The organism is Agrobacterium sp. rho-8.1, from assembly GCF_033957725.1.
In the GTDB taxonomy this organism is placed as follows: domain Bacteria; phylum Pseudomonadota; class Alphaproteobacteria; order Rhizobiales; family Rhizobiaceae; genus Agrobacterium.
Window position 1 is genome coordinate 575,356 of sequence record NZ_CP192789.1, and the last position, 56,835, is coordinate 632,190.

The window sequence follows — 56,835 nt, forward strand, 5'->3', positions numbered from 1 at the left end:
CGGGAATAACGAACTGCGACATGGAATCGTAGATCGGCAAGATATAGTTGATCGACGGATCAGCCAGCAAAGCGGACTGGGTTCCTGATTGTATCTTCGTCGCCCATTCGGAGACGGGAACGTCGAGGTGTTTGACCTTGCAATCCGGGCAAAGGGCGGCCAGCTGATCCTTGATCGCCTGTACGAAAGGGATGGATGGCAGCACATCGGATGAGCCGATGACCAGCACATTCGGCTTGCCTTCCGTCTGCACATAGGCCCAGGCTGCCAGCAGTTTTCCGGCACCGGAGAAATCCACCTTGCCGGAATAATCGACGCTCGGAACGGCCTTTTGGGTAACGTCATAGAAATGTGTGGTGGAGATTTTCAAACCGGCAGCGCGCGCCTCTCCAAGTTGGGGTCCAAGCACTTCGGGATTGAGACCTCCGGCCAGATCAAGAGCATCGTATTTCTGGCTGATGGCCTGGGAAACACCTTGAACCCACTGGTCGATTTTCAGTTGGTTATCCCAGGTGGCGTAGGTGAAGCCGATCTCCTTTGCCGCCTCAGACATCGCTTTTTGTAGCTCGACATTGAACGGAATCGTCATGGAAATGGGAATGGAGAGAACCTTCTTGCCCGCCATGCAGGACTTGGCATCGAAGGCTTCGCCCGGAGGCGTGAAGACCGGCATGGCGCGGTGTTGCTCGATGATGGCTTTGGCATCCGCCATGGGGTCTGCAACGGCTGGGATCGACATGGCCGCAAGAGCGGAAACAGCCAACACTGAACTGACGGCAAGCATACGCATGAACAACATCCCCTCTGTTATCCCGGCATTTCCGGGCGTCCTAAGGCTGCCCTGACAAGCTGCCGTGAAGGTAATGTACGTACATATTCAAGGTATCGTCAATCGCCTTTTGCCTATTTTTTTGCACTGCACATTTAAGTGGCGTTTGCCAAAAAGCCTTCCAATGTAGCGCGCGAATTCTGATCATCTGGACGCTGATGTGCATGCGCGATAGGCGAAGAAAGGCGCCGGGGCCGGATCTTTCGGACCTCCTGTTAGCGTCGGGGACGGTCGATCAATCGCGGGACGCGTGAGCCCGCCATGCGACAATCATTCCGGCAAAGCCAAAGAGGGAGAAGATCAGAAAGCTCGTCCCGTAATGTCCGCTGAGTGCATAGACGCTTGCGAAAGAGGACGGGCCAACGATGACACCGATGAATGTATAGACCAGGACGCCGCCGGTAATGGCGCCAACCCTGCCCTCCGGGGCATTGTGCGCCACTTCGGCCAGAAGCACGCCATTCCAGCCGATCGTGACCGCACCCATCGCAACGAACAGAGCCACCTGCGCCACGACCGGCAGCTCCGGCAACCAGTACAGCAGCACATAACCGACGCCACCCAGCAAGCCGAGCAGGGAGAGCGTGATGTATCCACCGCCAATGCGGTCTGCGACGACACCCCAGAAAATACGTCCGAAGGCACCGGCAAACTGCATCGCAGCAGCGACAGAACCAGCCGCCAGAAGCGACCAACCCGCATCATGCACCAGCGTAACCACCGCGAAGGCGGACACGGAAAGCTGCATGGCCGAATAGGCAAAGCCGAGACAGCTCAGCGCGCGCAGGCGCGGATTCCGCCAGATCGTCGATTGCTCATCGATCAGCCCTCGCAATAAGGACGGCACTTTCTTTTGCGTTTTGGGTTGCGCCGCATGGGTCATCGCCAGCAAACCCATCGTAACAAGCGGAGCGGCTGCGCCGATCAGCAAAGCCACGTGCCAACCGACATAACGCGACAGAAACGGAAACGCGAAACTGGCAAGAATACCCCCGAGCGGCACGCCTGACTGCTTCAGGGAAAAAACGATGTTGCGCCTGTTTTGCGGCGTGACGCGGCTGAGCATTTCCGAAGATGCCGGGTTGTTCAGGCCATAGCCGATGCCGATCAGCAACGAGGCCAAAATGATTAGAGGTATGCTGGCCGTCGCTATACCCGCAAAGCCGACCACGAAACAGGTCAAAGCGATCTGCTCGATCCTGATAGGACCGAAGCGCTGCACAAGCGTTCCTGCAACAGCCGAAGAGAACATGCCAGAGGCGTAGATAAGGCTGATCTGATAACCGATCCAATAAGCGCCAATATTGAGGTCCGCCGCCACGGTTGGCGCAATCGCCGTCAAGGCGAGCACGCTGGCCGTCGCGACGATCTGGATGAGTGTGGCTGCAATCAATGTCTGTGCGAGCGAAGATGCAGGGTGCGTTGGCGGGACCTGTTCGGCGACTAAATCCGACATGCGTATCAATATCCTGGGAAATTTATGTCCGGTATATGTACGTACTAATTGATTTGGCGTCGCCTCGCAAGCGTCGCTCTGCGGGGCAGACCGCCAACCGAATTTTGTTTGCGTTTGGATGGTAAAGAGGATTGAACATTTTGCTACAAGAATGCGGCTATACGCCTTACATGGGATGAGACGGGCTTGGATCATAAAGGCACTGACTGGAAGCCGGAAATCGATACCGCGCCTCTCTACTTACAGGTCGCACACCATCTTGAAAGCCGCATCAATAAGGGCGACTACCCCGTCGGCTCCCTGCTTCCCACCGAAAACGAAATTGCGATCAGCCTGGGCGTGAGCCGCCAGACCGTCCGCCAAGCGATTGGCACATTGCGGACCAAAGGCCGTCTTTCGGCACGCAAAGGTGTTGGAACCCGTGTCGAAGCCGGGTTTGATCCCGAAAACAAACGTTTCATTGCCCATTCGCGCTCCGAGCTGTTCGAGATTGCCGCCGAGACGGAATTCGTGATCGACACGAAAGAAGAAATTTCCGCACAGGGCAAACTGGCCGTCGAGCTGGGGTGCCGTCCAGGCCGCAAATTCTACCATATGGCGGGTATCCGTTACTCGGGCGGCGGTAACAGAGCCTTTTCCTGGAACGAGGTCTATGTCGACGCCAAGCTGGCGGCCGCGGTCAAAGACATTACTGTCGCCCGCAGCGCCATCTTCCATTACATAGAACAGTTTACCGGTGAAAAAATCCAGGAAATCCAACAGGATATAAAGCCTCTCGCACTGGATGAGGTGACCGCAGGCAGGCTTGGCGTGAAGGCAGGAGACCTCGCACTCGTCGTAACACGACGCTACTACGGGTCTGGTCGGCGACTGTTGGAATATGCATTTCAGGTGTTGCCTGCCGAGCGCTTTACCTTCACCACGACGCTTCGCGCTGAAAGCTGAAATCCGCACGGGTGGTGCGTTACAAAGCACATATTTGCTGAATTGATTGGCGATCTGCACTCTTGCCTGCTGTTTGACGATTTCGGCAGCACAGCGCTGCTGCGCCCAAAAACACCAAATGAGTAATTAATAGGCAAGCCTAAACTTACGTCATTTTTGGCTTTACAGCCCCAAATATTTTTGCATTAGTTCGTACATACTGCTCCAAATGTCCACCAGATAAAAAGGGGAACCACATGGATATCGGTGTTTTCATTCCCATCGGAAACAATGGCTGGCTTATCTCCACGACGTCGCCGCAATACATGCCCAGCTTCGAGCTCAACAAGCAGATCGTTCAGAAAGCCGAAAAATATGGGCTGGAATTTGCCCTGTCGATGATCAAGCTGCGCGGCTTCGGTGGCAAGGCGGAGTTCTGGGACTACAATCTGGAAAGCTTCACCTTGATGGCCAGCCTGGCGGCGGTGACCGAGCGGATCAAGCTCTTCGCATCGACCGCGGTTCTCACATTGCCGCCTGCCATCGTTGCACGCATGGCCACCACCATCGACAGCGTCGCGCCCGGCCGCTTTGGCGTGAACATCGTCTCCGGCTGGCAGATGGCCGAATATGACCAGATGGGCATGTGGCCCGGCAACGACTATTTCGGTTACCGCTATGACTATTCGACCGAATACGTGCACATCATGAAAGAGCTCTGGGCCAACGGCGAATGCAGTTTCGAAGGCACGCACTTCACCATGAAGGACTGCATGATGAAGCCTAAGCCGCAAAACAAGATCGAGATCGTTGCCGCCGGGCAAAGCCCGCGTGGAATGGAATTTGCCGCGCAATATGCCGACTACAACTTCGTCATGGGGGCCGGCATAAACACGCCGACAGCCTACGCGCCCAACAACACCAAACTTCTCGAGGCCGCAGCAAAGACCGGTCGCGATGTGGGCGCTTACGTGCTGTTCATGCTGATTGCCGAAGAGACGGACGAACTCGCCAAGGCAAAGTGGGAAAGCTACCGCGAGGGGGCCGATGTCGACGCCTTGGCGTGGATGGCTGATCAAGGTGGAAAAGACGCGACCGCCGACACCAATTCGACAGCCAAGCACATCAACCTGCCGGAAGGTGCCGTCAATTTCAACATGGGGACATTGGTCGGTTCCTACGCCAATGTCGCGCGGATGCTGGACGAAGCGGGTACTGTTCCCGGCACAAAGGGCATCATGCTGACATTCGATGACTTTCTGGTCGGCCTCGATAAGTTTGGAGAGCGCATCCAGCCCCTGATGGCATCGAGAAATGCAACGCAGATCGCAGCGGAATAAAATGAACCGGACGCCTCCCGCAATGGTGGTCGCCGACCCCGCAATTGAGATCGGTCATGAGTTCGATCCTCTCGAACTCATCGACCCCGGCCTGGCAGATCGAACCTATGGTCGAGCGCCTGCGCCGGACAAGGTGCTGGCCGCCGCGCCAGTCCCGTCCCTATCTGCCGATCTGCCATGGCGCACAGCTGGCGTCGAAGAACTGCTTTCGGCTTTTGCGGAAAGGCGCATTTCACCCAACGGTGTTCTGGATGAACTGAACGATGCGATACGGTCCAGCACCGCTGGTGCCGAGGCCGTATTGCGTTTTGTGCCGGGCTTTGAGGCTGCCGCTCAAGACAGTGAAACACGCTGGCGCAACGGCACGGCGAGACCGCTGGAGGGCATACCCTTCGGCGTGAAGGACATTATCGACGTCGCCGGTGCAACCGTCACCTCCGGCTCACATTTTACAGGCAAGCGCGTTGCACCTGATGATGCCGCCGTCGTAGCGCGATTGCGCGCAGCCGGCGCCATACCCTTTGCGATGACGGCCACCACCGAATTTGCGACCGGTTCACCGCACAATCCGCGTTTTGGCACGGTGACAAACCCTGGGGATAAAACTCGCTGGACCGGTGGCTCGTCCACCGGGTCTGGTGCCGGACTCGCCGCCCGGCTCATGCCGTTGGCACTGGGGACAGATACCGGCGGCTCCATTCGTGTTCCCTCCTGCTGGTGCGGCACGACCGGGCTGAAACCCAGTCGGGAACGCGTCTCTCGCGCAGGCGTCGCCCCCCTATCGTGGACGCTCGATCATGTCGGACCAATGGCGCGTTCTGCCAGAGATATAGCCCGTGTCCTGCCTTTCATGACGGCGCAAGCCGAACCGGATCTCAATGCGGAATGTGGGGATGTTCTGGCCGATCATACGGTCAAGGGACTACGGATCGGCATGCCGACAAGCTGGTTTACAGAGCGGGTTGATGACGCGGTTCTGACCAATTGGGAACTGGCGCTGAAAACGCTGGAAACCTTGGGCTGCAGGCTCGTGCCTTTACGAAGGATCGATATTGCGTCCTGGCATGAAGCCGGTTGGATCATTCTTCAAAGTGAATTGGCCACTCTGCATTCGCAAAGGCTCGACCGCGCGGACCTCTTCGATCCCGGACTGTTGCATCGGCTGACGAACGGGCTTGCATTTTCTGCGGTTGACTATGCGCGGGCACTTCAGGTTCGGGCAGAGGCACAGATGACTTTCCTCAGCGCCATGGCCGATGTCGATCTCGTCATGACACCCGGTGTTGGCGGCGAAGCCGGTCGGCTCGATAGCCTGACCGTCGACGTCAACGGCGAGGCCCAATCCTTCCAATCGCTGATCTCCCGCAACACCATGATTTTTGACGTGACGGGGTTACCTGCCCTGATGCTGCCAGCGGGCCTTGGCCGCACCGGCTTGCCGACCGGTATCCAGATCGTCGGGCGACCGAATGCCGATGCGCTGTGCCTGCGTGCAGGTGCGGCTTTTCAAGCAAGCACCCCCCATCATCAGTTGATCCCGCCCGGCCTGGTTTCATGATCTGGGCAGAAGCACAAACATGAAACTGGGGGAATGACAGGCCGTGACAGATACCGAACTGATGGCGAACTACGCAAGCGCTTACAACAACCGCATCGGCTTCGGCAAAAAGCCTGCTTTGGTGCTGGTCGATTTTGTTCAGGCCTATTTCGAACCGGACAGTCCGCTGTTTGCTGGCGTTGACGCCGCGCTCGCAAGCGCGCTGAGGATACGTGCGCTCGCACGGGAAAAGAATATTCCCGTTATTTTAACCGGTGTGACACTCCATCCAAGCGGGCTCGACGGTGGCCGGTTTTTCCAAAAGGCCAAACCGCTGTCCTGCTTTACAGCAGGTAACCCACTGGCTGCCTGGCCCGAGGGTCTGGCTCCCTTTCCGAACGAATTTGTGGTGACCAAACAATATCCCAGCGCATTTTTTGGCACATCGCTTGCGTCTCTGTTGACCGCGATGGGTATCGACAACGTTATCCTCACCGGCCTGACGACCAGCGGTTGTGTCCGCGCATCCTGCGTTGATGCCATGTCGCACGGCTTCATCACCACCGTCGTGCGCGATGCCTGTGGTGACCGTCACCCTGCCCCGCACGAGGCCAACCTGTTCGACATGAATGCCAAATATGCAGACGTTGTTTCAGAGGCAGAGATTACGGCGTTTATTGGAGGGCTTTGACGCCGAACTGGTACTTAAGCCAAGGCAAGGTCGAACGGTGCATCCGTTTTAGAGCGTATCTCGTCTATAGACACGCCATCGGCCAACTCAATCAAACTCGCCTTGGGATTTCCTTGACGCGAAAGGGTAAAGACCCCGAGGTCGGTGATGAGAAGATCGGTGACACGCCTGCCCGTGAGGGGAAGGTTGCATTCCCTCAGGAATTTCGGCTCGCCCTTCGCCTCGTGTTCCATGACCACGACGACACGCTTGACGCCCGCCACGAGGTCCATTGCCCCGCCCATGCCCTTGACCATTTTGCCGGGGATCATCCAGTTGGCGAGATCACCGCTCTCGGAAACCTGCATGGCGCCAAGGATCGAAAGATCGATATGTCCGCCGCGGACCATCGCAAAACTGTCGGCCGATGAAAAGTAGCTGGTTTTGGCAAGCTCCGTGATCGTCTGCTTTCCGGCATTGATCAGGTCGGCGTCTTCCTCTCCCTCGAAGGGAAAAGGCCCCATGCCCAGCATTCCGTTTTCGCTTTGAAGCGTCACTTCTATTCCTTGCGGAATGTAATTCGCAACGAGGGTCGGGATGCCGATACCCAGATTGACATAGAAACCATCCTGCAATTCTTTCGCGGCGCGGGCCGCCATTTGGTCCCGGGTCCAGGCCATCTTAGACGTTCTCCTGCTGCGTCTTTTGAAGGGTCGTGCGCTGCTCGATCCGTTTCTCAGGGTTGGGAACATGGACCACGTGCTGAACGAAAATGCCCGGCGTATGGACATGGTCGGGATCGATGTCGCCGACGGTAACGAGATGCTCGACTTCGGCAACTGTCAGTTTCGCAGCCGTTGCCATGACCGGATTGAAATTGCGCGCGGTTTTTCGGTAGACGAGGTTGCCTTCAGTGTCGCCGATATGGGCATGGACAATCGCCAGATCCGCAACCAGTCCGGTTTCCATGACATAATCGCTGTCGCCAAACCGACGAACCTCTTTTCCCTCCGCAATGAGCGTACCGACGCCTGTCTTGGTGAAAAATGCGGGTATGCCTGCCCCACCCGCACGGATGCGCTCCGCCAAAGTCCCTTGCGGATTGAACTCAAGCTCCAGAGCGCCGGACAGAAACTGCTCGGCAAACAGCTTGTTTTCACCCACATAGGACGAAATCATCTTTCGGATCTGTTTTGTTTCCAGCAGGATGCCGAGGCCATACCCATCGACGCCAGCATTGTTGGAAATAATCGTCAGGTCTTTGACACCAGACAGGCGAATGGCCTCGATGAGGCTGTTTGGAATGCCGCAGAGCCCGAAGCCACCCGACATGATCGTCATACCGTCGTGCAATGCACCCGCAAGCGCTTCCACGGCCGTCGCTTTTACTTTCCGCATCTCTCCTCCTTTTCCACCGCAAAACCGCGCGGCAGAGACATCAAAGCTATGCTTGATTATCGGAGCAGGTTAGCCGTATTTATACGGCACGGAAGAGGGGCGAAGGTTGAAGGAAGATCAGGACGAAACGTGCGTTCTTTTGAGCGAGATACCGGTGCCGATGGTCTATGCCACGCATCGGATCATCCGGGATTGCAACGAGGAATTCGCCGGACTTTTCGGTTACGGGCGCGCAGAGTTGATCGATCAAAGCTTTGCCCGTCTTTACCCCAAACATGCCGACTTCGTGCAGACGGGACGTATGTGGAAAGCGCATCTGCCCGGTGGGAAGGTCTATTACGATGAGCGCATCATGACGGCGAGTGATGGCAGGCGGTTCTGGTGCCAGGTCCATGGCAGAACACGCCACGCGACGGACCCGTTTGCAAAAGCGCTGTATTGTTTCCAACCCATTACCCGCCCCGTTGTCCAGCAGCGCTTGGGCCTGACGGACCGGCAGCGACAGATCGTGACGCTGGTTTCGCAAGGCAAAACCAATGCGGCCATTGCCGCCGAACTTGGTCTGTCACCGCGAACCATCGAGTCCCATCGCGCGAGACTGATGAAGGCTGCCGGGCTAAAAAACACGGCAGCCCTCGTCGCGCATTTTACCAGCGACTATGACGACGCCTAGCGGAAGCGGGCCAGCGGGTTTTCCAGTTCGCCGATATACTGAAGGCTGTCCTCGGGATTCAGCAAATCCAGCATCTGCTGGTTGTTGTTGAGTTGCAGCCTGTTGAGGCAATTGCGCACAAAGCGCTCTGCGAAAAAGTCGTAGCGCTGGTATTTGTCCGCATGGTCAGGATGTTCGGCCTGATAGGTGCGGCAGCATTCCGCGACCAGACTCCAGAAGCGGTCCTCATGCAGGGTGTCCGTTTCATGCAGCGTTGCCGAGAGGTACCGGAAGAAGCAATCGAACACATCGGTAAAGATGCAGTTCGGCTTCATCTTCTCGTCCAGCGTATAGGAGATCCGGGATATTGCTTCTGGCACCTCGATCGAGCCGTTCAAGATGCCGATTTCCTCGCCGATATCCTTCATGATGGCGCGAACCGGGACATTGTCCTCAAGCACGAGAATGAGATTTTCGCCGTGGGGCATGAAAGCCAGATCATAGCGATAGAAGCAATGGATGAGCGGCGCCAGATAAGCTTTCAGGTAGGCCGCTATCCAGTCTTGTGCATCCAGGTTCGATGCGGCTATCAACTCCGCCACCAGCGATATGCCATCCTTATCCTTATGCAGCAGCGCTGCCATCGTCATGACCCGCTCGTTTGCGCGCAGGCGCGGCAGAGGGCTTTCGCGCCAGAGCGCCGAGAGCATTTTCTTATAGGGCGAATCGAGCTTCAGTCCCTGATCATAGTAGGGATAGCGATAGCCGATGGCGGCGACTTCGCGCAAAATGCTGAAGCCATTCTGGCGCAGATACTCGTCGGTCGATATGAGGTCATCCAGCCACTCGTTGATAGCTGGTGTCGCAAGCATATATTTGGGTGACAGGCCGCGCATGAAGCCCATATTCAAAACGGAAATCCCGGTTTTGACATAGTGCTTGCGATTGTCCGTCGCGTTGAAAAACGTTCTGATCGATTGCTGCGCCGTGTAGCTGTCGTTTCCATAGCCGAGGCACACGATGTAGCGGCGCGCCACGTCTGCGGCAAAGGTAATCGCCAGCTTGTTGAACCATTGCCAGGGATGTGCCGGCATCAACCAGTAATCATCGGGGTTCAGGCCAAGCCGTGTCAGTCGCGTCTCGAATCCATCCAGACTGGCTTCATCGAGTTCTTCCGCAATCAGGCTGTGATAGTCGAGTTCCGTGATCGAGGAGAAGGTCGCCCGCTCCTTGCTGACTGCCAGCCAGACAATCTGGACCGGGTGCGCGGCTTCAGGTGTGTAAAGGCGGTAGTCGATGGCGTCGAAACCGATACGCCCGTTGTTGGCAATAAAGGTCGGATGCCCCTCCGTCATGCCCGCCTCGATTGTTTGATAATCAGCAAGGGCGAGTTGTCTGGAGGAGATATGACGTTCCTCGCGCTTGTAGCATGCGCCATAAAGTGTCGTGGAGACTTCCTCCAGATAGGTCGGTAGCATGGCTTCCCTGATGCCCAATGTCTGCGCAAATTCCAGAATCAGCGAGAGTGCATCCAGCGGCGTTTCATCGCCCGCAACCGTCTTCTCGATTGTGTCAGGGTCTATCGACCAATGGTCCAGCGCCAGACGTCTTGCCTTAAAGCGATAGACGATCTCACCTTCCTGCTCGGGACGGACCTCGTAAAGCCCCCAGTCGCCTTCGCTCGATATGAGCTTAGGGGACAGAAGCAGTTCGTGAGAAAATTCTGCCAGCGCCTTATGCACGAGGTGTCGGTTGACATCCTCCCAAACCAGCGGGCCGAGATGTGCCGATGCTTTTTCAGGCGAAAAGGAGGGTATTGGGAACGCGGAGATATTCATTCGTTTATGTCCTGTTCAAGAGTTTTGTAAAACGCTTCGCGGGTGACGAAAGACAAAAGCGCTGTCTTTTCTTCCAGCTCTATGGTGTGGGCGCTGACGAAGCCGACTTTGCGGTTGAGTTCATGAACCTTTTCGTTTCGAACATCCGGCTCGACCACGAGACGTTTGACGAGCGGATTGTCGAAGTGGAAGCTCAAGACCGTGCGGATGATGGCCAGCGTAAAGCCGGGAATTGTCCGGCGCGGTGGGGCGACGAGAAAATGCATGCCCCAGTCGCCCTCCTCCAGATCATAATGCTTGCCGACCTGATCATGCCGGGGATCGTAGGATTCGACGATGAAGGCGGGATTGCCCTCGAAAAAGCCCAGGTAGCTTGCGGCATGACCACTGGCATTGAGCTTTGCATAGAAGGTTGCAATGTCGGTTTGCGAATAGTGTCCCATGTTCCAGAAACGGGCATAGTCTCGTGTGAACCAGTCATGCAGGTTCGCGCTGTCGCCTTGCGGTTCAAGCGGGCACAGAGACAGTTCGCCGACATTCGCATGATATTGCGCAAAGACAACCGGACGTTCTGTTGCGGTTGAGAGTTTGGTGTTGAGCATAATCATCCCCTTGTCAGGCAAGTTGTGGGCGGGTGCCGGCCGAACCGAGGTTCGGTCTCAGCGTCACGCGGTAGAGAAACAGCGTGGCAAGCACGACGATGGCTGCAACGGTAAACGAGAGCCCTTCTCCGAAACGCTGGGTCAGCAGGCCGCTCACCAAGGCAGCCAGCATCACGCCGCTGTTGCGGGCAATGTTGAGAAGGCTGAAGCCGGATGCATAGTGCGCCTTTTGGGCGCTCTCGAAAAACAGCGCATCGAGACCGATCGTGACTCGATAGAGCCCAATTCCGTAAATGATGCGGCCTATGATGATGCAGGCCTGATCGGGAACAGCCTGTATCGCCAGGCCTAAGCCCGTGAACACGAGGCCGATTTCGTTTCGACGCCAGACCTGGCTGCCACCACCGCGCCAAAACCCATGCGCCAATATGGCAATAGCTACGAAACCCGGTATGGCATAGACGATGCCGGCCAAATCCGGTGAGGTACCGCCAGCAACCGACTGCCACCACACGGTCATGAACGGCATCGACATGTAAAAACCAAAGTAGAAGAAGAACATCACGATCAGGAGGGACGCAAAACTCTTCTTGTCCTCTCGCGTCACGGCAACAATGCTTTTGGTGTCCTCGGCGCTGGATTGCCGGGCTCGTGCCACGGAAGCTGTTTTAAGCAGGACGGCACAAATGCCGGCCTGTATGATATCGCCCAGACCCATGACGACATAGGGCAGCGCATAGCCCCAGGAACCAACGACATGACCACCGGATACTGCGCCGACAATGCCGCCGAAATGGACGATAACGGCCAGCGCACCGATTGTCGCTGCATGCTTGTCCACCGGCTGCATGGCAATGACGTAAGGGTACATCAGCAGATAGCTCGCCTTGAAGCACACCATCACGATGGATGAGACCCAGAAGCTGGCAATATCTGTTGCCATGTAGCATGCGACGCTGAACCCGGCAGCAGCCAGTTGCGTCCAGATCAGCACCGCAATCGTGTCATGTCGCCTGGCAATGGCAACCCATGCCGGAAACGCCAGCATGACCGCGAGCGATATCGACGCCAGATATGCGCCGACGGTGACCGGTGATGAAATGCCGAACCGCACAACAAACAGTTGCGGATAGTAAGGCAGAAGCATCGTGTCACTGACAACGGCGATGGTGGTCATCGCCAGCAGAGCTATTCTCAGCATCATGCCACCACGCGGGCTGACGTGACTTCGCTCAAGCCCCGTACATCGAATGTCTGGAACGCGGTTTCCTGTTCGATTGCATAGACTTCGTATCCTGCAATTTCACGTAAAATCGTGGCGTTTCGCAAGCATGCCATGCCGAGGTCGGGCGCGACAAAGCCGTGTGTGTGGATATCGAGGTTTTGAACGAAGACTTCATGCCCGGCATGGTCCACCGCATAATTGGCGCCGACATCCAGCCTGCCTTTGTCGTCACGCCTCAAGCGCTCGGCGATACCACCCAGAAACTCCGGCTCCTTGTAGTCGTAGCCAGTGGCCAGAATGACGGCATCTGCCTGGCGCGTGAATGTGATGTCCTGTTCGCGCTGCCGAAACTCCAGCGAAAACTCCTGCCGTCCGGGCGAGTGGCGAACATCCATAAGCTCACTGTTTGGAATGAGATGGGTCTCGACAGATCCTTTCAGACTTTTGCGGTAAAGAAGGTCGTAAATGTCCTTCAGCAGGCTGGCATTGATGCCCTTGAAGAGAGCTGACTGCTCCTGCAAAACCCGGTCCCGAGTGTCGTCAGGCAGGTTATGGAAATAATGGGCGTAATCAGGCGACGTCATTTCCAGATTGAGCTTCGTCAAGTCCAGAGGAAAGAACCGTGGCGACCGCGTGACCCAGTCGATGCTGTAATCGTGGTTATCGATATCAGACAAGAGGTCGTGGTAAATTTCGGCCGCACTCTGCCCGCTTCCGACGATCACGATCGATTTGCGCGCCTGAAGCTGCTTCTTGTTCGCCAGATATTGTGACGAATGGGTCATATGCTGAGCCAGCTTTTTGCAGCAGGCGGGTACCGATGGCGACGTTCCCGTTCCCACGACCAATCGCCGCGTTTCTATCTTTTTGATCCCGCCCAGACGATCCGCGACCGTCAGCTTGTAGAGGCTGGCTCCCTTGTCGTATCTGACATCCTTCACCGTGTGACCGAACTTCAGATTGTCCAGTTTGGCAGCCGCCCACTGGCAGTAAAGATTGTACTCACTGCGCAGAAGGAAGAAGTCTTCGCGCGTATAGAACGAGTAAATCTTGCCTTGCTCCTTCGCATAATTAAGGAAAGTGAAGGAACTGGTCGGATCCGCCAAGGTGACGAGATCGCCCATGAACGGTGTTTGCAAGGTAGCATTCTCCAGGAGCATTCCCGGATGCCAGTTAAATCCATGGTTCCGGTCGAGGAAGACAGACCGTAATTCAGGGATCGGCCTAGCAAGGCAAGCCAGACCGAGATTGAACGGGCCAAGCCCGACACCGGTAAAATCATAAATTGCATTTTCCATAGGCGCCTCCGACGTTGGCGCTAGCTTTTATAAATATGATAAAATAAATCAAGTATTAATTTTGTGATTTTTCGGGGGTAAAAAAATAGGGAGCCGAGCAATAACAAACCGGATAGTTAGGGCATAATTTGGCCTCAAATTTCGCCAAATATCTGTTATATATGGGATTTTATACAGATTTTTTTTCATGCGCAGTCATGTGCTGCGGTGACTCTGACATCGGTCACCTCTTATTATCTGGCTCCATCACTCACATTTCCGAGTGATCGGCGAATATCAAAAAATACAATTTATAAGTTAATCAAGATGCAGCTGCCAGAGCTGCATTCCGTCTTGAAAGCAGCAGGATGGCGGGAGCAGCGAGGACAGATATGGCGGCAGCCACCAGGAAAGATGTGTGGTAGCCGAAGCGCTCGGCAATTGCGCCTGCACCGACGCCTCCGGCCATGCTGACAATGCCATCCATACATTGGAAAAGGGTAAAATCCACACCCGCCTGTCTTGGATCGCACCAGCCCATGAAACTTGCATAAAGGGCCACAAACCCAATCGACATGACACCGGAGGAACTGGTGATCGCAACAGTCATGACGACCCAGTCTGCAACGTCGCGGTGAAGACTGAACGCCGCGAAGGCGCAGAGCAAAATCGCTTGGGCCATGATCGATAAAACAAGGACCCGCGACGAACCATAGAGACGCACCAAAAGCCCGCCCAGAAGCGCGCCGCCGAAGCCGACGATCATGCTTCCTATGCCGTTGAACAGTCCCAATGTTGCCAGATCGAACCCGTAATCGACGAGGAAAGGCCCCAGCATCGCCAGACCCCATTTTTGAGCCGCAACATAGATCGCGGCGATGATGAGGCCGGTTTGGATATGGGGACGCTTCAGCGCGCGGAGCATGGAAGGTGTCTGATCGCGGGTTTCGACCTCCGCTTTCGCGGCGGGTCCGAAGACAAACGGCACGGCAAGCACCAGCACAAGGCCTGCCATGACCAGTGTCGCGCTTTTCCACCCGTACCAATCGACAAGAACCAGGAACAATCCTGCTCCTATGGCAGAGCCGAGATAGGAGCCACCGACCTGTGCGGCATTTGCCCATCCGTGATGCTTTACCGCCAGGGTTTCGACAGCGTATCCATCGCAGGCGATGTCAACGGTCGCAGTCACCACCGCAATGACAAAGAGAAGGGCGATGGCCGTGCTGACCGGAGATGGCCCGGTGAATGCCAGGATGACCAAACCGCACGCGCAGATCGCCACCCCTGTGCCGACGATGAGCCGCGATCTGTTTTTCCCGACACGCGGCAGCCGATAGCGCTCGATGAAAGGTGCCCAGAGAAACTTCAATGCCCATGGCAAAACGACCAGATACAGAAGACCGATCTGATCCAGCGGAAGCCCGGCGGTTCTCAAAACCGCCGGAAGACCGAGAAATGTCAGCCCGCCAATGACGCTTTGCCCGACATAAAGACCGCCAACGGCCGCGAACACCGCAACAGGTGACGGCTTTGTGTCAGTGGGCGTGAGACGTATCATCAGAAGCTGTACTTGACGCTGGCGACGAATTTTCTGCCCTCATCGTAGAGGCAGTAACCGGTCGTGCAAACCTGTTTGACCTCATCAAGCAGGTTGCTGGCATTGACCTGCAGCTTCACGCCTTCCATCGCGTCATTGAGCTTGCCGAGATCATAACGCAACGCCGCATCAACGAATGTCCGGGCCACGTTGGTTATGACTTTTGTATGGGCATCATCACCGAAACTGGAGCCGACATATCGCACGCCAGCCCCCACGCCAAGACCTTCAAGTGCTCCACTCTGGACTTCGTAATCTGCCCAGAGCGAAAACATGTGATAGGGTGAGGAATTGAGCTGATTGCCAACCGTTCCAGGGCTCTGCCTGGTGATTTCAACGTCGTTATAGGAATAGCCACCGGTAAAGCTTAAACCGTTGTCGAGGGATGCCGTCACTTCGAGCTCAACGCCACGTGAGTCAAGGTCAAGTTGCCTCAGGGACATCGTGTTGGTATCAAAAAGAGAGGAATCCTTTTGCCTGATGTCAAAATAGGCCGCAGAGAGAAGAATATTCTGGTCCGGTATCTCATATTTGACGCCAATCTCGTACTGCTTGCCGCGGGTCGGATTGGCCTGGTTGGTTGCACCAGTCAATACCACGCCGGTGTTGGCGAGGTATGAGGTGCCATAACTGATATAGGGCATGACGTTCCACGACGTCATATAACCGATCGACGCCCGTCCTGTGGTCACGCTGTCCTTTCGTGATCCCCCTGCGCCGGCACTCGTGTAGTCGCTTTTATGCCAATCATGCCTCAGACCAAGTCCGATACGCCAGGCATCAAGTTCGATTTGATCCTGAACGTAAAGACCAATCGAGTTCTGCTTCTGCGTCTCCACATAGTTGACAGCAGGAATGTAGGTGAAGGTCGGTGTAAAACGGCTCGGCCCATCACCCTGGCGCGATTCGTACTCCATGAAGCTGTAATCGATACCGCCGATCAGCTTGTGTTGCGCGGCTCCCGTCTGAAAATCAGCCTCAAGATACGTATCGGTCGCCAATCCTCTATTGTCTTCATAGACGATGCCCGGATAGTTGCTATCGGCGTATTGCTGGCGGGTCGAGAGATCTGAATAGCGCAACTTGTGATGCAGCGTCAGATTATCAGTGATCTCGTGTTCGAGCTCATAGCCGACTCGCCACTGCTTCTGCTCGAAGTCGTTGAAACGGCTATCGCCGCTGTAGATGGGCTGTGCACCCGTTGACACGTTATTGCTGTCGTAGGTGTTGACGTAGCCCCAGGTTCCGCCCGTGGTCGAATCCATATATTCGCCGAGGAACGTGAACTTGGTGCCTTCGTCCGGCTTCCACGTCACCGCCGGAGCGATCATGACGCGGTCATCCTTGATAGCTTTGATCTCGTTGCGACCATCACGCGCAACACCTGTCAAACGGTACAGGACCGAGCCATCTTGCGTCACGGGGCCGGACAGATCGAAGGCACCTTGAACGCGCCCATAGGAGCCATATTGAAGCTCTACTTCTCGAATCTGTTCTTCCGTCGGGCGCTTTGAAATCATGTCGACGATGCCGCCGGAACTGCTGGCACCGTAGACAGAGGCAGCCGGCCCACGCAGAATTGTCAGCGCTTCCAAGCCGTAAGGCTCCAACCGGAAAAGCCCATTTGGACTGCTGATCTGGCGCAGACCATCGCGGAAGACACCGGAATATGTCAGGTCTATCCCGCGAAGCTTGAACGTATCGAAGCGTGGCTCCGTGCCATAAGCACCGCTTCTGGCGCCCGGGGTGTAATCGATCGCTTCTTTCAGATTCTGCGGCTGCCGGTCATCCAGCTGTTTCCGGCTAACAACCGATACCGACTGGGCGGTTTCCGCCACCGGAGTATCCGTTTTTGTTGCCGAGCGGCCGGATTTTGCGAGATAGCCATTCGTTTCGATGATGCCGGCCACGCCCTGCGTGCCGGAGCCTTCAACGACGATTGTTTCTAGAACCGTCGAGCCATCATTGCTGACGGCCGCCTGTGGCGTTGCCGTGGAAGGATCGAAAATTCGGACGGTGTTGGAGCTTGTAATAGTGAAATTCAGGCCGGAGCCTGCCAGAAGCTGTGTGACTGCCGCCGAGACGCTGAGAGGTCCACGAACACCAGCCGTGGTTTTCCCTCTTGTGATCGCCGACGGGTAGAGCATGCGCAAATTGGCTTGGCGACCCAGCGTCAGGATGGCGCTTTCCAGAGGACCCGCGGGCACCGATAACGTGGCGGCAACAGCGGTCTGCGCCTTTGCACTCGTGGTCCCCACCACGGTTACCAACGATAGCCCCATCATCGCCGTTGTCGCCAGCCACAACCTTGTGTGTACCCGCTCTGCTAAAATCATTCCGTGCCCCTTTACGCCTGAACAGCAACGCACTGCGCAAGCACGCAATGCATTCTGTTGACCTAGAGTGAAAAGGACACCGACCTCCTGACGTGCTCTACGAAAAAATTATCGGGAGCGGACAAGGACCATCATGTCGGACAGCTTCGTCACCGTCACGGGCAGACTGCTTTCCAGAATACGCAACGCTTGATTGGTGTCATGAAGATCGAAAATGCCCGAGACGCTCAAGCGTGCCGCCGTGTCATCAAGGACGACAATGCGGCCATGGCGATATTGCGCCAAGATCTGAAGAACCTGTCGCAGCGACTGGCCGGAGAAAACAAGTTTACCCTCACGCCAGGCCGTGTTGTTGCTGACATCCTGCTGCGAGCGGACGATGGCGCCATCGCTGTCCAGCGTTACCGCCTCCCCGGCCCTAAGTCTTGCGCTGCCGGAAATCGTTTCGACCTCGACTTCGCCTTCTTCAACCTGCACCTCTTGCGGCAAAGACCCATTTCCAGCACGCACCGCGTAATGGGTTCCAAGCGCCTGCGCCGTCAAACCATCATTATCGACAATGAAGGCGCGTTGCGGATTTTTGGCCACATCGAAGAATGCTTCACCCCGCAACAGAACGATCCGTCGTTCGCGATTGGAATAGCGCGTTTCGATCGCCGTATCGGAGTTGAGGCTGACCCTTGTGCCATCCTCCAGCATCATCACGCGGGTTTCGCCCACCGAGGTATAGTGATCGGCCTGAAGCCGGTCGATGAGGCCGGTTTGGCGAGACAGCAGGACCGCTGCCCCCAAAAGACAAAGGAGACAGAGCGTGGTCAGCACTTTCTTGGCTGAGCTTGTCTTTTGATCTGATGCCGAGGGAAGGTTAACCGCACGCATATCACCCCACAGGGCCGCCATGTCCTCATAAGCATCTTTATGGGATGGATCTGACGCCAGCCAAAGCTCAAACGCCTGGCGATCTGATAGCGATGCATCGGCCGACTGCATCCGCGCCACCCAAAGTGCTGCCTGTTCAGCAAGACCCTCATCGTTCGGATCGCTTTGATGGTCATGCATGGAAGATCGCCATTCTCAATCAGGTTACGTTTAGCATCCTTATATATTGAGTGAAAAACATGCGAGCGCCTGACGTTCTACAGGCTGTTTATTTTTGCCCGGGCCTGACGGCAGTGGAGTAAGGCTTTTATGATGTGCTTCTCAACCATGTTGCGGGATATTCTGAGCCGCGTCGCGATCTCGCCATTGGGCAGGCCGTTAATGCGGCTGAGCACAAAAACCTCCTGGCAACGCTTCGGCAGAGCCTCTATTTCGCGTGTCATTACTGCCAGATGCTGGCGCCCGTTGACGATCTGTTCCTGATCCGGCCTGTCGCAGGCCACACCGAGCCCGTCTTCCAACGAAACTAGCAGCGGACGTTCGCGGGACTGCTTGATGATGGTCAGTCGCGCAACCGATTTCGCGATCTGAAAAAGATAGGCCTGCGGATTTTCTATCGATGTCGTCTGAGAGACCTGCAAAACGCGCAAAGCCGTTTCCTGCATGGCATCGGCGGCATCTTCACGATCCCGAAGGCGGTGGCGGAAGAACCGCATAAGGCGATTGCTCTCGTCCGTTTTCAAAAGGTGTAACAACGCTGTACTCATCAACCGACAACATCCAACAGCTTTTTCGCCGATCCCCAACCCTTGGCCGTGTGAGTCGACATAGATTTAACATGACATAATTTGTCATGTTTATAAAGCTTGAGGCCTCAGTTCCAGATCAAAGATCTACGGTTGCGGATCAGAAGGAAATTATCCGAGGTGCTGTGGCCAATTTGCACGGGTCGGACTTAGACCGACGTACCGTCATCCAGCTTCTTCAAAAAAACGCGAGCGCTATGCGTGTAATCATTGCGTTTCTCATCGCTCATCCGGCGCCAATTTGCGTAGGGCTGCGCCAGCCTGCGATTGGAAGACAGCTTCTCGGCGTTTCGGTCCAGAAAATCCCAGTAGAGTGCGTTGAATGGACACGCGCCTTCGCCGGTTTTGCGGTTCACATCATAGCGACAGCCTTCGCAATAATCCGACATTCGGGAGATATAGGCGCCGCTGGCCGCGTAAGGCTTGGAGCCCAGCAGCCCGCCATCGGCAAACTGGCTCATGCCAATCACGTTGGGCAGTTCCACCCATTCATAGGCATCCGCGTAGACCTCCAGATACCACCCATGCACAGCATGGGGGTCGAGCCCGGCCAGCATGGCGAAGTTGCCGGTGATCATGAGGCGTTGAATGTGATGTGCATAGGCATTGTCGATGGTTTCACCGATAACAGTCGAGAGACAAGCCATATCCGTCTTTCCGTTCCAGAAGAAATCCGGCAGCGGACGCGTTGCGCCAAAGAAATTGCGATGCGCGTAATCAGGCATGAACATCCAGTAGACCCCGCGAATATATTCCCGCCAGCCGATGATCTGGCGGATAAAGCCTTCCACGGCATTGATGGGTGCTTGGCCCTGCAGATAGGCGCGTTCTGCGGCCTGACACACGGCAAGGGGATCAAGAAGACCGATGTTGATGTAGAAGGAGAGAAGCGAATGATTGAGATAGGGATCGCCTTTCACCATGGCATCCTGCGTTTCCCCGAATTTCGGCAGAAAATCTGCAATAAAGGCATCTGCTGTCTTCTCAGCCTCGGACCGTGTCACGGCCAGCGAGAAACCCTTCGATGAACCCATGTGATCGGCAAACCGGGAATCCACGAGATCCATGACCTCACGCGTGGTTTCATCCGGCGAGAACGTGGGATGACGGGGACGAAACAGATCCGGTTTTGCGGGTGCGCGGTTTTCGCTATCGAAATTCCAGCGGCCCGACGTCGGCGCATCGCCCTCCATCAGCAGGCCCGTCTTGCGGCGCATCTCGCGATAGAAGAACTCCATCGTCAATTGACGGCGCCCCTCAGCCCAAAGTCGGAAGTCTTCGTGTGAACAGAGAAACCTGCTGTCTGGCCGGATGTCCACCGAGACACCTGTCTCCCCTTCCCAGCTTTCCATCGCTTGCGTCACCCGCCACTCTCCGGGCTCCGTCACGACGATGTGTTGCGGGCGGAGCGCCTCCACTGCCCTTTTCAACTCTTTCGTGAAAGACCCGGTGTTATCGGCATCATCCAGCTTGACGTAGCGGACATCAAAACCTCGCTCTGAAAGCTCTGCGGAGAAATGGCGCATGGCGGACAAAACGAATATGATCTTTTTGCGGTGATGACGCACATAGGTCGTCTCCTCCGCAACCTCGCACATCAAGATGACGTCATGTTCCGGCTCAGCGTCCCTCAAAGACGAAATGGCGGTGGAGAGCTGGTCACCGAGGATGAAAATAAGGTTCCGACATTCAGGCATCGTTCGACTATCCAGATTTTTTTAATGGAGTACGCAGGGCGGCGACCGGCGGATTACAGAAATAAGAGCTGGCAGACGAAAAGGTGCCAGAGTTTTTTAGACAGACCCGAGACGGCTTCCGTTGAAGCCAAAAAATACGCTCCATGAAACGGCAAAAATCTCCGCCGACCTGCGCTTGACACGTATGAACTAACTGGTACAAACATTATATTGCGACCATCAAACGCGGGAGGCGTTGAAGCCTACAGAGCGAAGGTCAAAAGTAAAAACAGTTCTATCGTCGGATTTTGACGGTAGCGGCCTGAGGAGAGCGGCAAAACCGCTTTGGTCGAATTGGGGAGGATGGATGTCTTACGCGCTTGATTTTTCCGCAGTCTATGACCGCCTGCCCGAATTGTTTCTGGCTTGCCTCGCCACCATTGGCCTCGCAATTGCCGGTATGTTCTTTGCGACGATCATCGGTGTTTTAGGCGTCATTGCCCGCGGATCCAATTTCAAGCCTCTTCGTGTTTTGGTCATCAGCTTCGTCGAGCTCATTCGAAACACACCCTTTCTGGTACAGATCTTCTTCATCTTCTTCGCGCTTCCGCAGCTCGGTTTACGATTGAACCCGACGACGACGGCCATCGTCGCGCTGGCACTGAATGGTGGGGCCTACGCCATCGAAATCATTCGCGGCGGTGTGGATGCCGTCCCGAAAGGACAGGTTGAAGCCGGGCTCGCGCTCGGTCTGCGCCGGTCACAAATCTTCCGCCACATCATTCTCCGGCCCGCCTTGCGCGCGGTCTATCCATCGCTGACCAGCCAGTTCATCATGTTGACGTTGACGACGTCGGTCTGCACCTCGATTGCGGCCTACGAGTTGACGTCGGTGGCGCAACGGATCGAAGCCGAGACCTTCCGTTCTTTCGAGGTCTACTTCTCCATCACCCTGCTTTACCTCGTCATTTCCTCCCTGATGATGGGCGTGTTCGCGTTGATTTCGCGCCTTTCCTTCAGCTATCCGGTCAAGTGAGGCGAAAACAATGTTCTCCATCGGTCCCAACGAATTGTTTTTCCTTATGCAGGGTCTGAAATGGACCCTAGCGCTCACGGTCATCGGCTTCATCGGCGGCGGCGTTTTCGGTCTCTGCGTAGCACTGGCCAGAACTGCCGATAGCAAGGTCAGCCAGCGCGTCACCGCCGGTTACATCACGGTGTTTCAAGGCACTCCGCTCTTGATGCAACTCTTCGTCGTTTACTACGGTGTTGCGCTGGTAGGACTGGATATCGACGCATGGATTGCCGTGGCAATCGCCTTTACTCTCCATGCCAGCGCGTTTCTCGGTGAAATCTGGCGCGGCGGCATTCAGGCCGTTTCCAAGGGGCAGACGGAAGCCGCCAAGGCCCTTGGCCTGCACTATGTTTCACGCATGAAGGACGTTGTCTTGCCACAGGCACTGAGGATTTCCTTGCCTGCGACCATCGGCTTTCTCGTTCAGCTCATCAAGGGTACATCGCTTGCCGCCATCGTCGGTTTCGTGGAGCTGTCCCGCGCAGGACAGATCGTTTCCAACCAGACATACAAGCCGCTGACGGTCTTTGCGATCGTCGGGCTCATCTATTTTCTCATCTGCTGGCCGCTTTCGCTGTGGGGCGCCGGTGTCGAGAAGCGGCTTCAAACCGCCTCTCGTTAATTCATCATCAGCTTTGTAAGGAGGAGCAAAAGATGAAATCCAAGAGCATGACACTCAACCGCCGTATGCTGCTAGCACTCGCCGCAGCAACCGTCGCCCTGCCATTCGTGGCACCGGTCGATGCGTTCGCGGCTTCGGTCGAAGACGCGAAAGCCAAGGGCAAGGTCGTCATCGGCATTCAGGGTGACAATTCCCCATGGGGCTTTGTCAATTCCACTGGTGTCCAGGACGGTCTCGATGCGGATATCGGTAAAGCCTTTGCCGACTATCTCGGCGTCAAGGTGGAGTTCGTTCCGCTGGCAGTTGCCAACCGCATTCCGGCATTGATGACCGGCAAGGTCGACGTCTTGTTCGCCACGATGGGCATGACAGCAGAGCGCGCCAAGACGATCCAGTATTCCCAGCCCTATGCCGGTAACGTTCTGTCCGTCTATGGTCCGAAGGACAAGAAAATCTCCGGTTACGACGACCTCTCGGGCGTCGCTGTCGGCGTGCCGAAGTCCAGCGCGATGGACACGGCAATCACGGCAGGTGCCAAGAGCGCCAACATTTTGCGCTTCGACGACGATGCAGCCAACATTCAGGCCCTCATCTCGGGTCAGGTCGAAGTTGTCGGTGGCAACCAGTTCTATGGCGACCGCCTGAATGCTGCAGCGCCTGACAAGTATGAGACGAAGTTCGACCTCACGACGCTTTACAATGGTGCCGCCACGCGTCCCGGTGAAAAGGACTGGAACGAGACCATCAACGCCTTCCTGGTGAAGATCAAGGGCGATGGTGAGCTGGCAAAGATCTACACCAAGTGGATGAAGCGCGAGGTTCCGGCTTTCCCGGAATCCCTGCCTGACGTTCCCTTCACCGTAAAGTAAGCAGGAGGTCACCATGCCGCAAAGCAACGCCGCTCAGGATCCGCTGATCGCCCTTGAAGGCGTTGAAAAGTGGTATGGAGCCTTTCATGCGCTGAAAAACATCAATCTGACAGTCCGCAAAGGCGAGAAAATCGTTCTTTGCGGGCCGTCCGGCTCCGGCAAGTCGACTCTGATCCGCTGCATCAACCATCTGGAGGAAATCCAGGAGGGTACGATCACGGTCGAAGGAACCAAACTGACCAGTTCTGCCAGCGCCATCGATACGGTGCGACGGGAGGTCGGCATGGTATTCCAGAATTTCAACCTGTTTCCGCACAAGACCATTCTGGAAAACTGTACGCTGGCACCCATGCGGGCCAAAGGTCTCTCAAAGGCCGAAGCCGAGAAGACGGCACGCAAATATCTCGAGCGCGTGCGCATTCTCGACCAGGCGGACAAATACCCGGCGCAGCTTTCCGGTGGACAGCAGCAACGCGCGGCAATTGCCCGTGCATTGTGCATGGAACCCAAGGCCATGCTGTTCGATGAGCCGACATCGGCACTTGACCCGGAAATGGTCAAGGAAGTACTCGACACCATGATCGGTCTTGCCCGCGATGGCATGACGATGATCTGCGTCACCCACGAAATGGGCTTTGCGCGCCAGGTTGCCGATCGGGTGGTCTTCATGGCGTCCGGCGAAATCATCGAGGAAGCTCCGCCCGAAGAGTTCTTCCGCGACCCTAAACATCAGCGGACGCGCACCTTTCTGGGCGAAATTCTCGCCCATCACTGATGGGTGCCTTTCTTGCCCTGTGCCTATCCCATCACCTCATTCGATGAGTAATGCTCCGCCATGACAGACAGACCATCCTTGAAAGTCGGACTTGTGGGTGCCGATATCCAGCTTTCCAAGACACCGCCGATGCATATACGCGAGGGAGCGGCCCACGGAATCGACTATTCCTACGAGTTGTTCGACATCCATGCCCGCGAACTGCCTGAAAGCGCTTTGCCTGCGCTGCTGGATGAAGCCGAAAAGCGTGGCTTTGCGGGCGTGAATATTACCCACCCCTTCAAACAGCTTGTCATTCCGCACCTCCATGCACTGTCCGACGATGCGCAAATGCTGGGTGCGGTCAATACCGTCGTCTTTCGTGATGGAAAACGAACCGGGCACAACACAGACTGGTACGGTTTTTACGAAAGTTTCAAGCGCGGACTGCCCAACGCCAAGCGAGACCGCGCTCTTCTGATCGGCGCCGGCGGCGCGGGCGTGGCCGTTGCCCATGCGGCTTTGAAACTCGACATCGCGCATCTCGACATATTTGATCAGGATCTCAACAGAGCAAAACAACTGGCGGAAAAGCTGAACGAGCGATTTGGCAATATCAGGGCCTTCGCTGTTGATGACCCTGCGCAGTCGCTTCCGCACGCCGATGGCCTGATCCACGCAACGCCTGTGGGCATGCCAGCGCACCCCGGGATACCCGTACCAGAGGCATTGCTCGAGACCCGCCACTGGGTTGCGGACATTGTCTACATGCCGCTGATGACAGCATTGCTCGCTGCGGCGACTCAAAAAGGGTGCAAGACCCTGCCGGGCGGCGGCATGGCGGTGTTTCAGGCAGTTGGCGCATTCCGGCTGTTTTCTGGCCAGGAACCCGACCCGGTCCGCATGAGCGCACACTTCAGCGAACTCTGTGAAATGGAGGCTGCAGCATGAATGGTTTTGAGGTCGCTGGGTCCGACATCAACGTGGCTGGCATCAAAAAGCCTAGCCGCCATTTTCTGTAGCGCCGATATGATCGACCCGAAGCACATAGCGCAGCACCATATCAGCGACATGCTTCGACAAGGCTTCCTGACCGTCTTCTGTAAACAGGCTGTTGCCGAAGATGAACGAGAAAGTGGCGACATTCGAGACGTTGAAAAAAGACAGAGCGCTGATCTGCCAGTGCAGTTCCAGCGCTTCTATCCCGGTGCGAAAAACGCCCTGTTTCTGGCCCCGAGCCAGCACGCTTTCCAAAGCCTCGATAGCCGGACGGTTCAGCTGACGGATCGTCTCGGAACCCTGCATATGCCGTCCGTGGTGAACGTTTTCGATCATGACCATGCGGATGAACGACGGATGGCGGCGATGGTGTTCAAAGGTGAAACGACAGAGCTTGTCGAGAGCCGCACGCGGCTCCATGTCGTCAAGCTCAAGATCGCTTTCGCCACCGCGTACCTTGGCATAGGCTTCTTCAAGAGCCTGCTGATACAAGCCCTCCTTGTCGCCGTAATAATAGTAGATCATACGCTTGGACGTGCGGGTGCGCGCGGCAATCTCATCGATGCGCGCTCCGGACAGTCCATTTTGGGAAAACTCTTCCATCGCCACCGACAGAATGTCGCGGCGCACGCCCTCGGGGTCCCGCTTTGCCTGCCGCGTCACACTCGCGTTGATAGAAGTCGCGGCTTTGGTCATTGTCCACCCATCCACGGTTGGCCCGTCCCCAGCCATTACCACCGTTATTAACCAAATAGTACATAACACTGGAAAGGAAGGCAATATGGTCATCCCCGGCACTCAGCAGCAAAAGCTGCCCATGCGGACCTCCATCGCAACAGTTTCCATCAGCGGGGAGTTTCCCGAAAAACTGGCGGCCATCGCAAAGGCGGGTTTCTCAGGCGTCGAGATCTTCGAAAACGACTTTCTGACCTACGATGCGTCGCCGCGCGAAGTGCGTAAGATGGTCCTTGATCACGGGCTTGAAATCACGCTGTTCCAGCCCTTCCGCGATTTCGAGGGCATGCCCGACCAGCACCGGCAGCGCGCTTTCGAACGCGCCGAGCGCAAATTCGACATCATGGGAGAACTTGGTACGGATCTCATGCTGATCTGCTCCAACGTCTCTCCGATTTCACTGGGTGGTGTCGATCGCGCTGCCAGCGATTTCAACGAACTGGGAGAGCGTGCAGCAAAGCATGGGTTGCGTGTCGGTTATGAGGCTTTGGCCTGGGGACGCCACATCAGCGACCACCGGGACGCCTGGGAGGTGGTGCGCCGTGCCGACCACACCAATGTCGGCATCATTCTCGACAGCTTTCACACGCTGTCGCGCAAGATCGATCCGAATTCGATCCGCTCCATACCCGGCGACAAGATCTTCATTGTGCAATTGGCCGATGCGCCTCTGTTCGACATGGATCTTCTCTATTGGAGCCGCCATTTCCGCAACATGCCGGGGGAAGGCGATCTGCCGGTGGTGGATTTCATGCGCGCCGTTGCCGCGACCGGCTACTCCGGCCCATTGTCGCTGGAGATTTTCAACGATCAGTTCCGTGGGGGTTCTGCGCGCCTGCTCGCCGAAGATGGCCATCGGTCCCTCATTTATCTGATGGACCAGGTGCGCCGGTTGGAGCCCGACATCCGCATATCCATGCCGGAGATGCCAAGCCCAGTGGAGACGGAAGGCGTCGAGTTCGTAGAATTCACCACGGGAGCAAACGAAAAGGCTGAGCTCGAAACACTGCTAACCACACTTGGCTTCGCAAAGTCGGCGCGTCACCTGAACCGCGAGGTTGAACTTTATACGCAAGGCGATATTCGCATCGTCATCAACACAGACAGCACCGGCGAGAGCTTTGCGGGATCGTCATACTCCGTACATGGCACCAACGCTTATGCTTTTGGAATGAAAGTTGCCGATGCGAACGCGGCGCTGGAGCGCGCGGCCTCCATGGGTGCACAGACCTTTATCGAACCCCGACAGAGCGGAGAGATCACCATTCCCGCCATTCAGGGTGTCGGCAATGGGGTCATCTACTTCCTTGATGATTCCCCTGCCCTCTCCTCTATCTGGGAACAGGAATTTGCACCTCTGGAACCGGAGAGCCCAGGTGATGCGGGTTTGACGCGGATCGACCATCTGGCGCAGACAACACGCTACGACGAGATGCTGACCTGGCTATTGTTCTATACCTCGATATTCTCGATGCGACGTACACCGATGGTGGATGTGGTCGAGCCAGGCGGGCTTGTGCGCAGTCAGGCCATTGAGAGCCTGCCGAAGGCGGACTTCCGACTGACCATGAACGGTGCCGACAACCGCAAGACATTTGCCGGCAAGTTTCTGGCGGAAGGCTTTGGCACCAGCATCCAGCATATCGCATTCTCGTCCGACAACATCTTTGCCACCGCCAAGGCGCTACAGCAACGCGGCTTTCGCGCCCTGCCGATCTCGCGCAATTACTACGACGATCTCGAAGCACGGTTTGGTCTGGAGCCGGAACTGTCGGATGCGCTTCGTGCCTCCAGCATTCTTTACGACCGCGACGACAATGGCGAATATTTCCAGATCTATAGTCAGACATTCGGCGAAGGATTCTTCTTCGAGATTGTCGAGCGGCGCGGCCAGTATTCCGGATACGGCGCGATGAACGCACCGTTCCGTATCGGTGCGCAGCGACGTCTGCTGCGTCCGGCAGGTATTCCACGCGATTGAAGAGCCAATTACTGGAAGATCAGCCCCGGCCGACAAACGGCATTTTTGTCGCCATGACCGTCATCGTCAACACATTGGCGTCCAGCGGAAGGCTCGCCATGTAGACGACGGCGTTGGCAACATGGGTGGCGTCGATCGTGGGTTCGACGGCGACCTCGCCATTGGCCTGACGGACGCCATTCGACATCCTCTTGGTCATGTCGGTCGAGGCATTGCCGATATCGATCTGGCCACAGGCAATATCGAAATCGCGACCATCGAGGGCCAGAGATTTCGTTAGCCCGGTAATGGCGTGCTTGGTTGCCGTGTAGGGCGCCGTGTTCGGTCGTGGTGTGGTCGCAGAAATGGAGCCATTATTGATGATACGGCCACCGTGTGGCTTCTGACTTTTCATCAGCCTGAAAGCCTGCTGACTGCACAGAAACGCACCCGTGAGATTGGCCGCCACGATGGCATTCCAGTCTTCGAAAGTCTGATCTTCGATCGCGACACTGGGCACGTTGATGCCGGCATTGTTCACCAAGAGATCGAGCCGACCATATGTGTCCGAAATCGCATCGAACAATGCGCGCACGGAAGATGGATTGCCGACATCGGCTGAAATGGCAAGGAAGTCTGTGCCGGTTTCAGCGCCGAGTTCTGCAGCAGCGCTTCTGATCACCTCTTCGCGCCGGCCTGAGATGACGACCGTGTATCCCACAGCGCCCAATGCCTTTGCGATAGCCCGGCCAACGCCGGTTCCCCCACCTGTAACCAGCGCAATTTTTGCCTGCCCAGTCTCCAATGTCGTTGTCATGCAATCAACCCTCCCAGTTCGTCGCGAACTCGCTGCTCATCTTGAACGATCAGCTTATGGGGACGCAAGAGCATCTTTAAGCCCAAGGCCCTGCCGGGGGTTCAGATCGAGATCGGCTTCGATGTGATCGATGTGCCTGATCATCAGGGCGCCGGCACCGTTTCCATCACCTTTTTCCAAAGCATCCAGCATGGCTGAATGTTCCGAGTGCCCACAGCTCGATATTCCCGAGCGACCATATAAGGCAATGACAAGCGAGGAGCGCGCCACGAGCTCGTCCATGAACTTCTGGAGAATGACGTTGCCCGCCACGGACGCCAGCATGAGGTGGAAGTCGCCTGAAGCCTTTATTTCGCCGCGACGAGCTGTTGGACCTCGCTCGTTCATGTAGCGCGCTTCCTCATCCAGCTGACGCCGGAAGTTCGCGATATACGCAGACGTGATACGCTCGACGGCCCCCGCAACGATCCCGGGCTCAATCAGCCGTCGTGATGCAAAAATCTGCCGGGCTTCATCTGGTGAGGGGTTGGACACGAAGGCGCCCCGGTTTCGCTCGGTCTTGACCAGACCTTCGAACGTCAACATCTGCAAGGCTGCACGCGCAACCGTGCGGCTGACATCAAACAGTGCACCGACTTCGTTCTCCGAAAGCTTCGTGCCCGGCGTCAGCCGTCGGTCGATGATGGCATTGCGCAAGGACTCGCGAATAGCGTGCGACCGGTCCTCCTGGGAGGTATCTGAGATGAAGAGTTTTTCGCTGATGGCCATCGCTTGATCCAAACACCTCGCCTTTCTACAGCGACAAGCCACCCTATGCCAAGCGGATTGTTTTTCATCTCGGCACAGGATTGCATACGATTTGCGCAACGGATCGAAAACGATCGCTTCATTTTTAATCGGACGTCACCAAAGTGTGTGACACGACCAAAACTAATCAAGCATTTTTAACAACTTAGTGAAACTGGCACGATTGATGCTTCCTCCTCTGTGACGCAAGGGAGCGCCGGATGAGCAAAGCTGCTGAAATTGATATCATATCTGTCTCCAAGATTTACGGCATGACCACCGCCGTTCATCCCATAAGCCTGAAGATACCGGCGGGCACCTATTGCTGCCTGCTCGGCCCGTCCGGCTGCGGCAAGACATCCACGCTTCGCATGATCGCTGGCCACGAAAGCATCACCTCCGGCGATGTGCGGCTTGGCAATACGGTGGTAACCGACCTGCCGCCCGCCAAACGCGGCACGGCAATGATGTTCCAGTCCTACGCTCTGTTTCCGCATCTCGACCTCATCGACAACGTCGCCTTCAGCCTCAAGATGAAAGGCGTGGCTAAGGACGAACGTCGCGCGAAGGCGATGGAGATGTTGCAGTTGATGCAACTCGAAGCCTACGCAACGCGTCGCCCCGCCCAGCTGTCCGGCGGGCAACAGCAACGTGTCGCGCTGGCGCGTGCTCTCATCACCGATCCCGAAGCGCTGCTGCTCGATGAACCGCTCTCGGCGCTCGACCCATTCTTGAAGATCCGGATGCGTGCGGAACTTAAAAAACTTCAGACATCTCTCGGCATCACCTTCGTGCATGTTACCCACAGCCAGGAAGAGGCCATGGCACTTGCCGATATCATGGTCATAATGAATGACGGACGCATCGAACAGGCCGCACATCCGCGCGTCATCTTTGAAAAGCCTGCCACTGCCTTTGTTGCCCGCTTCATGGGCGACCACAATGTCATTTCAGGACGCATAACCGAGGTTGTCGGGGATGCCTTGATGATTTCCGTGCCTGCGGGTGGAGAGTTTCTGGCCAGTGGCGACCGGGGAGAATTGGCCGACACGGCCGATATCGCCGTGCGCACCGATCATGTCCGGATTGGTCCGCCGTCAGAAAAAGGTCTCGGCTTCACCGGGTCCATCACCAACATCGAATATCGCGGCTCGTCCGTCAAACTGTCTGTCATCGGCGCCGGTATCGATGATTTTACCGCCATTCTGACGGACACAGAATTCTTCGCCAATCCTGTCAAGGTTGGCGAAGCGATACCGCTTTGCTGGGCACGCGAGGACGCAATCGTTCTCGGTCGCCTGAAAAACTGATGCCAACCATAAAAACCCAACCAGAGGAGAACAGGCAATGACTGAGACCAAGAAAACAACGAGCATTTCAAGACGCACGCTCTTGAAGACGGCATCCGCTGCAGCGGGCCTTGCCGCAGGCTCCGGCGCGATCACCGGCTTCCCGACGATCTGGGCACAAAACCCCATCACGCTCCGCCAGTTCGGTACCGGCGTGTCCAACCTCAATGCCATCGCCGAAAAATGCAAGGCAGACCTCGGTATCACGCTGGAGATGACGGCAACCGATTCCGACGCGGCGGCCCAGCGTGCGGTCACCCAGCCCAATTCCTACGATATTGCCGATATCGAATACTGGATTCTCAAGAAGGTGTATCCGGCAGGCGTTATCCAGCCGATGGATGTCAAAAAGCTCAAATATTACGACAAGGTCGTTCCGCTGTTCAAAAACGGCAAGCTGAAGCCTGACAGCGTCATTGCGCAAGGCACAGCTCCGCACACGGTGGGCTTCGTCGAAAAGCCCGGAACCAAAACGTTCGCCAAGAGCGAAACGGAGTGGTTCACGATGATGCCGACGATCTACAATGCCGATACACTCGGCATCCGGCCTGACCTGGTGGGCCGTGAGATATCCACATGGGCCGATATCATGGATCCCAAGTTCAAGGGAAAAACCTCTATTTTGAACATTCCCTCCATCGGTATCATGGATGCGGCAATGATCATGGAGGCAATGGGCAAGATCAAATATGCCGACAAGGGCAACATGACCAAGGAAGAGATCGACAAGACGATCGAATTCCTGATCGAAGCGAAACAGGCGGGCCAGTTCCGCGCGTTCTGGAAGTCGTTCGACGAGAGCGTCAACCTGATGGCATCGGGCGAGGTGGTGATCCAGTCCATGTGGTCACCGGCTGTTGCTGCAGTCCGCTCCAAGGGCATTGCCTGCAAATACCAGCCTTTGAAGGAAGGCTACCGCTCATGGGGCGGCGGACTTGGTCTGGCCAAGCATCTAACCGGCGCGAAGCTGGATGCTGCCTATGAATATATCAACTGGTACACATCCGGTTGGGTTGGCGCCTATCTGAACCGTCAGGGCTACTATTCCGCTGCCATGGATACGGCTAAGGAACATATGTCGGCAGACGAGTGGGGCTACTGGATCGAAGGAAAGCCAGCACAGGGCGATATCGTCGCTCCCGATGGCAAGGTCATGGAAAAAGCCGGTGCAGTGCGCGATGGCGGCTCGTTCGAAGAGCGGATGGGTCATGTTGCTTGCTGGAACTCCGTGATGGAGGAAGACCGCTATATGGTTCGTCGCTGGAACGAGTTCATCGCGGCGTAATCCACGGAAAGCACGGGAGGAGCCTGTCCTGGACGACCGGCCCCTCCCCTCCGAACATCGAAGTACCGCGCGCTAAGAGGAAAAGACCATGGCGACTGTAACGTCCCCTGAAACGGAAAAGATCGGCGAAACCAACGCCAGAAGCTTTCGCCTGTCGCCGGTGCTCGTGTCCTATCTGCAGGCCACGCCTCTTGCTGTCATTCTCGGTGCGTTTCTGCTCCTGCCGATCCTGATGATCACCGTCGTCAGCTTCTGGGACTACGACTTCGCCCAGATGTATCCCGATTTTCTGACGATGAATTACGCGGAAACGCTGGGCTCGTGGGTGACGTGGAAAACCTATCTCAACACGCTGAAATATGCATTTCTGGTTTGGACCATTACGCTCGTCATCGGCTTTTGGGTGGCCTATTTCCTTGCGTTTCACATCCGTACCAGCGCCATGCAAATGGTGCTCTTTCTGGTCTGCACGGTGCCGTTTCTGACGTCGAACATCATCCGCATGATTTCGTGGATACCGGTGCTGGGTCGCAACGGGCTGGTCAATTCAACACTCATGAGCACGGGCATCACGTCGCAACCCGTGGAGTGGCTGCTCTACTCGGACTTTGCGGTGGTGCTTGCGATGGTCCATCTTTACACGCTTTTCATGGTCACGCCGATTTTCAACACACTGATGCGCATCGACAAATCCCTGGTCGAGGCCGCGCGGGATGCGGGCGCCACCAGCTGGCAGACACTAACCAACGTCATTTTCCCCTTGGCAAAACCCGGCATGGCGATCGGCACCATCTTTGTCGTCACGCTTGTCATGGCTGATTTTTCGACGGTGCAGGTCATGTCCGGCGGTCAAAGCGCATCGGTTGCGCTGATGATGAAGAACCAGATGTCGCTTTTGCAATACCCCGCCGCCGCCGCCAACGCCGTGGTGCTGCTCGTTCTCGTCTTGATGATGGTTGCCGGTATTCTGCGCATCGTCGATATCCGCAAGGAGCTTTGAGATGCACAGCGATAAACGTGGCCGCGAGTTTTATATTCTGGCGATCTTCTTTGCGGTCTTCGTGCTGTTTCTTTACGGCCCGCTGTCGGCAATCCTCATCCTTTCGTTCCAAGGCCCGAACGGAGGCCTCACATTCCCGTTGAACGGAGTATCGCTGCGCTGGTTTGCCAATCTCTTCGAAACCCAGGCTGTCGGGGATTTCGGAGGCTCATTCAAGCGCTCTGCCACGCTTGGCATCATGGTGATGCTGGTGACGGTCGGCGTATCGCTGCTTGCAGGTCTGGCCTTTCGTCGCCGGTTCATTGGCTCGACAGCACTTTTCTATCTGGCGGTCGCAAGCCTCGTGGTGCCGTCCATCATCATTTCGCTCGGGATCGGCGTCGTCTTCCAGCAATTGGGGTTGGAGCCTTCCTGGTACACATCCGCTTTCGGCGCGCATCTGACCTGGACCCTACCCTTTGGCGTCCTCATCATGTTTGCCGTGTTCAACCGCTTTTCCCCGGCCTACGAGGAAGCCGCCCGCGATCTGGGTGCAAGTTCGTGGCAGACCTTCGCCCATGTCGTCTTGCCGATGATCGCGCCAAGCCTTATCGGCGTCGGTCTCTTCGGCTTTACGCTGTCCTATGACGAATTTGCCCGCACGTTGATGACGGCAGGTACCTTCAACACGCTCCCACTCGAAATCTACGGCATGACGACGAATGTGACCACGCCGGTGCTTTACGCCTTGGGCACCGTGACAACGGTTTTCTCCTTCCTCGTGATCGCCGCTACCCTCGGCCTCATCGTCCACCTCAACCGTCGCCGTTTGCGGTCATAAAGTGAAATCCATGCGCGTTCTCATCGTTAATCCAAACACGACGGCCAGCATGACCGCAACCATCGCGGATTCGGCTTTAAGGGTGGCAAGTGCCGACACGGAGATCAGCGCTGTCACATCCTCCATGGGGCCGGTGTCCATCGAGGGCTACTACGACGAGGTCTTCGCAGTACCTGGCCTGCTGATGGAAATAGCAAAGGGCGAGAAGGCAGGTGCGCAAGCAGCGATCATCGCGTGCTTCGACGATACGGGCCTGGATGCCGCCCGCGCTTTGGCCAATATACCGGTAATCGGCATCTGCGGGGCAGCGCTTGCCACAACCTCGTTTATCGCCCAGCGGTTCACCATCGTCACCACGATGGAGCGGTCGCGCCAACCACTGGAACACCTCGTCCATCGTTACGGCATGTCGGGCCGCTGCAATGTTCGTGCGGCAGATATTCCAGTGCTCTCGCTGGAAGACCCCGCTTCCAACGCGCGCGAAAAACTGCGGCGAGAGATCAGGGCCGCACTTGATAAGGACAGAGCCGAGGCTATCGTCCTTGGTTGCGCTGGCATGGCAGATCTAACCGCAGAGTTACGCAGCGAATTCAACGTCCCAGTGATCGATGGCGTCGCCTGCGCCGTCAAACAGGCAGAGGCCTTGATAACGCTTGGTCTCACCACCGCAAAAAGCGGCGCCTACGCGTCGCCTGTCTCCAAGCCCTATACCGGACTGCTCGAGAGGTTTGAGCCGCGGCATATGGTCGGCGGCTGATAGCCGTCGAAATTCAGTCCGCAGCCTTGGTGACGAGGACGATCTCGGCGCTCCAGTTTTCCGGCAAAGGATCAGGTCGGGAGATGTGAATGTCGTTGGTTTCCAATCGTGTTACGCCTTTGGTGAGGATACCCGGATACCGGAAACTCTTCCGGACGGCGGTCGGGAACCATGATCGCCTCGCCAGAACCGCAAAAACCAGCGGGCGTTTCATGGCAATCGACGCAAATCCTGATGAGGCGAATATTCTCCACCAGTCCACCGTCGCGACAAAAGATGCCGAGGCCAAGGCCGCGGTCGGACTTGGGGCTTTGCGCCACGCAGCTATTCGGGTTGAAAGAGAGGTTCGGCCAGCCCCTGGAAAGGAAGATCAACGACGTAGACATCACCGCCGGGGCCGTTGCCGCCAGCCCGCAAGGACGTGATGAATGCCGTTTTGAGATCCTTGCCGATAAAACACATATTGGTGGCGTTTGGCACATCGACGTGGATTTCCGCATCGATAACACCGGCGGGCGTCATACGAACGATGCGACCGCTGTCGCTCGCGGCAATCCAGTAGCAGCCATCGATATCCATGGCCGCGCCATCCGGACGTCCTCCAAGCAGGACATGATCGGCAAACAGCTGCCCTGCGCCGATCTCTCCCGTCTCTGTATCAAAGTCATGCCGCATGACATGCGGATTGAGCGGGTTAGAGTCCGAAACATACATGGACGTGCCGTCCGGGCTCCAGGCGAGGCCGTTCTGGGTGCGAAAGCGACCACCTCTTTCAACAATATCCGCCTTTCGCCCAATTCTGAAAAGCGTGCCGAATGCGCCCGGTGCGGACGTATCCGGCGCCATGGAGCCGGACCAGAAACGCCCTTGCCGATCGCAGGCCCCATCATTCATGCGCCAGCCGGGCTCGAGGTTCGGGCCACCGGCATAATCGAGCTGCACGGCGTCGTCTTCCAAAGTCAACGTTGCAAATCCGCGTTCGGTAGATGCAATGAAGCCACCACCTGCCCGGACGGCGAGAGCGCCGATTTTGACTGGAAGATCGAACCGCTGCATGACACCATCCGGATAGGTCATGCGATAAAGGGCAAGACCGGGTGCATCGACCCATGTCACCCGCGACCGATCCGGCTCCCAGACGGGCGTTTCACCGGTAATGCAGCCCGGTCGGGCGACCCTCTCCGCGACAAAAACGGGTCTATTCTTGCTTGCCATATGTTTTCAGCCTGATCTTGCTCGTGTTAGCCCAGAGGCACGATACGGCGCTCGTTTGCTTTGTCAAACAACAGCGCCTTGCCATTTGCGATACTCGAACCAACCTGATCGCCCATATGCAGCAGGCTGCGGCTCTTTGAAGAAACCAGCACTTCAGTGACGCACCAACGTCTGGAGGCTTACTTGGCCTCCAGAGCCGATAATTCCGCTTCCGCCTGGTAGTGCAGCCCTTCTGGACGGTAATCGATCTGCGATGCCCGTTGGCCGGCACCAAGGCCGATTTCGATCAACCGGGTGCCGAACCCGCGCTGCTGCGGCGCGGTCACGAGCGGACCACCCGATTCCATCCACGTGAACCTCAGTATTTTCGGGGCGTCCGGAGACGCCCCTTCGACGCTCCAGCTGATGCCCACGCGTCCCTCCGCAACAGAAAGGGCGCCATATTTCAAGGCATTGGTGGAAAGCTCGTGAAGAACAAGGGATAGCGCAAGCGAGGCTTGCGGACCAAGGAGAACATCCGGGCCATTTGCGCTGATACGGTCGCTACCGGCATGGATGGATGTGGCAGATCTTACCAGTTCCGCCACAAGGGCAGCATCGCGATGGCCCGTCAACAATGTTTCATGGGCTGTTGCCAATGCATTGATGCGCGGCGCAAGTGTCCGCTGCGCAGACTTCACATCGGGTGCCGATCGCAACGTCTGGCTCACGATGGACTGCACGATGGCCAATGAATTCTTGAGCCGGTGAGAAAGCTCGCGGTTGAGCAAGGCGCGTCGTTCTTCCGCCTGCTTGCGATCCTCGACATCGATGACCAGCGCAAGTGTCGCCAGAATGCCGCCGCTGTGGTCTCGGACAGGCGTGGTGGTCACCTCGTATCTGCGATTTTCGCCCTGCTCGTTCTGGTGCTCGATGAGGCGCTCGGCCTCCGCTGCATCAGGAACGAGCACTCCAAGCGCAAGAACTCCGCCCTTTGTCGTCACCTGCTGCCCGAACATCTGTTCGAGCCTGGTGTTGAACGTCTCGTGACCATCGGCGTAAATGATGGATATTCCGATAGGCGCCTGCTGGACGACGGCCTCGAGAAGACCGCGCTCGACATGAAGCTGTTTCTGGCTTTCAAGCAGTTCCGCTTCTGCCTTTTGTAGCCTTGTCAGATCCAGCATCGCGCCAATCATCCGGCGTGGGCGACCCTGTTCATCTCGAATGACGTGACCTCGATCAAAGACCGGAGCATAGGTGCCATCAGCACGCTTGAAGCGATAGCCATCGGTCCATTCAGTCTCCGTCCCGTCGATGACGGCGTGGATCGAATGATCGATCCTCTGGCGGTCATCGGGATGAATATGGTCGATCCACCACGCGCCCGTCGGCTCGATTCTATCCGGGTCATGGCCGTAAGCGGTGGTCAAAGCCTCGTTCCAAAGGACGAAATTGGTTTCGAAATCCCAGTCCCAAATTGCGTCGTTGGTTGCACGACTGGCGAAGCGGTAACGCTCTTCCGCCTCGCGCAGGCGGCGTTGGGCCTCCCCTGCCCGCGTAATATCTCTGACGGTACCGATGAAGCGAAGCGCATTCGCGCCATGGAAAAAGGTTTTGCCCTTGGCCGCAACCCATCGCTCGACACCATCGGCCAATCCGATCGTGCGATATTCCACATCGAAAATGCCATCGCCTTGTGGGTCTATTGCCGCCTTGACGGCGTCATGCGTCCGCTCCTGATCATCCGGGTGCAAGCCCGTCAGAAACGTCTCGTAATCGACGTCGGCATCTTGCGGCAAACCAAACAGCGTGCGGCACCGATCATCCCACACCAGAGTGTCGGCAACGAGGTCGTAATCGAATGTCCCCATCTCCGTCACGTCGAGAGCAAGCTCCAGCGTTTCCTGCGCTTTACGCAACTTCTCTTCGGCTTGCCTGCGCGCTGTGATGTCACGCGTAACGCCAATGAACCCGACCGGGCGACCATTGTCATCGAATTGAAAATCGCCTTTTCGTGCGATCCAGCGGATTTCACCCGTGTCCGCTTTTCGAATGCGATATTCCACATCGGTCGGAGCTTCACCTGTGCGCCGGTTGTCTTCGTGAGAGACCAGCTTGTCATCCATGGGGATCACAAGGCTTTCAAGTTCCCGCGCTGGGCGTTCATCCAGATGTTCGAGGCCGAACGTGCGTGAAAACTCCTGCGTTCCCTTGACGGTGTTGGTCGCGATATCGAGCGTGAAAAGCCCCACGCCGCCAGCTCTCTGGGCGGCAGCCAGCTTTTCGGAAACTTCCTGATACTGCGCTTGGTCCTCTATTCGCTCGGCGAGCATGCGCGTGCGGTCCACGGCCAGTTTGCGCAGTTCCAGCTGCATCATGACCTGACGCGCAAGCGCTTCAAGCCCACCGCGTTGCGATCCTGTCAGGCCCTGAGGTCGCGGCACATGATCCAGCACACATAAGGTGCCGAGCGTATGCCCGCTCGACGTGATGAGCGGTGCGCCTGCGTAGAATCGAATGTGCGGGACATCCACGACCAAAGGGTTGTTTGCCGTGCGCGGGTCTTTGGTCAGATCAGGCACTTCGAGGATTTGGGTCATGCCCAGCACATGACGGCACACAGAGCTTTCAAGGTTCGTCTGGCAGGGATCAAAACCCTGGCGTGCCTTGAACCATTGCCGGTCGCTATCGACAAAACTCACAAGGGCTACCGGCGCATCACAGAGCAGCGTTGCGAGGCCAACGATATCGTCGAAGCCAGCTTCGGGCGGCGTATCCAGTATGCCGTAGGACTGCAACTCGGCGAGGCGCAGATCGTTCGTTTCGTGACGTGTCAAATTCGGCATCCGCTCTGGATTGCCGCGGCGGCGATCCCCTCATTGATACATGTAGTGTATGAAATGCATTCGGGAAAGAGAGGTTGCGCGCTGCGCGATAAACTTGGCACACAATACAAAAGGGCACGCGGCATGTTTGCAGACGCGATCAGTGATACAACAGGGACAATCGTAAACACCAAGACTTGAACAGCGTCATCGGCGTCCCCATTCATTTAGAGCGGATATTTTCCCGTTTGCTGATGGAGCACCTCATGGCCGAAAAAACATGGAATGCCAGCCACGCCGGTGGTGATGACGCACGTGAGTTTGTTGACACTGCAGCACGCCTGCGTCGGCTGCGGCGCCTTTCAGGTGTTGCGCGCCTGATGGATACGGCCATCGGCATTCCTGGAACCCGCCTTCGATTTGGCGCCGATTCCATCTTGGGCCTCGTGCCTCTCGTCGGAGACGGCGCAGGTGCGCTGGTTGGCCTCTACATCGTGAACGAAGCGCGCCGCCTCGGTATTCCGCCGGAAAAATTGGCCCGCATGGTCGGCAACGTTGCCTTGGATTCCGTGGTCGGTAGCGTCCCGCTGCTGGGCGACATCTTCGACCTCTATTTCAAATCCCACCGTCGCAATGTCGATATGATTTTCGACCATTTCGGCGTTGATCGGGACGACTTGCACCGCAAGAGGTGATTCAGCCGGTCGCCTTCGCGTCTTTCATATAACGCTCATAAAACAATGCGACCTTGCCGCCGCATAACGAGCGGAGAGATGAAATGCGCGAAGGCAAACTGCGAGAGATCGAAAAAATAGCCGAGACCATCAAAGGTCTGGCGGAGCCCGGCATGAAGCCGAAAGCTCTGATCGATGCGGTGAAAAACCATCACCCGCAGGCGACCAAGAAGGAAATTGCACGCGCCGCGTTTCTCAGCGTCATTCTGGCTGCAGAATATGACCCCGAAGATACGCAGGTATTGCATGACCTCGCGATGGAAACGCGCGATGGTGATCAAGACTGATTGATCCCATTTATCATTCTATTCAAAGATATTCGGTTCTCCGCAGGAACCTGTTGCGCCGCAAACACCTTTACCGTCCAGCATCGACAACGGGAGTTTGACTAGATGGCATATGTAGAAGCAAAAGACGGTACGCAGTTACACGTCAAGGACATGGGTCAAGGTAACCCCGTTATTCTCATCCATGGCTGGCCGCTGACAGGCGATATGTTCGAGTATCAGACCGTGGCCCTGCTTGAAGCGGGTTTTCGGGTCATCACTTATGACCGGCGCGGATTTGGCCAGTCCGGGCATCCGGCAAGCGGATACGATTACAACACCTTCGCTGATGACCTGTCGGCCGTTATCGACAGTCTGGATGTGCAAAGCGTCTCGCTCGTCGGGTTTTCCATGGGTGGCGGCGAAATAGCTAGATATCTATCCAGACACGGTGCGTCCAAAGTCTCCAAAGCCGTTCTCGTGGCATCCGTCGCCGGTTATCTACTGAAAGACGAGACCAATCCCTACGGCGTGGACGCCAGCGTCTTCGAGGACATGAAAAAAGACATCCGAAAGGATCGCTTCGCGTTTCTTCATAGCTTTGCAAAGACATTCTATGGCGTTGGGTTCGTGACCAGTCCTGTGAGCCAAGGCATCCTTGACTGGTCCTTCATTCTGGGCGTCATGGCAAGTCCAAAGGCGACGATCGACTGTGTGGATGCCTTCGGAAAAACCGATTTCAGACCCGACTTTTCGGCATTCACCGTACCAACGCTGGTCATCCACGGCACTGGCGACAAGACGGTGCCAATCGAGCCGTCGGGGCGCGCAGCCGCCAACGGTATTTCAGGCGCAAAACTCATCGAATATGAGGGCGAACCTCATGGCCTGTTCGCCACCGTTCCCGAAAGGCTCAATCAGGATCTCATCGATTTTCTGAGATGATGTCCAAGGCGCACCGATGACAAGCGGTGCGCTTTTTTATTGCGCAAGCGACGCGTCGCCACCTCCGCCAGGCAATCAAGCCGGGAGGAATCGCTCTGCAAGTCTTGCCCACATCGCAGCGCCCACAGTCAGACTACCATCGGCAAAATCATATTTCGAACTGTGTAATGTGGAAGAATTGACGCCATTGCCGAGGCGTAGGAAAGTCCCTGGCTTGTGCTCGAGAAAATAGGCAAAGTCTTCGCTGCCTGGGATCAGATTGCAGGTTGAAACGTTTTCTGCGCCGACCAGCTCTTCGGCAACGGTGCGGGCAAATACGGTTTCAGCATCCGAATTCACAACGACCGGGTAGCCGTGTTCATAGTCGATATCGATCGTAGCCCCAAACCCTTCCACAATGGCGTGCGCAAGTTTTGTAATGCGCGCTTGCAGCACGTCGCGAATGCCAGGCTCGAAGCAGCGGACGCTCAGCGAGAGTTTGGCATGTTCAGGAATGACATTGACGGCCTCTCCGGCGTGAATGGTGCCAACGGTCACCACGGCTGTCTGCGTCGGATCGATATTGCGTGATACCACCGTCTGGAGCGCAACGACAAGATTGCAGGCAACGACGACAGGATCGATCGTCAGATGCGGTCGTGATGCGTGGCCGCCTTTGCCCTTAATCGTCATCTTCACCGTATCAGACGAAGCCATCATTGGGCCAGACCGCAACAGAAATGCTCCTTCCGCGGCACCGGGATGATTGTGCAGACCGAAAATCGCGTCGATGGGAAACCGGTCAAACAGACCGTCGGCGATCATCTGTTGCGCGCCACTCGGCTTTCCACTTTCCTCGGCGGGCTGGAAGATCAGCGTCACCGTTCCGTCGAAATGGCGTGTCTTGGCCAGATATTCTGCGGCGCCCAACAGAACCGTCGTGTGGCCGTCATGGCCGCAGGCATGCATCTTTCCCGGCGTCTTGCTGGCATAGGGCAATCCTGTCTCTTCCAGAATCGGCAGCGCATCCATATCCGCGCGAATGCCGATGCTTTTTTTGGCCGTGCCGTTTGTCAGGCATGCAACGACGCCGTGCCCGCCGACATTGCGGGTGACCTCATAGCCCCAGGCTTCCAGCTTTTCAGCCACAAAACGTGCAGTTTCAGTTTCCTCCTGCGACAGTTCCGGGTGGGCATGAAGGTACTGGCGTGTCTCTTTCATCTCCGCTTCCATTGGTTCGAAGTCGGAAACACGGGCATATCTGTTATCGTTAAGCATGACGTTCATCCAATATCGGGAAAAAGAGCGCCGGTCGAAAGACCGGCGAAGTGTGGGAATTGGCGCGCGAGCCTAAAGGAAGCGGGACAGAAAAGTCTTTGTCCGCTCATGTTGCGGATTGCCGATCACCTCTTCCGGCCTGCCCATTTCCACGATGTGGCCGCCATCCATAAAAACGACCCGGTCTGCCGCCTCTCGCGCGAAGCTAATTTCGTGCGTAACCACAATCATCGTAAGACCCTGACTGGCGAGATCGCGCATGGTGTTCAACACTTCACCCACCAGTTCGGGATCGAGAGCCGAGGTTGGCTCGTCAAACAGCATCAGCTTGGGTTTGATGGCCAGTGCGCGAGCGATTGCGACGCGCTGCTGCTGGCCGCCTGAAAGCTGGCGCGGATAGTTCTTCGCCTTATCAGAAAGCCCGACCCGTTCCAGAAGCTGCATGGCATGTTGGATCGCAGCAGCCCTTGTTTCGCCATGCACGCCCACCGGCGCCTCGATGATATTTTCAAGCACCGTCAAATGCGGATAGAGGTTAAAGCTCTGAAACACCATTCCAATCTTGCGGCGCTGTGCAGCAATGGCATTTGCCGACAGCTTGACCAACCGGTTGCGCTGCATGCGATAGCCGATCTGGTCACCATCCACATCGATCGACCCTTTATTGATGGATTCAAGGTGATTGATGCAGCGCAGGAAAGTCGACTTTCCGGAACCAGAGGGCCCGAGAATGGCGACGACTTCGCCCGGCACAACATCAAGATCGATGCCTTTCAGCACTTCCAGCTGGTCATAGGACTTGTGAACATTGCGCGCCCTGACGAGCGGCTCTCTGGTCTCTGCGGCGATCAATGGCTTGGCTCCTCGATAAGCGCCGGTGCGGCAGGCTTGGCGGCGGGGTCGCTGCGACGGTCACCACGGCTGTAATACCGCTCGATATAGGCCTGCCCCACATTGAGGACGGAGGTGATCAGCAGATACCAGATGACCGCAACCAATAGCATCGGGATGATTTCAAAGGTCCGGTTGTAGATCGACTGAACCGAATAGAGCAGATCGGCCATGGCAATGACGCTGACCAGCGATGTTGCCTTGATCATGCTGATCAACTGGTTGCCGGTGGGTGGTACGATGGAGCGCATGGCTTGCGGAATGATGATGCGGCGAAGAGCGCGCGCCCGCGTCATGCCGAAGGCTTCGGCTGTCTCGGCCTGTCCACGATCCACGGATAACAGTCCACCACGAATGATTTCTGCCATATAGGCCGCTTCGTTGAGCGCCAGGCCAACGATGGCCGCCGTCATCGGTGTTATCACGGAATTGGTGTCCCAGCTCGCCAAGGTCGGGCCGAACGGGATCGCGATGGAAAGCTCTGGAAACAAGGTCGACATATTGTACCAGAAGATGAGTTGGACGAGCAGCGGCGTTCCCCGGAAAAACCAGATGAACAGCGACGCAAAAGAACTTGCCAGACCATCAGTCGACATGCGCGCAATTGCCAGCAACAGCCCCAACATAACACCGATGATCATGGCAACCACGGTCAAGCCGAGGCTCACATAAAGGCCCTGAATGACGGTCGGGTCGAAGAAATATGCCGCCACAATTGACCAACCGAAATTTTCGTTGTTGGCGACGATCCAGACAAAATTGACCACGAAGAGCGCAATGATGGCCCACAGCGCGAAGCGATCATAGCGAAACGGAGTGTGAGCGTTTGCCACATCTCTCTCGGACGCATCGCCGGATAGCGACACGCTGGTTCTGGCGTCCATGGTCATTTTGGCAGCGCCCCGCCGAGATTGATGCCCGGCTCTTTCAGCATATTGTTTTCAAGACCCCACTTTTTCATGATCGTGGCATAGGTACCGTTGTCCATGAGAACTTTGACACCATCGCGCAGCACCGCTGCCAGCGGCGAGCCCTTGGGAACGACTGCACCTTGATAGAGGCTATCGAAGCCGTTTTTCTCTCCGACGCCCGTGAGTTCCAGCTGGCCGTTAGCCTGGCTGACAAAATAGGTCAGCGGCGCCTGTGACGAGAAGAAAGCGTCGGAACGTTTGGAGCGAACGGCGAGGATTGAGCTTGGCTGGTCGGTAAAGGACTGCACTTCGATAGGCTTACCATCGGCGCTGCATTTTTTGTTCTGCTCCTGAATGACCCGTTCGGCTGAACCGCCCGCCATCACCGCAATGCGATGGCCACATGCCGTATCGAGCGAAACGATGCCTTTAGGGTTGCCCTTTTGAACCGCGAACACGACGAATTCCTGCACCCAGTCGACAAAATCATTGGATTCCTCGCGACTTTTGAAATCGCCGATCGGGCCGAATGCAAACTGGTAGCGGCCTGAATTGACGCCAGAGAGAAGGGCTGGCAGGCCGCCCACTGTCGCATGATCGATCTTGACACCGAGGAGCTGGCCAAGCGCCTCTGTCAGATCGGCGCTGGCGCCGGTCATCTCCGTACCCGTCACGATTTCATAGGGCGGAAACGAGCCGTTATTGACGGATGTCATCTCGCCAGCGGTCCGAATTTTTTCCGGCAGACGCGCGTGCAGCGCATCATCCTTTTTCTGGGCCGGAATTGCTGCGTCCTGAGCAAGGCTCATGGTTGCAGACAGCAGACCGGCAAGCACAGTCGATGTGACCATTTTGATTGTCATTTCGGCATTCCCCTTATTTATTGATATTTATGCAAATTTCGGAAAGAGGTCGGTGGGCGACAGGCGCCGAGGCAGGATTTTCTGTTCGTATAGCTCTTCGGCGAAATCAGAGATCATTGCCTCATTCGCGGCCATCCCGCTCTTGTTCCAGCCAGTTGGCAGATCGGCAGCACAGCGGCTCAGCTCATCGATCATCCACGGTGTCGTATCGGCGTATTTTTCACGTTTGGCCAGCCAGATGCGCTGAGACTCATCGATCATATCACTGAGTTCCTCCACGACCCATGGATTGTCCGCAACGATCTGCGCTTTGATCCCGATCAGATGCATGCCCGGGACATAACCGACATCATTGAGATAGGCGATTTCGGACGCACGATAATCGGACAGCACCTGACGGAACGGCGATGCCTTGTCAAAGAAACCTTCCGGCATAAAAGGCGTAAAAATCGCGTCGAGGCCGCCCTCACGAAGAAGCTCCACCATCGGGCGCTCTGCGGGTGCAGCCTCGATCCTCCCTTGTCGACCAAAACCATCGAGCCGGTCGGTAATCGGATGCGCTTCGGTCAGGCGGCCCGCATACCACATGGCATCCTCCACACCGACACCTTCGCGACGAACCGCCGCGCGCGTCCACGTGTTGCCAGAATCCCGCCAACCGGTAACACCGATCCTTTTACCTGCGAGGTCACTCAGACGGTGAACTGAACTCTCTTTCGCCGTGATGATGCAGCGGTGACGAAACCCCCGCATGATGAAATTCGGGATGCCGACGACATGATCTTCGCCATCATGGCGCATCTGCGCATAGCGGCTGAACGACATTTCGGCGGCATCATAGCGCTTATCGGTCGCGATGTTGGGGACCAGCGTACCAACGCGGTCCACTTCGACCTCAAGGCGGGGAGACGAAACATCGCCCAGAACCAGCGGCGTCATATAGTCCCAGTCGCGCAATGCGAGACGAATTTTCAAGGGCATTTTCAGGCTCACGATTTCTTTCACCAGACCGAAATTAAATGTTCATTTGATAGATCACAAATGTTATTTTGTTATTGAACATTTAAAGGTGATTGAAAAATGAGCGACTTCATTTCTGCTGCTTGGTTTGCTGAAAAAATAACCAATCGCACGAAACGTGGAATAGCGATGGAAACCAGTGCTTTGGTGCGTGCCGGTGTCCTTCCTTTGGGCGTTCGTTTACCGGCAATTCGCGATATTGCATATGAACTCGGCGTAAGCCCTGCCACGGTTTCAGAAGCATGGAGTGACCTGCGTCAACAGAAAATTATCACCGGTCGGGGACGAAACGGTACGTGGGTATGCGGCGAGCGCTTTGTTGCCAAGCCGGAAAGGCTCGCAAGTTCCGGCAACTACGGAGCAGGCTCTATCGACCTGACACTCGCGGTTCCCGATCCCGGCCTCCTTCCTCAATTGGCGCAAGCGATGGCGCACGGGGCATCTGCAACGGGAACGAACAGTTACGAGCGCAGCCGGATCGTGCCGGAATTACGGGAAGCTGCCGAAAAAACATGGCCCTATGCAGCCGAGGCATTCTTGGCCACGAATGGCGGATACAATGCGATTTACACCCTCTTGCACGCGCTTGTGCAGCCAGGCTCGGCAGTGGCAATCGAACACCCCACTGCCATGCGACTGCTGGATATCCTTGAGGATATCGGCGTAGTCATCCTGCCTGTTCAATGCGATGAAGAAGGCCCTTTGCCATCGTCGCTTCAGGAGGCGATGGCGCACCGGCCGGCGGCATTTCTCTTTCAGCCAAGAATTCACTCCGTCACCGGCAGGTCAGTGAGTGCGGAGCGCTTGGGCGCTCTTGGCGACATTCTGGAAGGGTCCGACACGTTGATCGTGGAGGATGACGGAACGGCCGATATTTCGCCCGACGCGCCACGGTCACTGGGAGGGCGGTTTCCTGAGAGGACGATCCACATCGTATCCTATTCCAAAACGCTGAGCCCAGATCTGCGGTTGGCGATTTTATCCAGCACAGCCGAAATCATCGAGCAGATCCAGTCATACAGAAGCTTCAGTTCGGGCTGGACCAGCCGCATCTTGCAAGGCGCTACTGCATGGTTGCTGAACCAGCCGTCGACATGGGAGACAATTGCGCGTGCTCGCGAGCACTATCGTGAGCGCTGCACCGGGCTTGCAATTGCCCTTCGCGCACGGGGCGTCAATGTCGAGAATGGGAGTGGCCTTGCGCTCTGGATTCCCGTTGAGTCCGAGCCCTTTGCTGTGGTTACGTTGGCTGCCAGGCGCATAGCAGTCAACCCCGGCTCGAAATTTTCAATCCTGCCCAGCAACCATATACGCGTGGCGACCAGCATGTTAACGGAGCAGCGCGACGCTGTTGCCGATGCGATTGCCCTGGCTCACAAGCTCTAAGCTGACGGACCGCAGCCCAGCGCCTTCATCCCTCAAATATCTCGGGAAGAGCGCGGACGAATGTCTTTTTACCCGCCTTCCACCCGGCAAGCGTAGGCGCGATGGATCGGATTGCGGTTCGATGATCAAGAGCGTCAAGAATGACGATATCGGCGGGGGCACCCACGACCAATCCGTAGTCAGCCCGCATAAGGGCCGAAGCGCGGGCGCTCACCATGGCAAAGACATCGTCGATGTCCTGATCACGGGAAAGCTGCGCGATATTGGCGTAGAGGTTTCCCATGCGTGCCAGTGAGGCATCACCAAATGGCGTGAAGGGGTTGAGGACGTTGTTTGTGGCGATTGCTGCCTGTACTCCGTCTGCCAGAAACAGATGCGCTAGCGTGACGCCGCGCGGAACGTTCGACTGACGATCTCGCCCCATCAAAAAAAGATCCGTCGCGGGCAGAACCGTGACGGCAATTCCGGCAGCGGCGATCTTGCGCGCAATGACCGAACGCTGCGCCGGATCGAGCGCAGAAAGGTTGGTGACATGGCCGATCGTCACGCGGCCGCCGTAGTTGTGCGCGTGTGTCGCTTCGATAACGGCTGGCAAGTCGGTCTTTGCCGGATCGAGACTGAAATCCAGATGAAAATCCACATCCACGTCATGTTTTCTGGCAAGCGCAAAAATCCGTCTGATATGTTCCTCCGGTTGCGGATCGGTATAGGGACAGCCGCCGATAAGATCGGCACCGGTGCGCAATGCCTCGTCCAGCATCAGCTCCGTTTCAGGCTCCTGCGTCAGGCCTTCCTGGGCAAAGGCACAAATCTGGATATCCATCGCAAACGAAAACCGCTCTCGAACGCGCTTTACGGCCTCGAATGAGCGCATGCCTGCGCGAGGATCGATCTCTACAAAAGTCCGCATACGCGTTGTGCCGTGAACGATGGCTTGGCGGACGACGGCCGATGCGCGTTTGAAAACGTCCTCTTCGGAAAATCCGCTTTTGGCTTTTGCCGTTTCGCGAACGGCTTCTTCCAATGTTCCGGCGCAGATTGTGCAGCGCTCCAGAATGCAAGCCTTGTCGAGATGGACATGCGCGTCAACGAAGCCAGGAAATGCCACATGTCCTTCCACGTCTTCCTCAGCGACGGCATCGCACCTCATATGGGCGCCAATTGCCGCGATGCGACCGCCCTTGACTGCGATATCCACGGGCCGCGGCTGGTCGATCAGTTGCGCATTTCGAAAAACGAGATCAAACAGCATTTCAGTCCTCAAATACCGATCGCACAGCCGTCGCTGCGGGGATCATGCGCGCCATCGATCCAGCCGTCACTATCCATTCGGATCGCTCCCGCCTGGCCGGCCAGCGCATTGAGCGCAGGTATGGCAATCGTTTCATGGCCCATTGCATGCAATGTCGCGATGACATCGGCGCCAACAGACGCCTCTATTTTGAGATTGTCTCGGATATCGGAAAAGGTTCGACCGAGCAAAAAACGGGGTTCAGAGAGTGCAGAAAGCGGATCAAAACCGTGGTCGATCAGCCGGCTCAAGAGCAACGCCAGTGTCTGCGGCTGTCCATCCGCGCCTTGTGTGCCATACAGAAGATGCGGCTTGCCATCTTTCAAGCCGATGCCGGGGTTGAGCGTATAGAACGGCCTTTTTCCCGATGCCAGAACATTCGGGCTAACAGGATCGACACTGAACGCCGCGCCGCGATTTTGCCAAAGAATGCCGGTGTCCTCCAGCAGCACGCCGCTTCCCCAATCATAATAGGTGCTTTGCAAGACACTGGCGCATCGTCCCTCTTGATCAACAGCCGCAAGGTAGACCGTATCGCCGGTTTGATGGACAGCGGGCCAAGGTTCGGCGATTCGACGGTCGATTGCTGCGGCCTTGCGCGATAGAACTGTTTCGCTCAGCCAGTCACTGCATGCCTGCGCCACGAAATCCGGGTCGGCAATCGCGCCGCGTTCAAGAAAGGCCTGCTTCACCGCTTCGACGCAAAGATGATAGAACTCCGCAGATGACGGATCGATATCGGCCATGTCGAAATTCGACAGGACGCCCATGATGCACAGCGTCGTTACCCCTTGGGATGGTGGCGGCGGCGCCAAAAGTTCGATGCCGCGATAGACCGTGGATACAGGATCGACCATCTGCGCGTCCGTCTTTTGCATGTCGTGCAAACGGATCGGGCTGCCCGCGGCCTGCAGACCCTTTGCAATGCGTCGGGCGAGCTCGCCATCGTAAAACTCGCGGTGACCGTAAAGTGCGATCCGTTGCAAGGTCGATGCCAATTGTGGCTGACGCTGAATGCCTTCGGTCACAAAATGAGCCTCGAAGCCAGGCCAGCTGGCAATGTCATTGGCCCGAAATTCATGCCAATGCTTCTGCGACCGGCTGACCGGAAAACCACCTGCGGCCAGCTCAATCGCGTCGACCAGCAACGTCGCCAAACTCTCCGATCCTTGCCAATTCTCGCCGGAATATTGCAAGGCTTTTCCCCAACTATCGACCAGGGCTGCCGTTGTCAGTGCAGATAACGGTCCGCGTTGCGGTATCGCGTCGAGAACGGGAAGATGCTCCGCCGCCTGACCTATCCCCATGATCGTCTTTCGCCGACCGGTGCGGTCCGCCACAATCCATATCGCGTCCCCACCCAACCCACAAAAATGCGGATAGAGAACGGTGAGCGCCGCCCCCGCCGCAATCACTGCCTCGATCGCCGTACCACCCCGACGCAGGACCTTCGCACCCGCTTCACTCGCCACGTGGTGCGGAGATGTGACCATGCCGTTGTTCGAGCGGGCCGCACAATGTTCAGACTGACGCATGGATACCCCTAATCGGATAACGAGATATAGCGGCTGAGAATTGTGGTGATATCCGGGCCATCATCCTTCTCGTCCACCTTGGCTCTATCCTCAACCGCATGCAGGTGATGATCCATGATGCTGACAGCAGCTTCCGGATCTTGATTTTTCAACGCCTCGATCAACTGGATATGCTCATCGATGCCGCATTCGGCAGAATGTGGACGCCCGAAACGGGCGAGAATTAGCGAGGAGCGCGAAACGATCTGGCTAATGAAATCGATCAGCAGCTTGGAGCCAGTCAACTCGGCAAGAAGAATGTGAAACTCGCCTGCCAAACGGATAGACCGTGGAGATGATGCCTGGAGAGCGCGCTCTTCCTCGCGCACGTGGCTGACGAGAGCATCAATGCCGTCTCCCGGCATGCGCATGCACAGGCGGCTGATAACCTCACGTTCAAGACAACGCCTCAGGGCAAAAACCTCTTGCGCCTCTTCCAAGGCGGGCATCGCAACGGCCGCGCCTCGATTGGGCTTGATCTCGACCAGACCATCGGAGGAGAGACGCAGAAGGGCATTGCGAGCGCTTGTTCGGCTGACGCCAAACGTATCGCCGATGGAATCCTCAGGCAGCTTCGTTCCTGGCTTCAAAGCCTGCTCAAGAATGGCGCGACGCAGAGACGCGTAGATCGCATCGCTTCTGCTGAGATTTATCGACATCCATCTGGTCCAGCGCATCATTGCAACAAGATGCTTTCTGACACACATATCGTATGTAATCTACCAGAATTATTGCATGCAATATATATTGATTTTGCGTGCATATCTATCTAGCCTTCTGCTGCAAAATGAAAGCCCGGAGCTCTATGCAGATGACGAAGACAGTCTTTACCAATGCCAGACTGGCCGATGGCATGTCATACGACATCGGCGTCGATAACGGACGAATCGTCTCGATCGAACCTGCTGGATTAAAGGCAGCGTCGGAGCCGACCGTCGATGTCGCGGGAGAACTGCTGGTGCCCGGTTTTGTGGAAGGGCATATCCACCTCGACACCAGCTTTTACGGCGACACATGGATACCGCATCGTCCCTGCACCAATGGTTTCGACGTCCATGAGCGGGTCGCCTTCCAGGCACAGAATATGGCCGTGGCGGCGCCGATGGACAAACGGGCCCGTGATCAGCTTGATCTTTGCATCGGCAACGGGACGCTTCACATGCGCAGCCATGTCATGGTGGATGGCTCGGTGGGGCTGAAATCGCTGGAAACCATTCTGGCGGCTCGCGAAGACTATAAAAATCTTATCGATATCCAGATCGTTGCCTTTCCCCAAAGCGGAATTCTGAAAAGTCCCGGCACACCAGCATTGCTGGATGAGGCAATCACCCTCGGCGCGGACCTCGTCGGCGGTCTCGACCCGGCAAGTTTCGACCGGGACGCGAACGGTCATCTCGATGTCGTCTTCGGCGTTGCCGAAAAACATGGCGTGGATATCGATATCCATCTGCATGATGCCGGAAGTATGGGTGCCTTCACCATCGAGGAGATTTGCGCCCGGACGGTGGTCCTCGGCATGCAGGGACGTGTGGCCATCAGCCATGCCTATGGGCTGGGCGATCTGCAGACAGACGCTGCCCGCAAGATTGCCAGAACGATTGCGGAAAGCGGTGTATCGATCATGACGAACGCGCCCGGCAATCACAGTTTTCCGCCGGTCGCGGTGTTGCGCCAGGAAGGCGTCACTGTTTTCAGTGGCAATGACAATATTCGCGATTCGTGGTGGCCCTATGGTGATGGTGATATGTTGCATCGCGCCGAGATCATCGGCTACCGCTCCGGCTTCTACACAGACGAAGAATTGAAAGCAGCATTCGAGATCGTTACCAGCGAAAGCGCAAAAGCTCTCCGGATAGAGGAATACGGTATCTACGTTGGTGCCAAGGCAGATTTCGTTACACTCGCGGCTGGAAATATCCCGGAAGCGGTCGTTTCCTTTCCGAGGGGACGCAAAGTGTTCAAGGCAGGCAAGCTGGTTGCCGAGGCCAACCAGATCATCAGGTAACGGCAACGGCCTGTGGCGATGACGCTGCTTTCAGTATAGAACGCAGTTTCAAACCGCAGAATGGCTGCACGCTATCGCGTGTCCGCGACCGAGGATCACCATTTGGCACTTTCGAGCCCGACATTATCGCTCAACATGCTTGGCTGGTCCGATTTCTTCGCGGAACAGGTCAAACCGAGCGAGACGCATCTCGTGCCCGCGCGTGTGGCCTCGGTGCATCGCGCGCGTATCGACGCGATCAATGTCGAAGGCCCTATCGACCTTGAGCTTCCTCCCAATTCCAACACTGCGGACTTCGCGGTTGGCGACTGGGTGCTGGCCGATCCCGTAACGGGCATACTCACCGTCCGCCTCGAGCGAAAAACCGTCTTTCAACGACGTCTGGAAGGCGGGCACGGGCACCAACTTGCTGCGGCCAATGTCGATACACTGCTGATCGTCACGTCATGTAACGCCGATTTCAACCTCTCAAGGCTGGAGCGCTATCTCATCATGGCCAATCAGGCCGAAACGACCCCTGTGATCGTTCTGACAAAGGCCGACACAACGGATGAGGCAAGCGCATTCGAACAGCAGGCGAAGACGCTTCAGCGTGACCTGCCCGTCGTGGTCTTGAATGCACGTTCAGCCGATGCGGTTTCTCTGTTGAAACCATGGTGTGGCGCTGGCCAGACCGTGGCATTGGTCGGCTCATCAGGCGTTGGAAAATCAACGCTCGTCAATACACTTTCAGGCCTTGGTCCCGAGGCGATGCAAAAAACCGGCACCATACGCGAACAGGACGCGAAAGGCCGGCATACGACAACAGCCCGGTCTCTTCATGCCATGTCCGGAGGCGGCTGGATCATTGATACCCCTGGCATCAGAACACTTTTTGTCAGCGACGCGAGCGACGGTATCGACACGCTGTTTGCCGAAATCACGGAACTCGCACCGCTCTGCCGATTTCGCGATTGCACCCATGCCCATGAGCCCGGATGCGCCGTTCAGGCAGCTGTCAAAAGCGGCGCATTGGACAGCGAGCGCGTGGCGCGCTGGCGAAGTCTGCTTGCCGAAAACCGCGAGAGAACACCGGTGACCAGCGGACCGAAGGGCAACAAGATATTCAAGAAGAAAAAATACTGACAGCCCAGCGCTGGCAATTGGCACGTACACGGTTTGGCAGGCACAAATTGATGCTTCAAACACCGTGAGTGCTCGTCACCTTACGCTCTCGCAGAGGCTACCAAGGGTCAGGCGTCGATGTCGATACCGAATGACAAGACTGCCACCGCTTGTCTGTCGCACCCTACCCGTCAGAACCTTGACTTGATGCCCGCACTGCGGCGTCCCAAAATTCAGCCACCGTGGTTTCGTGACCAGCGGTGGCTGAGATCGGTTATTCAGCCTTAGGCAGTTCTATACCGTTCCAGCCAATGAGCATATTGTGCAGGAAGTGTCCAGGACGGCTTGTCGATACCCAGTTCAAGCGCCGCTTGATACGGCCAATGGCTGTTGGCAAGAAGCGGGCGACCAAGCGACACCATGTCGACCATATCATCCGCGATCAGCGCGTCGGCCTGCTTTGGCTGGCTGATGAACCAGCTGGTGGTGGCCGGAAGTCCAACTTCGCGCCGTACCCGTTGGGCGATGGGTGCCATGAAGGCAGGTCCCCAGGGAATATTCGCAGTCGGCGTCGAGAACCCGATGCTGACATCGATTATGTCGAGGCCGCCGTCCTTGAAACGGCGAACCATCTCGATGCCCTCTTCCAGGTCATCTGTTCCATCGAATTCTGTGACGCCGAAGCGGGCGGCGAGCGGGAGGTGCTCAGGCCAGACATCGCGAACGGCAGCAAGCGTTTCGAGCAGGAATCTGGCCCGTCCGTCAAAGTCACCGCCGTAATTGTCAGTCCGCTCGTTGGACCAGGTCGAAAAGAAGTTCTGTCCGAGATAGCCATGCGCAAAGTGAAGCTCAAGCCATTCGAAGCCAGCCGCAAGCGCCCGCTTCGCAGCGGCTACGAAGTCCGCCTTGATCCGCTGGATATCGGCAATCGTCATGGCCTGTGGTACCTTGCCGAGGTTTGCTCCGAACGCAATGGCTGATGGTGCCAACGTTTCCCAGCCGCGCGGATCAGACGCAGCAATATGGTCATCACCCTCCCATGGGCGATTGGCGCTCGCCTTGCGGCCAGCGTGTCCGATCTGGATGCCGGGGACGGCACCTGCGGCCTTCATCAAACCCACCGCCTTCTTCCAGGGCTCGATCTGCTCATCGCTCCAGATGCCAGCGCATCCGGGCGTGATACGGCCTTCAGGCGATACGGCTGTCGCCTCGGCAACCACCAAGCCTGCTCCGCCTCGCGCAAGTCCTGCGAGATGAACATGATGCCAGTCATTGACGACACCGTCCTCGGCCGAATACTGGCACATTGGCGACACCGCGATGCGATTTCTCAACGTCACGTCTTTGAGTGTAAAAGGGGTAAACAAGGATGACATGGTAGCTCCGACTGTTAACTAGAGATCATCATATAGAACTTTGATTGTTCGAATACAATCGAACTATCAAATAAGATTTCGTTGTGCTAGGGTTGTCTCATGCGCGCCATTCCACATCCCGCCCTCAAAGACGTCACGCTTGCTCAAGTGCTCTATGCCCTCAGTGATCCGATCAGGCTGGGCGTTGTACGTCAGCTGTCCCGTGAGGGACAGGCCACATGCTCTGCACTGGATGGTGGCCGACCCAAATCCAGTATGTCTCACCACTTCAAAGTCTTGCGAGAAGGAGGCCTCGTCTTTACGAGCACAGATGGACCCGCGCATCTGAATGAACTGCGTCGCGACGAAATCAACGAGCAGTTTCCGGGTCTATTGGACGCCGTGCTGGATGCAGCAAGTCAGCAGGACTGAGACAAGATGGCAAAACATTCCTTTTAATCTGGAAGGTCTTTGAGCACAAGCAGTCGGTTTCCAGGCGTGTAGGCGATCACCTTGTCTTGCTCCAGCGCATTCAGGACGCCGATGATCTCAGATTGCGAGAAACCCGCCGCTTTCATCGGCACGCCGATATCGTTTAGGTTTATCGACACCTCAGGGGCGGCCTTTAGGCTACGCAGGCGGCCAATCAGGACTTCTTCGGTTTCTGAAAATCTGCTCATGTTGGATTATAAGCGTGTTTCGATCAAATTGTCTTCAGGACGAACATCCGCACGCAAACTATGCACCGCATCATATCGACCACCGGCAGTTCAGGTTTCCCGGGACGCTCGGGCCAAATCCTGAAATGCCGTAAACGTGGCATAACGCTTCTCATGAATGTCGGCCAAAGCTCCCTCTACGGGTGTGTAGACACGTGCCACACGGCAGAGACTCGTCATCGCCGAACGCATATCGGTGAAGACGCCGCTGGCAACGGCGCCGAGAATGGCGGAACCGAGCAGGACCGGTTCGTCCGAACCCGTAGCCACCACCGGCTTACCGCAGGCGTCGGCCAGAATTTGGCGAACCAGATCATGCTGACCGGCGCCACCGCTGATAACCACCTGCTCGATATCAGCCCCGGCATTCTTCTGGGTGTCTATGATTTGCCTCAGGCCGTAGCCGATACCGCACAGACCGGCGACATAAAGTGAAACGAGACTGTCGAAATCACGCTCCATCCCAAGGCCGGCGATGACGGCACGCGCATGCGGATCGGCAAAGGGAGCACGGTTGCCGAGAAACTCGGGAACGACGTGCAGACCCGTGGCAAGGCGAACGACTTCGGAGGCGTCGCCATAGGTTGCAGCAGCATCGGCAATCAGCACCGGTAATGGCACACCTTGGGCAAAAGCCCGTGCCTGCGCATCTGCGGCTGCCGGATGGAAGGAAAGCAATTGGTCGATTGCCGCGCCCGCAGCACTCTGACCACCTTCGTTCAGCCACATGCCGGGCACCATGGCGGAGAAATAGGGGCCCCATACCCCTGGCACGAAGACCGGCTCGATCGTAGATGTCATGGTGCAGGACGAGGTGCCGAAGACATAGGCGAGATTAGACTGTGGGCCGCTGCCGACTCCGGCCGTCCCGATACCGCCGGCATGGGCATCTATCATGCCAGCGGCAACAGCCGTGTTTGGCTTTAGCCCCATGGCGTTCGCCGCCTCCGGCGTCAAACCTGTGCCGAGAGGCGTGCCTGGCTCCACGATCCTGGTGCCGATGCGGGAAAACCCCTCATCTGCAAGGACGCCAAGGCCAATCTTCTGGAAATAGCTCGGGTCCCATTTCCGCTCATGCGCCAGATAGGTCCACTTGCAGGTTACAGTGCAGGTCGAGCGCGCGAGATCGCCGGTGGCCTTCCAGGTCAGGAAGTCAGCGAGATCGAAGAACTGCCATGCCGCCTCAAATGTCTTCGGGTGGTTTTCCTTCAGCCAAAGAATTTTCGGCGTCTCCATTTCCGGCGAAATGCGCCCGCCAACGTAACGCAACACGTCATGCCCCAAAGCGTTGATCCGCTCTGCTTGCGAAACGGCACGATGATCCATCCACACGATGATATCGCGGGTGTTATCGCCCGACGACCCCACCGGCAGCGGTCGCCCTCCTTCGCCAAGCACCACCAAGGAGCAGGTCGCATCGAAACCGAGGCCAATAACCTTCGCCGGATCGACGCCACTCTTGCTGACCACCGCCCGCACGACGGTACAAACAGCATCCCATATCTCGGTGCTCGACTGCTCGACGATCGCGCCGGTTTCACGAAACAGCGAGATATCCTGCTTGACCGATGCCAGCAGATGGCCATCCAGATCGAAAAGGCCAGCTCGCGCGCTTCCAG

53 protein-coding genes (2 of these 53 cut by a window edge) are annotated in these 56,835 nt (G+C 56.6%); 23 read left to right on the forward strand and 30 right to left on the reverse strand.

The annotated features are described in order from the left end of the window. Nucleotides 1-790 carry the 5' portion of a sugar ABC transporter substrate-binding protein gene (locus RMR21_RS17515; RefSeq protein ID WP_498670743.1) on the reverse strand. The gene continues 311 nt to the left of window position 1, outside the view, so only the first 790 of its 1,101 coding nucleotides appear in the window; it begins with the start codon at nt 788-790; its stop codon lies off the left edge, out of view. 274 nt (nt 791-1,064) lie between these two features. Then, a complete protein-coding gene (locus RMR21_RS17520; RefSeq protein WP_498670744.1) occupies nt 1,065-2,285 on the reverse strand; it encodes an MFS transporter in 1,221 nt (406 codons plus the stop codon). Nucleotides 2,286-2,471: 186 nt separating this feature from the next. Between RMR21_RS17520 and RMR21_RS17525 the strand changes: the two genes are divergently transcribed. The 4 genes from RMR21_RS17525 to RMR21_RS17540 all read left to right on the forward strand — a co-directional run bounded on the left by RMR21_RS17525 (nt 2,472) and on the right by RMR21_RS17540 (nt 6,777). After that, nucleotides 2,472-3,230: a GntR family transcriptional regulator gene (locus RMR21_RS17525; RefSeq protein ID WP_498670745.1), complete on the forward strand. Its 759-nt coding sequence runs from the start codon at nt 2,472-2,474 to the stop codon at nt 3,228-3,230. Nucleotides 3,231-3,466: 236 nt separating this feature from the next. Further along, complete coding sequence (gene rutA / locus RMR21_RS17530) at nt 3,467-4,549, forward strand: pyrimidine utilization protein A (RefSeq protein WP_498670746.1); 1,083 nt, start codon at nt 3,467-3,469, stop codon at nt 4,547-4,549. A gap of 1 nt (nt 4,550) precedes the next feature. Continuing rightward, nucleotides 4,551-6,107 carry an amidase gene (locus RMR21_RS17535; protein WP_498670747.1) on the forward strand — a complete coding sequence of 519 codons (1,557 nt, stop codon included), beginning with the start codon at nt 4,551-4,553 and terminating at the stop codon, nt 6,105-6,107. Between the two features lie 61 nt (nt 6,108-6,168). Continuing rightward, nucleotides 6,169-6,777 carry an isochorismatase family protein gene (locus tag RMR21_RS17540; RefSeq protein ID WP_498671774.1) on the forward strand — a complete coding sequence of 203 codons (609 nt, stop codon included), beginning with the start codon at nt 6,169-6,171 and terminating at the stop codon, nt 6,775-6,777. Nucleotides 6,778-6,791: 14 nt separating this feature from the next. Here RMR21_RS17540 and RMR21_RS17545 read toward each other — a convergent pair whose 3' ends face one another. After that, nucleotides 6,792-7,436 carry a 3-oxoacid CoA-transferase subunit B gene (locus RMR21_RS17545; RefSeq protein ID WP_498670748.1) on the reverse strand — a complete coding sequence of 215 codons (645 nt, stop codon included), beginning with the start codon at nt 7,434-7,436 and terminating at the stop codon, nt 6,792-6,794. A gap of 1 nt (nt 7,437) precedes the next feature. Continuing rightward, nucleotides 7,438-8,154, reverse strand: coding sequence for a CoA transferase subunit A (locus tag RMR21_RS17550; RefSeq protein WP_498670749.1), 717 nt, complete (start codon nt 8,152-8,154; stop codon nt 7,438-7,440). 106 nt (nt 8,155-8,260) lie between these two features. On the opposite strand from RMR21_RS17550, the gene RMR21_RS17555 reads away from it, so the two are divergent. Next, on the forward strand, nt 8,261-8,827 hold the full coding sequence (locus tag RMR21_RS17555; protein ID WP_498670750.1) for a PAS domain-containing protein: 567 nt from the start codon (nt 8,261-8,263) through the stop codon (nt 8,825-8,827). On the opposite strand, the gene RMR21_RS17560 is transcribed toward RMR21_RS17555, so the two are convergent. The 9 genes from RMR21_RS17560 to RMR21_RS17600 all read right to left on the reverse strand — a co-directional run bounded on the left by RMR21_RS17560 (nt 8,824) and on the right by RMR21_RS17600 (nt 21,066). Then, nucleotides 8,824-10,644, reverse strand: coding sequence for an IucA/IucC family protein (locus RMR21_RS17560; protein ID WP_498670751.1), 1,821 nt, complete (start codon nt 10,642-10,644; stop codon nt 8,824-8,826). The genes RMR21_RS17555 and RMR21_RS17560 overlap by 4 nt on opposite strands. After that, nucleotides 10,641-11,246 (reverse strand): GNAT family N-acetyltransferase, encoded by a 606-nt coding sequence (locus tag RMR21_RS17565; RefSeq protein ID WP_498670752.1) that lies wholly within the window; start codon nt 11,244-11,246, stop codon nt 10,641-10,643. Before RMR21_RS17565 ends, RMR21_RS17560 begins: the two co-directional genes overlap by 4 nt. A gap of 13 nt (nt 11,247-11,259) precedes the next feature. Then, nucleotides 11,260-12,450, reverse strand: coding sequence for an MFS transporter (locus tag RMR21_RS17570; RefSeq protein ID WP_498670753.1), 1,191 nt, complete (start codon nt 12,448-12,450; stop codon nt 11,260-11,262). Next, complete coding sequence (locus RMR21_RS17575; RefSeq protein ID WP_498670754.1) at nt 12,447-13,769, reverse strand: lysine N(6)-hydroxylase/L-ornithine N(5)-oxygenase family protein; 1,323 nt, start codon at nt 13,767-13,769, stop codon at nt 12,447-12,449. Before RMR21_RS17575 ends, RMR21_RS17570 begins: the two co-directional genes overlap by 4 nt. Nucleotides 13,770-14,070: 301 nt before the next feature. Further along, complete coding sequence (locus RMR21_RS17580; protein ID WP_498670755.1) at nt 14,071-15,309, reverse strand: MFS transporter; 1,239 nt, start codon at nt 15,307-15,309, stop codon at nt 14,071-14,073. Continuing rightward, nucleotides 15,309-17,684 (reverse strand): TonB-dependent siderophore receptor, encoded by a 2,376-nt coding sequence (locus RMR21_RS17585; protein WP_498670756.1) that lies wholly within the window; start codon nt 17,682-17,684, stop codon nt 15,309-15,311. Before RMR21_RS17585 ends, RMR21_RS17580 begins: the two co-directional genes overlap by 1 nt. Nucleotides 17,685-17,792: 108 nt before the next feature. Next, on the reverse strand, nt 17,793-18,743 hold the full coding sequence (locus tag RMR21_RS17590) for a FecR family protein (protein ID WP_498670757.1): 951 nt from the start codon (nt 18,741-18,743) through the stop codon (nt 17,793-17,795). Nucleotides 18,744-18,820: 77 nt separating this feature from the next. Continuing rightward, nucleotides 18,821-19,330, reverse strand: coding sequence for an RNA polymerase sigma factor (locus RMR21_RS17595; RefSeq protein ID WP_498670758.1), 510 nt, complete (start codon nt 19,328-19,330; stop codon nt 18,821-18,823). A gap of 188 nt (nt 19,331-19,518) precedes the next feature. After that, nucleotides 19,519-21,066 (reverse strand): cryptochrome/photolyase family protein, encoded by a 1,548-nt coding sequence (locus tag RMR21_RS17600; RefSeq protein ID WP_498670759.1) that lies wholly within the window; start codon nt 21,064-21,066, stop codon nt 19,519-19,521. A gap of 346 nt (nt 21,067-21,412) precedes the next feature. Between RMR21_RS17600 and RMR21_RS17605 the strand changes: the two genes are divergently transcribed. From RMR21_RS17605 to RMR21_RS17625, 5 genes are read left to right on the forward strand one after another with little or no spacing between them, the layout of a single operon-like run. Then, nucleotides 21,413-22,081 carry an amino acid ABC transporter permease gene (locus tag RMR21_RS17605; RefSeq protein WP_498670760.1) on the forward strand — a complete coding sequence of 223 codons (669 nt, stop codon included), beginning with the start codon at nt 21,413-21,415 and terminating at the stop codon, nt 22,079-22,081. Between the two features lie 10 nt (nt 22,082-22,091). Then, a complete protein-coding gene (locus tag RMR21_RS17610; protein ID WP_498670761.1) occupies nt 22,092-22,742 on the forward strand; it encodes an amino acid ABC transporter permease in 651 nt (216 codons plus the stop codon). Between the two features lie 32 nt (nt 22,743-22,774). Continuing rightward, nucleotides 22,775-23,611, forward strand: a complete 837-nt coding sequence (locus RMR21_RS17615; RefSeq protein ID WP_498670762.1) for a transporter substrate-binding domain-containing protein — start codon at nt 22,775-22,777, stop codon at nt 23,609-23,611. A gap of 13 nt (nt 23,612-23,624) precedes the next feature. Then, nucleotides 23,625-24,386: an amino acid ABC transporter ATP-binding protein gene (locus RMR21_RS17620; protein WP_498670763.1), complete on the forward strand. Its 762-nt coding sequence runs from the start codon at nt 23,625-23,627 to the stop codon at nt 24,384-24,386. Nucleotides 24,387-24,446: 60 nt separating this feature from the next. Further along, a complete protein-coding gene (locus tag RMR21_RS17625) occupies nt 24,447-25,316 on the forward strand; it encodes a shikimate dehydrogenase (protein ID WP_498670764.1) in 870 nt (289 codons plus the stop codon). Nucleotides 25,317-25,367: 51 nt separating this feature from the next. Here the strand turns inward: RMR21_RS17625 and RMR21_RS17630 are convergent, their stop codons facing one another. Further along, on the reverse strand, nt 25,368-26,060 hold the full coding sequence (locus RMR21_RS17630; protein ID WP_183894533.1) for a TetR/AcrR family transcriptional regulator: 693 nt from the start codon (nt 26,058-26,060) through the stop codon (nt 25,368-25,370). Nucleotides 26,061-26,181: 121 nt separating this feature from the next. Between RMR21_RS17630 and RMR21_RS17635 the strand changes: the two genes are divergently transcribed. After that, nucleotides 26,182-28,080, forward strand: a complete 1,899-nt coding sequence (locus RMR21_RS17635) for a bifunctional sugar phosphate isomerase/epimerase/4-hydroxyphenylpyruvate dioxygenase family protein (RefSeq protein WP_498671776.1) — start codon at nt 26,182-26,184, stop codon at nt 28,078-28,080. A gap of 19 nt (nt 28,081-28,099) precedes the next feature. Here the strand turns inward: RMR21_RS17635 and RMR21_RS17640 are convergent, their stop codons facing one another. After that, the gene (locus tag RMR21_RS17640) at nt 28,100-28,876 is read right to left on the reverse strand and encodes an SDR family oxidoreductase (protein ID WP_498670765.1); all 777 of its coding nucleotides are present in this window, start codon (nt 28,874-28,876) and stop codon (nt 28,100-28,102) included. A 54-nt stretch (nt 28,877-28,930) separates the two neighbouring features. After that, nucleotides 28,931-29,644, reverse strand: coding sequence for a GntR family transcriptional regulator (locus RMR21_RS17645; RefSeq protein ID WP_498670766.1), 714 nt, complete (start codon nt 29,642-29,644; stop codon nt 28,931-28,933). Between the two features lie 239 nt (nt 29,645-29,883). On the opposite strand from RMR21_RS17645, the gene RMR21_RS17650 reads away from it, so the two are divergent. The 5 genes from RMR21_RS17650 (at nt 29,884) to RMR21_RS17670 (ending at nt 34,873) form a co-directional block, all read left to right on the forward strand. Further along, nucleotides 29,884-30,972 carry an ABC transporter ATP-binding protein gene (locus RMR21_RS17650; protein ID WP_498670767.1) on the forward strand — a complete coding sequence of 363 codons (1,089 nt, stop codon included), beginning with the start codon at nt 29,884-29,886 and terminating at the stop codon, nt 30,970-30,972. A 37-nt stretch (nt 30,973-31,009) separates the two neighbouring features. After that, the gene (locus RMR21_RS17655) at nt 31,010-32,296 is read left to right on the forward strand and encodes an ABC transporter substrate-binding protein (protein WP_498670768.1); all 1,287 of its coding nucleotides are present in this window, start codon (nt 31,010-31,012) and stop codon (nt 32,294-32,296) included. A gap of 88 nt (nt 32,297-32,384) precedes the next feature. After that, on the forward strand, nt 32,385-33,296 hold the full coding sequence (locus tag RMR21_RS17660; protein WP_498670769.1) for an ABC transporter permease: 912 nt from the start codon (nt 32,385-32,387) through the stop codon (nt 33,294-33,296). 1 nt (nt 33,297) lies between these two features. Further along, nucleotides 33,298-34,116 (forward strand): ABC transporter permease, encoded by an 819-nt coding sequence (locus tag RMR21_RS17665; RefSeq protein WP_498670770.1) that lies wholly within the window; start codon nt 33,298-33,300, stop codon nt 34,114-34,116. A 10-nt stretch (nt 34,117-34,126) separates the two neighbouring features. Then, nucleotides 34,127-34,873, forward strand: a complete 747-nt coding sequence (locus RMR21_RS17670; RefSeq protein WP_498670771.1) for an aspartate/glutamate racemase family protein — start codon at nt 34,127-34,129, stop codon at nt 34,871-34,873. Between the two features lie 13 nt (nt 34,874-34,886). Here the strand turns inward: RMR21_RS17670 and RMR21_RS17675 are convergent, their stop codons facing one another. The 3 genes from RMR21_RS17675 to RMR21_RS17685 all read right to left on the reverse strand — a co-directional run bounded on the left by RMR21_RS17675 (nt 34,887) and on the right by RMR21_RS17685 (nt 38,907). Next, nucleotides 34,887-35,087, reverse strand: coding sequence for a hypothetical protein (locus RMR21_RS17675; RefSeq protein WP_498670772.1), 201 nt, complete (start codon nt 35,085-35,087; stop codon nt 34,887-34,889). A gap of 110 nt (nt 35,088-35,197) precedes the next feature. Further along, a complete protein-coding gene (locus tag RMR21_RS17680) occupies nt 35,198-36,088 on the reverse strand; it encodes an SMP-30/gluconolactonase/LRE family protein (RefSeq protein WP_498670773.1) in 891 nt (296 codons plus the stop codon). 179 nt (nt 36,089-36,267) lie between these two features. After that, the gene (locus RMR21_RS17685; protein ID WP_498670774.1) at nt 36,268-38,907 is read right to left on the reverse strand and encodes a PAS domain-containing protein; all 2,640 of its coding nucleotides are present in this window, start codon (nt 38,905-38,907) and stop codon (nt 36,268-36,270) included. Nucleotides 38,908-39,161: 254 nt separating this feature from the next. On the opposite strand from RMR21_RS17685, the gene RMR21_RS17690 reads away from it, so the two are divergent. From RMR21_RS17690 to RMR21_RS17700, 3 genes are all read left to right on the forward strand, one after another. Then, complete coding sequence (locus RMR21_RS17690) at nt 39,162-39,590, forward strand: DUF4112 domain-containing protein (protein ID WP_498670775.1); 429 nt, start codon at nt 39,162-39,164, stop codon at nt 39,588-39,590. Nucleotides 39,591-39,673: 83 nt separating this feature from the next. After that, nucleotides 39,674-39,916 carry a hypothetical protein gene (locus RMR21_RS17695; RefSeq protein ID WP_498670776.1) on the forward strand — a complete coding sequence of 81 codons (243 nt, stop codon included), beginning with the start codon at nt 39,674-39,676 and terminating at the stop codon, nt 39,914-39,916. Between the two features lie 105 nt (nt 39,917-40,021). Continuing rightward, a complete protein-coding gene (locus RMR21_RS17700) occupies nt 40,022-40,840 on the forward strand; it encodes an alpha/beta fold hydrolase (RefSeq protein ID WP_498670777.1) in 819 nt (272 codons plus the stop codon). A gap of 75 nt (nt 40,841-40,915) precedes the next feature. Here the strand turns inward: RMR21_RS17700 and RMR21_RS17705 are convergent, their stop codons facing one another. The 5 genes from RMR21_RS17705 to RMR21_RS17725 form a co-directional block, all read right to left on the reverse strand. After that, nucleotides 40,916-42,097, reverse strand: a complete 1,182-nt coding sequence (locus RMR21_RS17705) for a M20 aminoacylase family protein (RefSeq protein WP_498670778.1) — start codon at nt 42,095-42,097, stop codon at nt 40,916-40,918. Between the two features lie 72 nt (nt 42,098-42,169). After that, entirely contained in the window at nt 42,170-42,949 is a 780-nt protein-coding gene (locus tag RMR21_RS17710; protein ID WP_498670779.1) for an amino acid ABC transporter ATP-binding protein, read from the reverse strand. Next, the gene (locus RMR21_RS17715) at nt 42,946-43,878 is read right to left on the reverse strand and encodes an amino acid ABC transporter permease (protein WP_498670780.1); all 933 of its coding nucleotides are present in this window, start codon (nt 43,876-43,878) and stop codon (nt 42,946-42,948) included. Before RMR21_RS17715 ends, RMR21_RS17710 begins: the two co-directional genes overlap by 4 nt. Then, nucleotides 43,875-44,762 carry an ABC transporter substrate-binding protein gene (locus RMR21_RS17720; protein ID WP_498670781.1) on the reverse strand — a complete coding sequence of 296 codons (888 nt, stop codon included), beginning with the start codon at nt 44,760-44,762 and terminating at the stop codon, nt 43,875-43,877. Before RMR21_RS17720 ends, RMR21_RS17715 begins: the two co-directional genes overlap by 4 nt. Before the next feature lie 27 nt (nt 44,763-44,789). Beyond that, entirely contained in the window at nt 44,790-45,743 is a 954-nt protein-coding gene (locus tag RMR21_RS17725) for a substrate-binding domain-containing protein (RefSeq protein ID WP_498670782.1), read from the reverse strand. A 99-nt stretch (nt 45,744-45,842) separates the two neighbouring features. Here RMR21_RS17725 and RMR21_RS17730 point away from each other — a divergent pair, with 99 nt between their 5' ends. Further along, complete coding sequence (locus RMR21_RS17730) at nt 45,843-47,168, forward strand: aminotransferase-like domain-containing protein (protein WP_498670783.1); 1,326 nt, start codon at nt 45,843-45,845, stop codon at nt 47,166-47,168. A gap of 25 nt (nt 47,169-47,193) precedes the next feature. Here the strand turns inward: RMR21_RS17730 and RMR21_RS17735 are convergent, their stop codons facing one another. Genes RMR21_RS17735 through RMR21_RS17745 form a run of 3 tightly spaced genes read right to left on the reverse strand, consistent with a single transcriptional unit; the run spans nt 47,194 to nt 50,692 of the window. Continuing rightward, nucleotides 47,194-48,420 (reverse strand): amidohydrolase family protein, encoded by a 1,227-nt coding sequence (locus tag RMR21_RS17735; protein WP_498670784.1) that lies wholly within the window; start codon nt 48,418-48,420, stop codon nt 47,194-47,196. 8 nt (nt 48,421-48,428) lie between these two features. Then, nucleotides 48,429-49,994: a gamma-glutamyltransferase family protein gene (locus RMR21_RS17740; RefSeq protein WP_498670785.1), complete on the reverse strand. Its 1,566-nt coding sequence runs from the start codon at nt 49,992-49,994 to the stop codon at nt 48,429-48,431. 8 nt (nt 49,995-50,002) lie between these two features. Further along, nucleotides 50,003-50,692, reverse strand: a complete 690-nt coding sequence (locus tag RMR21_RS17745) for a GntR family transcriptional regulator (RefSeq protein ID WP_498670786.1) — start codon at nt 50,690-50,692, stop codon at nt 50,003-50,005. Between the two features lie 152 nt (nt 50,693-50,844). On the opposite strand from RMR21_RS17745, the gene RMR21_RS17750 reads away from it, so the two are divergent. Both RMR21_RS17750 and rsgA read left to right on the forward strand, forming a co-directional pair. Next, complete coding sequence (locus RMR21_RS17750) at nt 50,845-52,038, forward strand: amidohydrolase family protein (protein ID WP_498670787.1); 1,194 nt, start codon at nt 50,845-50,847, stop codon at nt 52,036-52,038. Between the two features lie 135 nt (nt 52,039-52,173). After that, a complete protein-coding gene (gene rsgA / locus RMR21_RS17755; RefSeq protein WP_498671777.1) occupies nt 52,174-53,163 on the forward strand; it encodes a ribosome small subunit-dependent GTPase A in 990 nt (329 codons plus the stop codon). 263 nt (nt 53,164-53,426) lie between these two features. Here rsgA and RMR21_RS17760 read toward each other — a convergent pair whose 3' ends face one another. Beyond that, nucleotides 53,427-54,518 (reverse strand): NADH:flavin oxidoreductase/NADH oxidase, encoded by a 1,092-nt coding sequence (locus RMR21_RS17760; RefSeq protein WP_498670788.1) that lies wholly within the window; start codon nt 54,516-54,518, stop codon nt 53,427-53,429. 99 nt (nt 54,519-54,617) lie between these two features. Between RMR21_RS17760 and RMR21_RS17765 the strand changes: the two genes are divergently transcribed. Then, nucleotides 54,618-54,929: an ArsR/SmtB family transcription factor gene (locus tag RMR21_RS17765; RefSeq protein ID WP_498670789.1), complete on the forward strand. Its 312-nt coding sequence runs from the start codon at nt 54,618-54,620 to the stop codon at nt 54,927-54,929. Nucleotides 54,930-54,952: 23 nt separating this feature from the next. Here the strand turns inward: RMR21_RS17765 and RMR21_RS17770 are convergent, their stop codons facing one another. After that, on the reverse strand, nt 54,953-55,177 hold the full coding sequence (locus RMR21_RS17770) for a hypothetical protein (RefSeq protein WP_498670790.1): 225 nt from the start codon (nt 55,175-55,177) through the stop codon (nt 54,953-54,955). Nucleotides 55,178-55,267: 90 nt separating this feature from the next. Further along, nucleotides 55,268-56,835, reverse strand: partial view of an FGGY-family carbohydrate kinase gene (locus RMR21_RS17775; protein WP_498670791.1) — the 3' portion only. 58 nt of this gene lie beyond the right edge of the window; the window shows 1,568 of its 1,626 coding nt (coding positions 59-1,626); its start codon lies off the right edge, out of view — the gene reads right to left on this strand; its stop codon occupies nt 55,268-55,270.

What these genes read in the sequence shown, in the direction of transcription:
- RMR21_RS17575 (WP_498670754.1), bottom strand. Translation starts at nt 13,769, where the DNA reads ATGGAAAATGCAATTTATGATTTTACCGGTGTCGGGCTTGGCCCGTTC.
- RMR21_RS17630 (WP_183894533.1), bottom strand. Translation starts at nt 26,060, where the DNA reads ATGACCAAAGCCGCGACTTCTATCAACGCGAGTGTGACGCGGCAGGCA.
- RMR21_RS17660 (WP_498670769.1), top strand. Translation starts at nt 32,385, where the DNA reads ATGGCGACTGTAACGTCCCCTGAAACGGAAAAGATCGGCGAAACCAAC.
- RMR21_RS17715 (WP_498670780.1), bottom strand. Translation starts at nt 43,878, where the DNA reads ATGACCATGGACGCCAGAACCAGCGTGTCGCTATCCGGCGATGCGTCC.
- RMR21_RS17535 (WP_498670747.1), top strand. Translation starts at nt 4,551, where the DNA reads ATGAACCGGACGCCTCCCGCAATGGTGGTCGCCGACCCCGCAATTGAG.
- RMR21_RS17650 (WP_498670767.1), top strand. Translation starts at nt 29,884, where the DNA reads ATGAGCAAAGCTGCTGAAATTGATATCATATCTGTCTCCAAGATTTAC.
- RMR21_RS17675 (WP_498670772.1), bottom strand. Translation starts at nt 35,087, where the DNA reads ATGAAACGCCCGCTGGTTTTTGCGGTTCTGGCGAGGCGATCATGGTTC.
- RMR21_RS17560 (WP_498670751.1), bottom strand. Translation starts at nt 10,644, where the DNA reads ATGAATATCTCCGCGTTCCCAATACCCTCCTTTTCGCCTGAAAAAGCA.
- RMR21_RS17600 (WP_498670759.1), bottom strand. Translation starts at nt 21,066, where the DNA reads ATGCCTGAATGTCGGAACCTTATTTTCATCCTCGGTGACCAGCTCTCC.
- RMR21_RS17760 (WP_498670788.1), bottom strand. Translation starts at nt 54,518, where the DNA reads ATGTCATCCTTGTTTACCCCTTTTACACTCAAAGACGTGACGTTGAGA.
- RMR21_RS17705 (WP_498670778.1), bottom strand. Translation starts at nt 42,097, where the DNA reads ATGCTTAACGATAACAGATATGCCCGTGTTTCCGACTTCGAACCAATG.
- RMR21_RS17595 (WP_498670758.1), bottom strand. Translation starts at nt 19,330, where the DNA reads ATGAGTACAGCGTTGTTACACCTTTTGAAAACGGACGAGAGCAATCGC.
- RMR21_RS17655 (WP_498670768.1), top strand. Translation starts at nt 31,010, where the DNA reads ATGACTGAGACCAAGAAAACAACGAGCATTTCAAGACGCACGCTCTTG.
- RMR21_RS17695 (WP_498670776.1), top strand. Translation starts at nt 39,674, where the DNA reads ATGCGCGAAGGCAAACTGCGAGAGATCGAAAAAATAGCCGAGACCATC.
- RMR21_RS17680 (WP_498670773.1), bottom strand. Translation starts at nt 36,088, where the DNA reads ATGGCAAGCAAGAATAGACCCGTTTTTGTCGCGGAGAGGGTCGCCCGA.
- RMR21_RS17665 (WP_498670770.1), top strand. Translation starts at nt 33,298, where the DNA reads ATGCACAGCGATAAACGTGGCCGCGAGTTTTATATTCTGGCGATCTTC.
- RMR21_RS17565 (WP_498670752.1), bottom strand. Translation starts at nt 11,246, where the DNA reads ATGCTCAACACCAAACTCTCAACCGCAACAGAACGTCCGGTTGTCTTT.
- RMR21_RS17640 (WP_498670765.1), bottom strand. Translation starts at nt 28,876, where the DNA reads ATGACAACGACATTGGAGACTGGGCAGGCAAAAATTGCGCTGGTTACA.
- RMR21_RS17580 (WP_498670755.1), bottom strand. Translation starts at nt 15,309, where the DNA reads ATGATACGTCTCACGCCCACTGACACAAAGCCGTCACCTGTTGCGGTG.
- RMR21_RS17645 (WP_498670766.1), bottom strand. Translation starts at nt 29,644, where the DNA reads ATGGCCATCAGCGAAAAACTCTTCATCTCAGATACCTCCCAGGAGGAC.
- RMR21_RS17590 (WP_498670757.1), bottom strand. Translation starts at nt 18,743, where the DNA reads ATGCATGACCATCAAAGCGATCCGAACGATGAGGGTCTTGCTGAACAG.
- RMR21_RS17670 (WP_498670771.1), top strand. Translation starts at nt 34,127, where the DNA reads ATGCGCGTTCTCATCGTTAATCCAAACACGACGGCCAGCATGACCGCA.
- RMR21_RS17585 (WP_498670756.1), bottom strand. Translation starts at nt 17,684, where the DNA reads ATGATTTTAGCAGAGCGGGTACACACAAGGTTGTGGCTGGCGACAACG.
- RMR21_RS17635 (WP_498671776.1), top strand. Translation starts at nt 26,182, where the DNA reads ATGCGGACCTCCATCGCAACAGTTTCCATCAGCGGGGAGTTTCCCGAA.
- RMR21_RS17720 (WP_498670781.1), bottom strand. Translation starts at nt 44,762, where the DNA reads ATGACAATCAAAATGGTCACATCGACTGTGCTTGCCGGTCTGCTGTCT.
- RMR21_RS17520 (WP_498670744.1), bottom strand. Translation starts at nt 2,285, where the DNA reads ATGTCGGATTTAGTCGCCGAACAGGTCCCGCCAACGCACCCTGCATCT.
- RMR21_RS17540 (WP_498671774.1), top strand. Translation starts at nt 6,169, where the DNA reads ATGGCGAACTACGCAAGCGCTTACAACAACCGCATCGGCTTCGGCAAA.
- RMR21_RS17745 (WP_498670786.1), bottom strand. Translation starts at nt 50,692, where the DNA reads ATGTCGATAAATCTCAGCAGAAGCGATGCGATCTACGCGTCTCTGCGT.
- RMR21_RS17740 (WP_498670785.1), bottom strand. Translation starts at nt 49,994, where the DNA reads ATGCGTCAGTCTGAACATTGTGCGGCCCGCTCGAACAACGGCATGGTC.
- RMR21_RS17765 (WP_498670789.1), top strand. Translation starts at nt 54,618, where the DNA reads ATGCGCGCCATTCCACATCCCGCCCTCAAAGACGTCACGCTTGCTCAA.
- RMR21_RS17605 (WP_498670760.1), top strand. Translation starts at nt 21,413, where the DNA reads ATGTCTTACGCGCTTGATTTTTCCGCAGTCTATGACCGCCTGCCCGAA.
- RMR21_RS17620 (WP_498670763.1), top strand. Translation starts at nt 23,625, where the DNA reads ATGCCGCAAAGCAACGCCGCTCAGGATCCGCTGATCGCCCTTGAAGGC.
- rsgA (WP_498671777.1), top strand. Translation starts at nt 52,174, where the DNA reads ATGCTTGGCTGGTCCGATTTCTTCGCGGAACAGGTCAAACCGAGCGAG.
- RMR21_RS17610 (WP_498670761.1), top strand. Translation starts at nt 22,092, where the DNA reads ATGTTCTCCATCGGTCCCAACGAATTGTTTTTCCTTATGCAGGGTCTG.
- RMR21_RS17625 (WP_498670764.1), top strand. Translation starts at nt 24,447, where the DNA reads ATGACAGACAGACCATCCTTGAAAGTCGGACTTGTGGGTGCCGATATC.
- RMR21_RS17770 (WP_498670790.1), bottom strand. Translation starts at nt 55,177, where the DNA reads ATGAGCAGATTTTCAGAAACCGAAGAAGTCCTGATTGGCCGCCTGCGT.
- RMR21_RS17550 (WP_498670749.1), bottom strand. Translation starts at nt 8,154, where the DNA reads ATGCGGAAAGTAAAAGCGACGGCCGTGGAAGCGCTTGCGGGTGCATTG.
- RMR21_RS17725 (WP_498670782.1), bottom strand. Translation starts at nt 45,743, where the DNA reads ATGCCCTTGAAAATTCGTCTCGCATTGCGCGACTGGGACTATATGACG.
- RMR21_RS17730 (WP_498670783.1), top strand. Translation starts at nt 45,843, where the DNA reads ATGAGCGACTTCATTTCTGCTGCTTGGTTTGCTGAAAAAATAACCAAT.
- RMR21_RS17750 (WP_498670787.1), top strand. Translation starts at nt 50,845, where the DNA reads ATGACGAAGACAGTCTTTACCAATGCCAGACTGGCCGATGGCATGTCA.
- RMR21_RS17735 (WP_498670784.1), bottom strand. Translation starts at nt 48,420, where the DNA reads ATGCTGTTTGATCTCGTTTTTCGAAATGCGCAACTGATCGACCAGCCG.
- RMR21_RS17700 (WP_498670777.1), top strand. Translation starts at nt 40,022, where the DNA reads ATGGCATATGTAGAAGCAAAAGACGGTACGCAGTTACACGTCAAGGAC.
- RMR21_RS17545 (WP_498670748.1), bottom strand. Translation starts at nt 7,436, where the DNA reads ATGGCCTGGACCCGGGACCAAATGGCGGCCCGCGCCGCGAAAGAATTG.
- RMR21_RS17570 (WP_498670753.1), bottom strand. Translation starts at nt 12,450, where the DNA reads ATGATGCTGAGAATAGCTCTGCTGGCGATGACCACCATCGCCGTTGTC.
- rutA (WP_498670746.1), top strand. Translation starts at nt 3,467, where the DNA reads ATGGATATCGGTGTTTTCATTCCCATCGGAAACAATGGCTGGCTTATC.
- RMR21_RS17615 (WP_498670762.1), top strand. Translation starts at nt 22,775, where the DNA reads ATGAAATCCAAGAGCATGACACTCAACCGCCGTATGCTGCTAGCACTC.
- RMR21_RS17690 (WP_498670775.1), top strand. Translation starts at nt 39,162, where the DNA reads ATGGCCGAAAAAACATGGAATGCCAGCCACGCCGGTGGTGATGACGCA.